Consider the following 40,756-nt stretch of genomic DNA (forward strand, 5'->3'; position numbering starts at 1 on the left):
TTGGTTAATGTACCTGTACTTGGATCATACGTTGTTAAACCACCGATGATGTTTTTAACACCTTCGCCTTGTGCATTGAGCTGATTACCTGTCACAGCCTCAGTTGAACCTGCTGCAACCGTACCATCCGTTAAGCCACTGATTTTTCCTGTCGCGCCATCTGTGACCACATTGCCCACAGTCACTTTATCAAAGTTAACATCTTTCGCCGTTGCCACTTCATAGTTCACTGAACCATCAGCATTGGTCGCTGAAGTCACAACAATGTTGTCACCTTGAGTCACAGTGGTTTTTGATTTCTTCGCTTGATCAGTAATTGCATCCGCAATGGTGTTATAGCTGCTGCCATTGGCATTGAATGGACCACTTAAACTACCTGCAGTATTGGTCACACCGCCACCAATAAGATCGCCTGTGCTTTGTGCCGTGGTATTGAGCTGATTACCTGTCACAGCTTCAGTTGAACCTGCTGCAACCGTACCATCCGTTAAACCACTGATTTTGCCAGTCGCACCATCTGTGACCACATTACCGACAGTCACTTTATCAAAGTTAACATCTTTCGCCGTTGCGACTTGATAATTCGCAGAACCATCAGCATTAGTCCCTGAAGTTACAACAATGTTTTCACCTTGCGTTACTGTCGTTTTCGATTTCTTCGCTTGGTCTGCAATTGCTTCAGCAATGGTGTTATAGCTGCTGCCATTGGTAGTAAATGGACCACTCAAGTTTCCTGCATTATTAGTTACACCACCACCAATAATACTACTTGTGCTGCCTTGTGCTGCATTTAACTGACTACCATTGATGGCATCTGTTGAACTTGCAGAGACATCTCCTGCAGTTAAGCCACTGATTTTGCCTGTTGCGCCATCCGTGACTACATTACCAACAGTCACTTTATCAAAGTTAACATCTTTCGCCGTTGCGACTTGATAATTCGCAGAACCATCAGCATTAGTCCCTGAAGTTACAACAATGTTTTCACCTTGCGTTACTGTCGTTTTCGATTTCTTCGCTTGGTCTGCAATTGCTTCAGCAATGGTGTTATAGCTGCTGCCATTGGTAGTAAATGGACCACTCAAGTTTCCTGCATTATTAGTTACACCACCACCAATAATACTACTTGTGCTGCCTTGTGCTGCATTTAACTGACTACCATTGATGGCATCTGTTGAGTTTGCAGAGACATCTCCTGCAGTTAAGCCACTGATTTTGCCTGTTGTGCCATCAGTGACTACATTACCAACAGTCACTTTATCGAACTTGACATCTTTCGCCGTTGCGACTTGATAATTCGCAGAACCATCAGCGTTAGTACCTGAAGTTACAACAATGTTTTCACCTTGAGTCACAGTGGTTTTTGATTTCTTCGCTTGGTCTGCAATTGCTTCAGCAATCGTGTTATAGGTGTTTCCATTGGTCGTGAATGGACCACTCAAGTTTCCTGCATTATTGGTTACACCACCACCAATAATACTACTTGTGCTGCCTTGTGCTGCATTTAACTGACTACCATTGATGGCATCTGTTGAACTTGCAGAGACATCTCCTGCAGTTAAGCCACTGATTTTGCCTGTTGCGCCATCCGTGACTACATTACCAACAGTCACTTTATCAAAGTTAACATCTTTCGCCGTTGCGACTTGATAATTCGCAGAACCATCAGCATTAGTCCCTGAAGTTACAACAATGTTTTCACCTTGCGTTACTGTCGTTTTCGATTTCTTCGCTTGGTCTGCAATTGCTTCAGCAATGGTGTTATAGCTGCTGCCATTGGTAGTGAATGGACCACTCAAGTTTCCTGCGTTATTGGTTACACCACCACCAATAATACTACTTGTACTGCCTTGTGCTGCATTTAACTGACTACCATTGATCGCATCTGTTGATGCTGCAGACACATCACCTTTGCCAACATTCGTGATTTTATCACCACCAACATCGAGACCATTTGCTGTACTTGTTAATACCGTATTATTTGTTACATCGCCTATTTTTACTTGAGGCGTATTTATCCCTATATTATTAATACTTGTAGCGCCTGTTGTAACACTACCTGCCGCACCTAGATCAAGTTGTTTCTTTAAAGCAAAATCAATAGTTGTTGTACCATTTGATGCAGTTTGTGTCGCAGTTAAGTTATTTTCACCTGTTGCAAGACCGATATCAACTGTATCACCAGTTTTCACTGCTTGTGCTGGATTAGCATCAGATTTAACATTCCAACCATTATCTAATGTATCTAAAGCACTTTTAATATTGGTATAATTTTTACCATTTACATTAAAAGTTGGTGCAACTATTGAACTTGTACCATTAGGATTGGTATTCACTTGCGCACCAATCAACATCAGCAAGACTTTTGTTTGCAGTTTCTAATGCTGTATTGGTTTGATAAAGCTGTGAACCATTGATCGCATCTGTACTTGTTGCTGAAATTTCCCCAGGTGCAACGTTAACAATTTGACGTTCTGCACCTACCGCACCAATACTTACAACCCCAACAGAAGTACCAGCAAAATTATATTTAATTCCATTTACAGTTTGATTTGAATGCTGAACATTTGCTTTATCAATAGAGTTTGCACCCAAAACAACACTGTTTTGGTTAGTTACCGTAATATTATTACCAATTGCAACTGAATTTGTTCCTGCTGCCGAAATACTTGAGCTACCACCAACAATAATAGAACCTGTTGCAAGTGCTTTTGCATCACTACCTATCGCGACTGCTTCATTTCCTACCGTTGTACTTGTACCTGCAACTGCGCCAACACCAATTGCAACTGCATCAGTTCCTTGCGAAATTGCTTTTGTACCCAAAGCTGTTGAGTTCTCCGCCAAAGCTTGTGCTGCTGTCCCTAATGCTTGAGATTGTTTACCCACCCCTTTTGCATTTAGACCCATTGCCATAGATCCATCGCCAGAAGCTACAGATGTTGCACCAATAGCCACACCACCAGCACCACCAGCAGTCGCTGTCATACCAATTGCAGTAGCAAAGTTACCTTTTGCTGTTGCTGTTGCACCAATTGCAACCGCAGCACCACCAGAGCTTTCAGTAGCAACATAAGCACCAGATAAATCATTACCTGTTAATGTTTTAAACTGGTCTTTATTGGCTTGTATATTTGTAATAGCAGTGATGTCATCACCACCAATGGCAACCGATGCATCACCATGTGCTCGAGTATTTGCACCCAATGCTGTAGACTGTTCACCTAATGCTTGGGAGTCTGCGCCAATAGAAACTGATTGGGTTGTTAATGCAAGAGCCGATGACCCCATTGCAATACCTTGACCAAAACCTGAACCTGCTGCTGCTGCTCCTGTAATCAAAGTCTGATATAAAGTTTGTGCTGCTGCTGCATCTAAAGTTTTTGTTACACCACTCGTTGCCGTTTTATATGTACCGCCTGTTGCAACACCATTGGCAATTGTTAAATCAAAATCAAACTGTCCTGAAGAACCTTTTGTACTTCCTGTAAACTTAGTTGCACTATTTGTTGCAATACTTAAGGTTCTAGAACCTACTACTTGATTACCTATAGCACCACTTGCTAGTTTAGGATTTTGTGCACCACCAATTGCAATAGATGCTGTTCCTGCTGCATAGGTGTCAGCTCCAATGGCTGTCGTTCTTAATCCAGCTGCATTACCACTATCGCCTATTGCAATGGATTGAGTCCCTGTAGCCTTAGTACTATAACCCAATGCAACTGATTTCTCACCAGAAGCCACAGTCGCATTAGCATTGGTTTCCCCACCACCAATTGCAACTGCATACTGACCAGAAACAGCACCTAAAGTTCCAGCTGCGGTTGCGTTATTAGTGCCAGAAACACCACCACCAATACGCATAGAGCCTTTGGCAGTTGTCGTTCCATTTCCACCACTCTGACCACCACCAAGCCCAAGGTTACCACCGTTAGCGTAAAGGTCCCCACCTAGTGTTAAGCTATTTGAACCTGTGCCATTTCCATAAAATAATACACGCCCTGTCTGTGTAGAACGGTCAGTTGCGACACACGTTACGTTCGCATTTCCACCTAAGTTTGCATTTGATGGCGTATTTGTAGCATTAGATGTTGATACCACATTACTACCAAATCCAGTTGTGGAGTTAGTACCACTATAGTTACCCATTAAGTTATAGCCGCCTTGGTCATATGTCCAAGTACAAGCAGTATCAGTACCATCATTAATGAAGATACCTGCACCCGCATGAGTCAATGCAGTGGTCATCGTCCCTGTCGCTAAAATCAGGTAGGACACCATTTTGGTCATTTTGAAAAATTGAGTTTTTTGTTCTTCATCCGTCAAAATGGTTTCAGAGGTTGTAACCTGAGCAGTTGATGATTTTGTTTTTCCTTTTGCAATCTCAGACACTGCCACCCACGTACCTAAGGTTGCGTTCCAAATCACTTTGTAAATCTTATTCATTAGATATTCCTCTTAGGGTGGCACTTAGAAATTTTTTAGTATTCTTTCAAAAGTGCACATAAAACACACAAAATTAATTACAATTAAATAACGAATGGCGTCAAAAATCAACAAAATTATGCGACTTTTTTCACACTATCGCTCTTATTACAACCCTTGTATCGCATTTTTATATTCACTGCGTAATATTCAATCATATTAATCAAAAATTTACTATTATTCAAAACATTAACAATCACATAAAATTGATTAATTTTTCTTACAAATGATAAAATTTAAAAAACAAGATATTGATTTTATTTATTTTTTCAATGAAGCAATTCTTATTTGTAATATTAAGTCTTTTCACATTTACATTTTTTTTATTTTTTTATTAAAATTTATTAAAAGAGTCTGCTTTGGGCTAGCTTTGCTATACTTCTTTTTAATTTTTTTTAGAGCTTCAATCTTGAAAATCATTTTTGCAGGTACACCCGAATTTGCAGCCCATGCACTCAACGCACTCTTAAAAACTGATCATGAAATTGTAGCTGTCTACACACAACCAGATCGTAAAGCGGGACGTGGGCAAAAAATCACAGCCTCTGCGGTCAAACAACTCGCACTGGAACATCACTTAGCTGTTTATCAACCTTTAAATTTTAAGTCTTCTACAGAGGAAGGTTTGGCTGCACAAAAACAATTGGCAGAACTCAATGCCGATGTCATGGTGGTTGCAGCTTATGGCTTAATTTTACCACAAGCCATTTTAGACACCCCAAAATATGGCTGTCTTAATATTCATGGTTCTTTGTTACCACGTTGGCGTGGTGCAGCACCCATTCAACGTGCTATTTCTACAGGTGATGTAGAAACTGGTGTGACGATTATGAAAATGGCGGCTGGTCTAGACACTGGCGATATGATGTTAAAAACAGTTTGCCCAATTGAAGCAACGGATACATCAGCAACTTTACATGACAAACTTGCATTACAAGGTGCAGAAGCGATTTGTACAGTATTGGCATCTGAAAGTATTTTACAAACATATTTAGCAAAACGTGAAGTACAAGACGAAGCTTTAACGATTTATGCAAATAAGCTCTCAAAAGCTGAAGCAAAAATTAACTGGGCTCAATCTGCTGTAGAAATTGATCGTAATATTCGAGCATTTAACCCTTGGCCTGTTGCTTTTACGCCTATAGATGAAAGTAATAATTTGCGTGTCTGGAATTCATCATTGTCTGATGTAAATACAGATAATGCGGTTGCAGGCGAAGTGGTTGCAATTGATCAACATGGTGTACATGTGGTTTGTGGTGATCAGAAAGCGGTTTGTATCACTCAATTACAATGGCCGGGCGGTAAAGCTCTAAATGCTGTACAAATCATTCAAACTCAAAAGTTAAACATAGGACATATTTTCGCATGAGCCAACAACATCACGCGTCTAAGCAAATGGTGAATTTACGTGCTCAAGTGGTTCGCACTTTACTTTCTGTACAAGATGGAAAATCTTTAAATAGTTTTTTACATCAAAATTTAGAGCAAGTCACAGAACGAGATCGTGCTTTATTTCATGAATTGGTTTTGGGTACATTACGTCAATGGTATGCGCTAAAAGCCATTACCTTACCTTTACTCAATAAGCCTTTAAATAACCCTTCAATTGAAACTTGCCTCTATCTTGGTTTATACCAGTTACTCTGCACTCGAATTCCTGCTCATGCAGCAATTTCAGAAACAGTAACAGCGACCAAGCAACTCGGTTATGAAGCCATGGGCGGTGTAGTCAATGCGATCTTGCGCCGTGTTTCACGTGAAACACCTGAGTTTCAAGCTGCACTAGAAGAAGCACATGGTTTACCAAGCTGGCTATATAAACGCTTAAAGAAAGACTGGTCTGAAGATGTTCAGGAACTTTGCCATAACTTAAAACAAAGTGCGCCTTTGACTTTACGAGTGAATGAACGCCAAGTTAGCCGTGATGAATATCTTGAAATTTTAGATGAGGCAGATATCAAAGCACATGAATGTGATTTGTCTGAAGTAGGTATCGTGCTTGAACAAAACACCAATATCACCCATTTACCCGGTTTCGAGGAGGGTGGTTTTTCTGTTCAGGATGAACACGCTCAACTTTGTGCAACATTATTGCCTGACTTAAATGGCAAAATTGTTGTCGATGCTTGTGCCGCACCCGGTGGAAAAACTGCGCATATTTTAGAGCATTTTCAGCCTAAAAAGCTGATTGCTCTAGATCAAGATGCAAAACGTCTCTTACGTGTTTCTGAAAACTTAGAACGTTTGGCTTTAAATGATGTGACTGAAGTTGAGATTTTAACAGCAGATGCAACAACATGGGTCAGCCCTGAATTAGTGGATTGTATTGTATTAGATGCACCATGTTCAGCAATTGGCGTTATGCGTCGCAACCCAGATATTCGTGTCTTACGCCAATCAACTGATATTCAAAAAACAGTTGAATTGCAAAAACAAATTTTAAATCAAATGTGGCAACAACTTAAAGTTGGCGGTACTTTGCTTTACATTACATGTTCGATTTTAAAAGCTGAAAATGAACAGCAAATGATTGATTTTTTTGCTGAAAATGCAGATGCACAAGAGATTAAAATTGAGGAAAAATGGGGTTTAACTCAAACGCATGGTCGTCAGTTATTACCTGAAACGGGTTTCGGTGATGGCTTTTATTATTGTAAGATTCAGAAAATTGCATAAATATTTGTCTGCTTAAAACACAATAAAAAAATGCCCGATGATCATATCGGGCATTTTTTTCATACAATGAGTAAAGACAATACAGCGTTAGTCTTCTGCCTCATCTGGATTTTTAATAAGATGAATAGTGGCAACAATAAGACCACCCCAAAGCAGAACAATTGATAAAATCATCATGATAATCGCAGATGTATTCATGTTAATTTTCCTCCGATGTTTTGTCTTTCATCATACTTAAAATCACTGCACCCAGCACAAAGAATGCCAATACAGCACCACCGACTAACCATAATATTGCAGCAGGATATCCACCATAACCATCTGTGATCACAGCCTTAATGGTGAGCAATAAAGCGATGAGTAAAGACAATGGCGTAATGACTGTTAATAGGAAATTCCAGCCCGTTCCTAATTTAATACTTGAATATTGGTTCACATGTGCTTGAAGTGTTTGCATCAATGGACGACGTAACCAAGACACCAAAATAATTGATAATAAACCACCACCGACAATCCCAATATTGTTGGCAAAATAATCAATAATATCAACAAAGGTAATTGCACTATGTGTAGAAAATAACAGCGTTGAAATCACCGCAGAAATTCCACCAATAATGGTCACAGCTTTATTTTTAGACCAGCCAAATTTGTCTTGGAACGCTGCAATCGGTACTTGTAAAATACTCACCATCGAAGTGATCCCAGCAACCACAAGTGAAGCAAAGAACAAGAAACCAAATAAATCCCCGCCTGAACCCATGCTTGAAATGATTTTCGGGAATGCAATAAAGGCTAAACCAATTCCTCCTGAAACCACATCTTTTACAGGAACACCTGAACTTTGTGCCATGAAACCAAGAGCAGCAAAGACGCCAATTCCTGCTAAAATTTCAAATGATGAGTTGGCTAATGCAACCACAACGCCTGAACCTGTCATATTGGCTTTTTTGTTTAAATACGATGCATAGGTCAGCATGATCCCGAAACCAACAGACAATGAAAAGAAGATATGACCAAAGGCTGCCAACCATACCTTATAACTCATCATTGCCCCCCAATTGGGTGTAAAGAATGCATTTAAGCCTTCTGCCGCACCCGGAAGACGTAGCGCTTGAATCACCAATATCGTGAATAAAATGACCAATAAAGGCATAAAGATTTTATTGGCAAGTTCCACACCACGACGCACTCCCCCATAGAGGATGAACATCACCACAACCCAAACAATGACTAAACCAAAAAATAAAGTGGGTACAAAACCTAAAGCCAAACCTTCTCCATTTTGCAGATAGGTCTTAAAGAAAAAGTTTTCTGTATTGCTGCCCCATTGTTGACCAATGGAGTAATACATATAGTTGCCAGCCCATGACAAAACACTTGCATAATAGATTCCGATGACCAGTGTAACCATCACTTGCCACCAACCTAATGCTTCACTATTCATTAATTTTTTATACGCAGTTGGTGGTGCTTTACGATACTTATGACCCACTGCATAGTCTAAAAATAGTAATGGTAAACCTGCTGCAAAAATTGCAATCAAGTAAGGGACTAAAAATGCACCACCACCATTTTCATAAGCAACATAAGGAAAACGCCAAATATTACCTAAACCCACGGCTGAACCAATCGCCGCTAAAATAAAGCCTGATCGTGCTGACCAGCTTTCACGATTATCTGACATAGAAAATACCTAAATCCGTGAGCACTCAATTGCCGCATGTTGTCTTTGTCTTTTGCGTACAAAAAAGTGACCAATTCCTAAATTCTTTGTTGTTTGAATAAAACGGCACCTTGTGAGTGCTTTGTTGTTATCTCAAACCAGTTCTTGGTTATGAATTTCTTGCTTAAAGAAAATCTTAAAAAAAAACTGTTTAATGGCGCAACAATACCTGTTTTCCTTGCCTTTTACTGTAATTTCTACACTAAATTCGACTTTAGAATAATCATTTTTAACTTAATCTTTACTTTTTTATTGCCTATTCATCCTCTACAAATATCTATTTTATTCATGGTTATTTTACGGTACTAGGAATGCGATAATGTCCTGTAATTTTATATTCATATAAAATATCATTTTCACGTGTTCCATGACCAATATTATGAATGACTAAAGGGACTTTATTTAGCATCGTTGTTTTATTTGAAATAATGCCAATATGCACCAAACCTTTGCCTAAATCCCATGTTACGATATCGCCTGCTTTAAAGTTTTGGTCGTTCACAGCATAACCTTGTCGCTGAAAATAAGTCATGATATTGGGAACACGACGATGATCAATATTTTTATCTGTATTTTTTAAGCCCCATTTTTGTGGGTATTTTTTGAAATTTGCTTTCATATCTTCATGAATGCGTTGTTGTAAATCTATGCCTTGATGTCGTAATGCACGAATCACGACATCTGTGCAAACGCCCTTCACCAGAGGCACATCTCCCATAGGATATGTAAGTTGTGTATAAGCAGGGTCGTAATATAATGTTTTCCAAATTTGTGACCGCGCATCATCCACCAACTGCATAGGCTGAAATGCCCATAAAAATGCTGAAGTACTCAGTAAAAATACAAAACTAAAAAATTTTAAAATTGGTTTTATCACGTTATTATTCCTCAATAGACCATTGATAAAGAAGTCGAAACCCCTTTATCAAAGTCATCAATTTTATTGTTTAATGGCAAGCAAACGTTCTTCTTGCATATCACGAATTGCAGACTGAATACCCTCTCGCCCTAAGCCAGAGTCTTTGACGCCACCATAAGGCATATTATCAACACGGAATGTTGGAATATCATTAATGATGACACCGCCAACATGTAAATGATCCCATGCATATAACATTTTGCTTAGGTTTTGCGTATAAATACCTGCTTGTAAGCCAAAACGGCTTTTATTAATGATCTGAATACCTTTTTCAAAGTCCTTATATTTTTCTAAAATAGCCACAGGACCAAAAGCTTCATTTTGGTAAATATCTAGGCTTTCATCGACATTTTCCAATAAAGTAGGTTCAAACATTACCCCCTTAAGTGTATTTCCAATCAATACTTTGGCACCTTTTTTCTCTGCCTGATCGACCCATTTTTTCAAACGTAACGCTTCTGTTTCTTTAATCATAGGACCAACTAAGGTACTGACTAAAGCAGGATCATCAGCTTTAATTTTTTTAAGTTTCGCAATTAATTTTTTCTTGAGTTCGGTATAAATATCAGCATGAATCAAGATTCGTTGCACACTAATGCAAACTTGCCCTGCATGCCCATATGCCCCACCAATAATACGATCAACCAATCCATCTGTAATTTCTGTATCAGGCTCGATCATGACCGCAGCATTTCCACCGAGCTCTAAAGTGACTTTTTTACGTCCTGCTCGTGCTTTCATGTCCCAACCCACTACATCGGAACCTGTAAAACTTAACAGTTTAAAACGGTCATCTGTCACTAAAACATCAGCGTGTTCACGTGGGCATGGTAAAACTGAAAATGCACCTTTGGGTAAGTCTGTTTCAGCCAAAACTTCAGCGATTTTAAGTGCGCAAATCGGTGTTAAACTGGCAGGTTTTAAAACAAAAGGACAACCTGCTGCGATTGCGGGAGCAATTTTATGTGCTGTTAAATTTAATGGAAAATTAAAAGGGCTAATGAGAGATACTGCACCAATAGGCACATATTGAATCATGCTACGAAATGCTGCTGCTGCGGGTGTCACTGCAAGTGGCATTAAACGTCCATCTTCTAGCTGTGTGACAGCATCCGCAGCGATTTGAAAAGTATTAATGAGGCGCTCAACTTCAGCTGATGCTGCACTTTTTGGCTTTCCCCCTTCTATAACAAGTAATTCGGTCAGTTCTTCACGCAATGCTTGAAAACGCTGTACACAATGTAAAAGAATTTTTTGTTTTTGAAATGGCTTCAAAGCTGCCATTTCTTTTTCCGCTTTAACAGCCAAACTTATTGCTTTTTCTAAGGTTTTTTCATCTGCCAATGCAACTTTGGCATAAACTTCATGACTAAATTTATTGTTTACTTCTAACCATTGTTCTGTTTTTACTGGCTTGCCTGCAACATATAATGGAAATTCCAATACTGCCATAACTTATCTCCTTTTATCTCTATTCTGATAATGCAAAATGGCTGAAACCCCTATATCATGCCTTCAGTTTTTATAACTATGAAATGTATTTAAGTAACAATCATGCCAAAAAATACGTATTTTCAGCCAGAGGATGTTATGCAGTTAGTAAAATTACCCCTGTTTCTTGCAGTTTTAGGATTAAGTTCATTTGCACAAGCTGACTTTATTGGCTTAAAAGGTGATATCAGTTATTGGAATATTGATGGCAAAGCCAATATTGATGAGAAAAAATTAGCGGATCAAGATTTAGACCGCACAGGTACTGTTCAAGCTTCTGTTGCTTTTGAACATCCAATTCCTGTGATTCCAAATGTCAAAGTAAAATATACAAAATTAGATACAGAAACCGACACTGATGCATTAACAAAAACTGATCTAAATCTTGATCATACTGACTTTATTTTATATTACGAAATTTTAGACAATGTTGTGAAAGCCGATGTTGGTGTTGGTGCAACGCGCTTAAATGGTGATGTTAAACAATTCGGTACAAGCTTTGATGTTGATGAATATGCGCCGATTGTTTATGCAGAAGCAGGAGTCAAACTACCATTTACAGGTTTAAGTGCAAAAGCTGAAGCAACTTATACCAACGTAAACGACGTGAAAATTACTGATGCACAAGCCGAAGTTCAGTATAACTTTGTGCAAAGCATTTTACTCGATGTTGGTGCTAAAGTTGGCTATCGTGTCATGAACATTGAACTGAGTGATCTAGATAAACGTGATATGAAGTTTGAATTTAAAGGTCCTTATATCGGTTTAGATGCCCACTTCTAATTTGCAAATATATCCCTTCAATGTAAAAGCAGATCTTAGGATCTGCTTTTTTATGTTTCATTTTTGTAGGAAATAACGTACACAGAATACAGTAATTTTCCTCTAGTTCTACAACATCAAAATCCTTATTCTATATTCATAGGGAACAGGAAGTTTCCCAGACATAAAACAACAATAATTGGTCTGAGCATCAGGAACGTGAGATTCGACAGGAGTCAGATCTAACTAACCAATACAAAGAAAACCTCATCAGGAAGATGGGGTTTTCTTTTTTATTGCTGTTTTAAATTGTCCACTTATAAACTTTTTAAATAAGCAACGATCTCTTGATGACCTGCCATTTCAGCCAGTTCTAAAGCGGTATAAGCTGCTTTATATTGAAGATCAGCACCATGTTGAAGTAATAATTTTACGACTTCCAATTGGTCATTTTCTGCTGCTGCCTGCAATGCACTATAACCTTCATCGTCCGTTGTGTTGGCATCTGTGCCATCAGCCAAACATTTCTTGACTTGTTCAAAATCCCCCAAAGAAGACCAATATACCAATTCAGGTAAATGTAGCTCTTCATCATCTTCAGGAATGGGTGAGATAGAATTAAATTGCATAAATCATGACCTGCTTTTTTGACATCAATGGATTGAAGTATATTCAAGATCAAACTTTTCAGTTTAATTAAATGCGATGAAATCCCTAAAATGAGTCAATAAAATAAAAATGTTTTCGACAAATATATTTTCTCCAATGAAAATATCAACTTTGCTATCTCCATTCACTCATCCACAAAGTATTAAAAGCGTAATATTTTAAGCAATGGTTTCAAGCACATATTGGCTAAGTGCTTTTGCATTTTGCACAGGAATCCAATGGGTTGCGTCCATAATCACTTCTTTATAGGGTGCTTTGACGTAGTGTTTATTAAACGCAACGCTTTTTGCACCAATGGCTGAATCATGTTTACCCCAGATAAATAAGGTGGGCACAGTCACTGCCTGAGTTAAGTTTTTACTGGAACTAAAAGGAATCGCACGATACCAGTTCAGGGCTGAACTTAAACGCTTCTCCTGCACAATTTCCTGCTGAAAATCATTGAGCTGTTGTGCAGTCATGCCTGAATCTTTTAATAAAGCTTGCCCAATTTTTGGTAATTTTTCAAATAATAGTTCAGGAATTTTAGGCAGCTGGAACAATCCCATATAATAAGATTTAAATAATTGGTTGCTGCTGAGCATGGCTCTGATAAATGCTGCTTTATGTGGCACAGAAATCGTGATCAGGTGCTTAATTTTGGCAGGATAGCGCTGTGCAACTTCCCATGCCACCACAGCACCCCAATCATGCCCCATCAGATAAACAGGCTGCTGAATCAGATCAAGTAACGCATTTACGTCTTCTACCAAAGCTGAACTACGATAATCACGGCGTTTTTGCGGTTGTGCAGCCAAACTATAACCACGCTGATTGACCGCCAAAGTTCGATAGCCTTGAGCATTTAAAATTTCGGAAGTTTCACGCCAGCTTTTATTGGTTTCAGGAAATCCGTGTAGCAACACAAAAATCTGTCCATGCAAAGGACCTGTGTCGATGACATCAAAACTCAGATTTTCTCGTTGAAAGGATTCGATGCGTTGGTTTTTGATATCTAAACCCATGATGACCTCAATTTTAATTTTTATTGATCTTGATGCTTTCTGATAAAGTTTAAAACGGCTGAACAGGACAGTCTAAGGGCTAAACAGGTCGATGATTGTTTGACAATTATCCAACCTCTTTAACCCATCTACTTATACTGCTGTAATTGTTCCTAAAATACGATCACCTTGGGCACCTGTTACCGCAGGCAAATTACCACTCAGCCGTTGATCAAAACGCATGGCTAGCCATGCAAATGCGGTTGCCTCGACCCAAGTTGGGGCTAAACCCAATGCCGAGGTGGTTTGTACGGACCAATTATGTTTACGCAAACGCCAACGAAGTTGTTCCAAGAGATGCGAATTATATGCACCGCCACCACAAACATAGACTTCACCTGTGTCCAATGGTGAACGGTAAATGGCTTTTTTAATCGCACGCGTGGTTAACTTCATAAGCGTGGCTTGAACATTTTCAGGCGTATCTTCAAGTTCGTCATATTCAAGGTCATTGCGCCAATCTGCAATCTGCTCATCCAGCCATTCCAGATTAAAATCCTCACGCCCTGTACTTTTTGGCGGTTCTTTAGAGAAATATTCATGTGCCTGTAAGCGGTCTAGCAAGCTACGAATCGGTTGCCCATACGCTGCCCAGTTGCCATTTTCATCATAAGGCTGACCTGTATAACGATGGCACCATGCATCCATCAAAATATTGGCAGGTCCTGTATCAAAACCATAGACTTCTTCAGGTTTACCCGCAGGTAACATGCTGACATTGGCGATACCGCCTAAGTTCAGAATCACCCGATGAATACTTGAATGTTGAAATAATGCCTGATGAAATGCAGGGACTAAAGGCGCACCTTGCCCACCTGCTGCCATATCACGACGACGAAAATCTGAAATCACAGGAATTTGCGTGATTTCAGTGATGATATTGGGATCACCAATTTGTAAGGTAAATCCATGTTCAGGACGATGGCGAATGGTTTGCCCATGTGAACCAATGGCTTTAATCTGTGAACGATCCAATTGATTTTCTTCGATCAGTTGATTGACGCCATTACCAATCATGGTTGCCAGTTCAACATCAGCTTTGCCCATACGATCAATTTCATTGTCATCGGGCAAAGTCAACGCCATCAGTTCAGCACGTAAGTCAGGCTCAAATGGCACAGTCAAAGTGGCATGAATCTGTAAAGGATCAAATGAAGCTGCGACAAAATCGACACCATCCATGCTTGTTCCTGTCATTATGCCAATATAGATTGTTGTCATGCGTTATTCTTCGCCTGCATTGTGCTGAAAAAATGTTAGTATATCGCACAAATGAGATAACTGATGTATTGGATTTTGTGATGTCTAATTTCCTGCCAGCGGAAGAACAACTTGCCCTCATCCAACGAGGCACACACGAGATTATTTCTGAAGAGGACTTATTAAAGAAACTCAAAGAAAATCGTCCTTTGAATATTAAAGCAGGTTTTGACCCAACTGCACCTGATCTTCATCTTGGACATACTGTTCTGATTAATAAGCTAAAAACTTTTCAAGATCTTGGTCATAACGTGACATTCCTGATCGGTGACTATACCGCGATGATTGGTGACCCAACAGGTAAAAGTGCAACACGTCCACCATTATCACGTGAACAAGTTTTAGAAAATGCAAAAACATACCAAGAACAAGTCTTTAAAATTCTTGATCCAAATAAAACCAAAGTTCGTTTTAACTCTGAATGGTTTGCAAGCAAAACTGCTGCTGATTTAATTCAACTGGCTTCACAGCAAACTGTAGCACGTATGCTTGAACGTGACGATTTCACTAACCGTTATAACAACCATCAACCGATTGCGATTCATGAGTTTTTATATCCTTTAGTACAAGGTTATGACTCTGTTGCACTTGAAGCAGACGTAGAACTTGGTGGTACAGACCAAACCTTTAACTTGTTAATGGGTCGTACTTTACAAGGTCGTTATAATCAAGAAGCGCAAGTGTGTATCACTGTGCCGATTCTTGAAGGTTTAGATGGCGTCAATAAAATGTCTAAATCTTTGGGTAACTATATTGGTGTGTTTGATGCACCAGGCGCAATGTACCAAAAAGTACTGTCTATGCCTGACAGCCTGATTGAGCGTTATTTTGAGTTACTCAGCTTTAAATCAATGGACGACATTGAAGTTTTATTGAAAGAAATGGCTGAAGGGCGTAATCCACAAGACATCAAGAAAATTCTTGCACTTGAGTTGGTAGAACGTTTTCACGGTGCGGAAGCAGCTGAACATGCACACAAAGGTGCAGGTAACCTGATTACTGAAGGTGAATTGCCTGAAGGTACGCCTGAAGTGACTATTTCACGTGCTGAGTTTGGTGGTGAAGTGTCTATTATTTCTATCTTGCGAGCAGCGGGCTTAACCAAAAATTCAGCGCAATCAAAAGATGCTGTTTCACGTGGAGCCGTGAAAGTCGATTGGGAAGTTGTTGATGCAGGTTATATGGTGAAAGAAAACGGTACGCTGATCATTCAGGCAAGTAAAAAAGCCATTGCTAAAGTGACATTTGTAGATTAATACTTTCACTTCAGTTTAAAAAGCCATCGAATAGATGGCTTTTTATATGAAAAAGATCATCTTTATTTTAGTCACTTATTCACCTGTCGTACTACATTCAAAGTTTGTGCGGTCTACTGTACAACGCGCTCTTTTCAAAACAGACATCATCACTGGGTCATAAACGCCCATTTGAGTCAGCTCAATACGCCCATCTCTTAATAATTTTTGATAACGAAGCGCATCTTCTTTAGAGACATCAAACTTATATTTGGCAGGAATTTCTGCTTCCATACGCTCAATATTTTTAAAAGATTTTGGTAATTGTTTAACTGACCATTCACGTGATTTTAAACCAAAACCATCTGGGAATTGATCTGCTTTAATAATCAAATCCGCAGTCACATTGACCACAGGATAAGTAAACATTGCACCATTTGCCCCTAAGCCTTTATGAATTTCTAAGGGCTTATACGCATAAGCAGGTGCAGCAATTGCATCGACTTCACCACGATTAAACTTTTTCACAAAATTAGAAATTTCAGAAGGAACACCGATGGCACCTACACGTTCAACTGCCATTTTTTGGGCATCATCATAGTGTAAATAGGCAAATTTTTTACCTTTACCTTTTTCTAAAGTATTGATTGAACGGTCTCGCACAAAAATATAAGCAATACCCAGTGGAGTAATTCCTACTAACTCATATTTCACACCATTTTTTTCTGAAACTAAACGTTTTGCATTACGTTTATCCATCGCATATAAAATCGCTTTTCGTGCAATATCATTGGTTGGAATACCTCCTAAAGCATCAATTGAACCACCAAAACGGTTATATTCTCGCGAACGCATCGTGGTCATTGCCGCAGCATCACATTTATTGGTTTTGAAGTCCTTTGCGACTTGTTCTTCAAATTGATAAGCCACTAAATTTACATTCGCACCCCATTCCTTCGATGCCAATGCCCATTCTTCCATCAATTTATAAGATTCACCTGCTTTACCCAGTAAATCGAATATGCATACATTTTGTTTCGCAACAGCAGTATTTGTTTGCCATGACATAAATGCCATTAAAGCAACGCCGATTATTTTTTTCATTTTTTTATTCCCTTAATAATAAAATTAATTTTTGATTTAACTCATGTTATTTACTCTTGTGACAACTGGTTTTTTAAATATGATTTTTGAGGTCAAATATCAAAATCAAACGTTCAAAAATCATATTTCTGTTTGATCTAAAAAATTGATTATTCGCCTGAAAGTGAACATTCAAAATTTGTTCGATCAACCGTGCAACGTGCTCTTTTTAGAACCGTCATCATATCTACATCATAAATACCGCGTTTTGTAAGCTCAATTCGTCCATCACGTAATAATCTTTGATAGGTTAATTGATCTTCTTTGGAGATCGTGAGTTTGTATTTAGCAGGAATATCAGCCTCCATATATTGAATTTTCTTAAACATTTTAGGAAGTTGCTGTACAGACCACGCTCTAGATTTTTCACCGAAACCCAATGGAAATTGGTCTGATTTTAAAATCAGATCAGCCGTCACATTCACAACAGGAAAAGTGAACATTGCTCCTTTATCGCCTAAGCCCTTATAAATTTCTAAAGGTCTAAAGGCATATACAGGTGCAGCAATTGCATCGACTTGCCCATCATTAAATTTTTTAACAAAATTTGAAATATCAGAAGGAACACCTATAGCACCCACTTGTTGAACTGCCATTTTTTGTGCATCGTCGTAGTGTAAATAGGCAAATTTTTTACCTTTGGCTTTCGATAATGTATTAATCGCACGGTCACGAACAAAAATATAAGCAATACCTAAAGGGCTGATTCCTGCTAATTCATATTTCACACCATTTTGTGTGGAGACTAAACGGCGCGCATTACGCTTATCTAAAGCATAAACAATTGCCTTATGTGCAATTTCATTTGAAGAAACAGCCCCCAAAGCATCAATAGAACCACCAAATTTATTGTATTGACGTGAGCGCATTGAAGTCATTGCAACAGCATCACATTTTTGTGTTTTAAAATCTTGCTCTGCTTGTGCCTCTGAACGATATGCAACTAAATTAACATTTGCTCCCCAACTTTTTGAAGCAAGCGCCCACTCCTCCATTAATTTATAAGATTCCCCTGCTTTTCCAAGCAAATCAAATACACAAACATTTTGTTTAGCTTCAACTAAACTTGATGCCATTAAAGTACATAAAAATAAGGCACTAGAACTTAGTGTATTTATTTTATGCATCATTTTCTCCTACAACGTTTTTTATTTATAAAACTCAATTAAAATACTTATAAGTGTGATTTGTATCATAAAACCAATACTTTATGTACAATTTTAACCATTTTATAGACGAAAGCATAAAATGATTTCTTTTATTTTAAACTGAGAAACTTGCTGTGGATATTTTATTCTTTGGTGCAAACTCATTTATCTATTAAGATAGCGCATACATTTTGCAGTATAGTTTTTATTCATGATTCAGCTAGAACAACTTTCTTTACGTCGCGGTGGGCGTGTACTTTTTCAAAAAGCATCGATGCAACTCCATCCAGGTTGGAAAATTGGTTTAACTGGTGTCAATGGTGCTGGTAAATCAACGCTATTTTCAGCCTTACTGGGCGGAATGGAATCAGATCATGGTAGCCTAAATCGTCCTGATGTTTGGACTGTGGCACATATGGCACAAGAAATTAAAGCTTTGGATATGAAAGCAATTGATTTCGTCCTTTCTGGTGATGAAGAATTTTGGCAAATTCAACATCAACTTGAACACCCTGAACAACTGAATAATGATGAACTTGCACATCTCTATGGTCGTTTTGATGAAATCGACGGCTATTCAGCAACAGCAAAAGCTTCACAGTTAATGGCAGGTTTAGGGTTCTTTGAATATCAGTCACAACTTGATGTTTCAAGCTTCTCGGGCGGTTGGCGTATGCGCCTAAATCTGGCACGTACATTGATGAGTCGTTCAGATTTACTGCTACTCGACGAACCAACCAACCATTTAGATTTAGATGCTATTTTATGGTTAGAAGACTGGCTCAAAGCCTATGAAGGTACACTCATTTTAATTTCACATGACCGTGATTTTTTAGATGCGATTACAGATCATATTTTACATATCGAAAATCAAGAATTGATTTTATATACAGGTAATTATTCAACCTTTGAACGCACACGTAGCGAACGTTTAGCACAACAACAACAAGCCTATGAAAAACAGCTTGAAACACGTGCACATTTGCAAAAATATATTGATCGCTTTAAAGCACAAGCCACCAAAGCCAAACAAGCACAAAGCCGTATCAAACAGCTTGAACGTATGCAAGAACTCTCTGCTGCACATGTAGATACACCCTTTACCTTTAGTTTCCGTGAACCAAGTAAAATGAGTTCACCACTGCTTGAGCTTGAACATGCCGATATTGGTTATAGCAATAAACTGATTATTACCAATGTAAATTTACAAATTACACCAACCAGTCGTATTGGTTTATTGGGAATGAACGGTGCAGGTAAATCAACCCTGATCAAATCTCTTGTCGGTGATTTAGCTTTAATACAAGGACATCGTAAAGAATCTGAACTGCTCAATATTGGTTATTTTGCGCAGCATCAAATGGATGCTTTAGATGGCACTGCAAGCCCAATGCTACAATTGGCTCGTATTGCAGACAAAAAAATTAGTGAAGCAACACTTCGATCTTTTCTTGGTAGTTTTGGCTTTAGTGGCGAACGCATGGATACGCCAAGTGAAAGCTTTTCTGGCGGTGAACGTGCGCGTTTAGCTTTAGCACTGATTGTATGGAAACGCCCAAATGTCTTGATTCTCGATGAGCCAACCAACCATTTAGATTTAGATATGCGTCATGCACTGACCATGGCATTACAAGATTTTGAAGGTGCTGTGGTATTGGTTTCGCATGAACGCCAATTGGTTGCAAGTGTTTGTGATGAACTCATTTTAGTTCACAATGGGCAAAGCCGTGAATTTGATGGTGATTTGACAGCCTATGCAGACTGGTTACGCCAAGCTCGTCTTGATTTAATCAAACAAGGGCAAAAACCTGCTGCACCTGTGCAATCACAAGTTCAAGTCAAACCAACCATTTCAAAATTAGATAAAGAAGCACAGCGCAAAGAAATGGCACGTCGTCGTGAGGTGAGTCGCCCAATTCGTAAAAATATTGAAAAAATAGAAGCACAAATTGGTAAAATTCAGCCTCGTCTTGTTGAAATTGAAACCTTACTCGGTGATACCGCACTTTATGAGGCAAATCGTAAAGATGACTTACTCAAGTTGATGAATGAACAGACTGAATCGAAAGCCAAGTTAGAACATGCTGAAGAGCAAATGTTAGAACTGATGATGGAATTAGAAGAATTAGAAAGTTCTTTTGAAGATTAATCATTTAGCCAAGAGGAAGTAGTGCTAAACTACTTTCTCTTTTCTCTGCACTCATCATAAAAATGAAAATAGAATATTATGATGGTATCTATACAGATATATTCGGCTCTGTTCCTATAAGGATTATCAATAATTTCAAATTCTTAAGTTTTAAAATCCGTAATATTTCTTTTATCGCAACTGATTTTGATGATTTAACTATTCACAATACAAGTACTTTAACCCAAGACCAAGCTCAGCAATTTACTTGGGCAAAAGATGCTCTGATCAATTATAAACTGCAAATCAATCTCCCTTTAACCATCATTGAAATTGAAAATCAGCAAATTTTCCAATGTAAATCTAATTTACAGATTGAAATGCACCAAACCGTATATAGCGTGCACTTAGATTTTGAATTATCAGGTCAATGCTACTCAGCATCTCATAGCGACTTTGAAGGTTTATTTGATCAAATACAACGACAATTTCAAGGAAAATATCGCTTTAAAAACTGTTATGGCTGTTTATATGCAGATTATAGTGTTTATGGGCAAGCACAAATGGGCAGTATGGGGTGTTTTAAACAGCAAAAATCAAACTATTTGGCAGTAAAAAATAAAGATGATTATATGCAATTAGATGCAGTTGATTTTTGTAATCAGGAAATTTATTGCTGTGAAGATTACACCATACGCGATCAACAAGTCGGTTATCGCGGTACCATCGATTAATCTAAAACATGTCAATAAACTATGCCATCTATATACATCGCTTTGATGTGTATAACACTAGACTTTTCCCCAACTTGAAAAAAGTTATCCACAGTTTTTAGGGATAAAACCCAAGTTATCCTCAGTCATCAAATCTTAGCTAAAAGCAGAATAAAAAACACAACTCAGATTTCCAGCACAACAACCCAATACAATGAAATATCCACTTGTGTATAAGTCAATCTACATCTGCGGATAACAGCAAAGTTATCCACAGCCTATCTCTATTTATACACAAAGCGGTCAAATTAACTTTTTAAAAAACGCAGTTCAGTAATTTTCCATTCTTGTTCATATACCCATTGCTCCTGAATGACTGTCGTACTATCTTCTAAATGAATCAAAACCATACATAAAGTTTGCTCACGATTGAACTCATATTCTTCACTTTTTACATTGGGTTTTTGAGGTTTCCAGACACCATTTTTCACAGCATGAGCGATCTTTTCATAACGTGTAAAATTCCCTTCTATACGTCCATCTTTTTCATAAATCACTTTAAAATGCTCATCTTCATACTGAGCAAGAACATCATAATTTCCTGTAAAAAAAGCATTTACCCAAATATCTCGGGTGTGCTCTAATTGATTATCCATCATTCTAGCCTCTTGTTTTATATACTATTGTCTATGAAATAAATACTGACATAGAAATAAGTCACTTTGATAAAATAATTTTAGATATACAAATAATCCTAAGATTGATACAAAATTACAGGCAAAAAATAACCCCAAATATATCATTTAGGGTTATTTAAACAGGGATAAACTTAATTAAGCATCAATATCAGCATTCAAAGCATTTTCTTCAATAAATGCACGACGTGGTTCAACATCATCACCCATCAAACATGCAAACATACGATCTGCTTCAATCGCATCATCAATTGTGACCTGTAACATATTACGGTTTTCAGGATCCATTGTAGTTTCCCAAAGCTGCTCTGCATTCATTTCACCTAAGCCTTTATAGCGCTGAATCATCATGCCACGACGCGAGTCAGAGATGATTTGTTGCCAAACTTGATGGAATGTCGATACGTTAATTTTACGCTCACCTTTTTGTAAAAATGCACCATTTTCCAATAAAGTGAACCAGCTTTTTGAGTTTTTCAACAAACGAATATATTCACTTGATGCTAATAAATTGGCATCTAATAAATAATGATGTGGCAAATTATGTACATAAATCGTTAAACGTGGGAAATATACCGTCGAACGAACACCCTCAGCATTTTCACGTTCAAAACTTTCAAGACTCAGTTCAGGACGTAAACTTGCTTGTGCTGTTTCAATCGCAAGACGCAGGTTTTCACCCCACTCTTTCACATAATTTTGATCATGATTTTGGTCAAGTTTAAATGCTTCTAAACCTAATAAACCATCAAGTAAAGTCGCAGGATAACGTACAGTTAAACGCTGTAGACTTTTCTGTGAAGTTTGATAATCAGCAATGACATTTGCTAATGCTTCACCACGAATTGCAGGTGCATCTGCACTAATATGTAACTCTAATTCATCAATTGCACTAGAAATCAGGAAAGTTTCTAAAGCGTCATTATCTTTAATGTACTGCTCTTGCTTACCTTTTTTCAATTTATACAGCGGTGGTTGTGCAATATAAATATGACCTCGTTCCACTAATTCAGGCATTTGACGGAAGAAGAAAGTCAATAAAAGCGTACGAATATGTGAACCATCCACGTCCGCATCGGTCATGATAATGATTTTGTGATAACGCAATTTGTCAGGATTGTATTCTTCACGTCCAATGCCGCAACCCAATGCTGTAATCAAAGTACCGACTTCTTGTGAAGAAATCATCTTATCAAAACGGGCACGCTCTACGTTTAAAATTTTACCTTTAAGCGGCAAGATCGCTTGCATTTTACGGTTACGACCTTGTTTTGCCGAACCACCCGCAGAGTCACCTTCCACTAAATAAAGTTCAGATAATGCAGGATCTTTTTCTTGGCAATCTGCTAATTTTCCAGGCAGCCCAGCAATATCCAATGCACTCTTACGACGTGTCATTTCACGGGCTTTACGAGCAGCATCACGCGCACGTGCCGCATCAATGATTTTACCTGCAATTGATTTTGCAGCCTGAGGATTCTCTAAAAGATATTCAGAGAACGCTTTATTCATTGCTTGTTCAACTGCAGATTTTACTTCGCTTGAAACTAGTTTTTCTTTGGTTTGTGAAGAAAATTTTGGATCAGGTACTTTTACTGAAACAATCGCAGTTAAACCTTCACGTGCATCATCACCAGAAACAGCAACTTTTTCTTTTTTAAGGATATTTTCACTTTCCATATACTGGTTTAAACCACGTGTTAACGCAGCACGGAAACCAGCTAAATGTGTGCCACCGTCTTTTTGTGGAATGTTGTTCGTAAAACAACGTACATTTTCCTGATACGTATCATTCCACTGCAATGCCACTTCTACAGTGATGCCTGTTTCAAGCGTTTGAGTCGTAAAATGAAAAATATCATTGAGATGAGTTTTGCCTTGGTTAATATATTTTACAAACTCAGACAGACCACCTTCATAATCAAAAATATGTTCAGCACTGATACGTTCATCACGTAGAACAATACGTACCCCTGCATTTAAAAATGAAAGTTCACGTAAACGACGTGCCAAAATATCAACATTAAAAATCGTCTGGCTAAACGTTTCAGCACTTGGCCAGAAGCGTACAGTCGTTCCACTGATGTTTGTATCGCCAATCACTTTTAAAGCATAAACAGGATCACCATGTTTATATTCTTGTTGGTGAACATGACCTGCACGATGGATGGTTAACTCAAGCTTACTAGATAAAGCATTTACAACAGAAACACCTACACCGTGTAAACCACCAGAAACCTTATAGCTGTTATCGTCAAACTTACCACCTGCATGCAGAATCGTTAAAATAACCTCTGCTGCTGACACCCCTTCTTCAGGATGAATATCTGTTGGGATCCCACGACCATTATCAGACACACTCACAGACTCATCTTCATGAATCGTGACAATAATTTCATCACAATGACCAGCTAAAGCTTCATCAATGGCATTATCGACAACTTCAAACACCATATGGTGTAAGCCTGAACCATCATCCGTATCGCCGATATACATTCCCGGACGCTTACGTACAGCGTCTAAACCACGTAATACTTTGATACTAGAGGAATCATAAGCCTTTTCAGTGGTTGGTTCTGTTTGAGAAGCGATTTGATCTTCTGAACTCATGGTTTCTCCCTAGCGAAAAATAGGTCTATTAAGAATTAGCTTAAAATAAAAAAATCATGGCACAACAAGTTGAACTTGACCGTTATCAACATTGAATAATTGGTAGGAAATCGACAAATCATGTAAGTGTTTTTTTACTGAATCTTGGTCCAATGTGGTCAAAAAAACCTGACTTCCAAGTTGGCTTAATCGTTCAATTAAACGCTGTTGTGCAGTTAAATCTAATTCTGCTGTCACATCATCTAATAATACCACAGTTTCCTTATTACAAGCATGTAGCATGGCAATTTGTGATAGTTTTAATGCCATGATCAATAACTTTTTTTGCCCACGAGAAAGAACAACATCAGCATCTCCTGTTGGTGTTTTTAAACGTAGATCTGCACGGTGTGGTCCATATTCAGTATAACGCCGCTCTACATCTTTTTGATGATAATTGATCAGGTCATGTGCCAAACCATGCTCTACATGAAAGCCAGCACTATAGTCCATTTCAATACTCAAATTAGGCAATAAAACTTGCAGGTCTTGTGCCAAATAAACTTTCCATTGTTCCACAATTTCAAGACGCTGAGAGTGCAGGATCTCACCATATTCACTTAACATTTTATTCCAAGGTTCAAGCTCAGCTAAACTTAAATTACGCTTGGTTTTCAGCAAACTATTGCGTTGTTTCAGTGCACGTGAATAATACTGCCATGCATGGTAAAACTCAGGTTCCACGTGAAACATTAACCAGTCTAAAAGTTGACGCCGAGGTTTTGCTCCATGATCAATAATATCAGTACTCAGTGGGTCGATCAGTTGTAAAGGTAAGATTTTGGCTAACTGTCCTTGTGTTGCAACAGAGTCACCATTGACCTTGATAAGCTGCTCACCACTTTGTAATTTTTGCATGCCAATTTTTTCAGTTGCAGATTGAGCAAAAACCAAAGCATCTGTACTGTTATTTTGAATATAATGTTTGGGAATATGGGTACGAAAAGAACGCCCTGTTGCTAACAAATGGATCGCTTCTAAAATTGAAGTTTTACCTGAACCATTTTTGCCATAAAAAACATTAAACGGCTGCAACTCGTGGAGTGCAACCGTTTTTAGATTTCGAACACGTTGTATATTTAAGCGTGTAATATGCATGTGATGAAATGATCTAAGCTGAACTTAAACACGCATTGGCATAACAACATAAGTTTGATTGTTTTGGTTTGGATCTTGCACCAAAACCGACTGATTTGATTCAGACATCGTCATAGATACATCATCACCATCTAATACACCTAAAACATCTAAAATATATTGTGCATTAAATGACATTTCCATTGGTGTATTATTATATTGAATTGCTAAATCTTCAATTGCTTCATCTTGCTCTGGGTTATTTGCACGTAATTGTAAAGAATCTGCATTAAAATTCAGGAAAACTCCACGTAGCTTTTCATTACTTAAAATCGCAACACGTTGTAATGATTGTTTAAATACATCGTGAGTAATGAATACATTTTTATCACCACCACGTGGAATAACACGACGATAATCTGGGAATTTTCCATCAATTAACTTAGTGGTAAAACGTACAGTAATTTCACCCTGTTCTTTATCACGACTTGGTGCTTGAATCATGACATTCAATAACTCACGCCCAATCAATAACGTTAAATTATCATCTTCAATGCTCAACAAACGCTGCAATTCAGCCACAGCCTTACGTGGCACAATTGCCTGTACTAATTGAGTTGCATTTGACTCTGCTAATGTTTCACACAATGCTAAACGATGCCCATCCGTAGTCACTGCACGTAACTGATTTTGGTCAATTTCCAACAAAGTACCTGTCAAATAAAAACGTACATCTTGCACAGCCATAGCAAATGCCGTTTTTTCAAATAAACGTTTTAATTCACGCTCAGTCACTTGAACATGTGTACCCTGAGTATTTTCAGTCGTTAACAATGGATAATCTTCAGCAGGTAAAGTACCTAACACAAAACGACTATTACCCGATTTCAAAATACAACGCTGATCTTCAGTAATCTGTAAATCAATCAATGCAGCAGCAGGCAAAGACTTACAAATATCAACTAATTTACGTGCGGGTACCGTTGTCTGCCCTGCTTGGATACAAGCACCCTCAGCAAGAGCTGTACTTGCGACCAATTCCACTTCCAAGTCCGATCCTGTAATAATCAAAGCTTGTTCTGTCGCTTGAATTTTAACGTTTGAAAGAATGTTTAATGTGTGGCGACGTTCGACAGCACCTACAACATTAGACAAAACATTGAGCAAACTTTCTTTCGCGATTTTCAAACGCACGGTGGAATTCCTCTAAATTTTACAACTGAAAAATGGGGGGTAAATATATTATTTGCCCTGTACTATGCGGTAGATTATACCGCATTGCAAGAGCAGAATTTGATCAAAAATTAGCTTTGAAGTAAACGCATTAAATTTTTATAATCCTCATTAAAAATAGGATCTTCATTGCATAAACTTTGCACTTTTTCACAAGCATGCATCACTGTACTATGGTCACGCCCACCAAAAGCCATGCCAATTTCAGGAAAACTATCTCCTGTTAATTCACGCGCCAAACCCATTGCAAGTTGACGTGGACGTGCATAAATACGAGTTCGTTTAGGTCCAACTAATTCTTTAAGAGGAATACGGAAATATTCACTCACAACACGCTGAATATTTTCAGTGCTAATTGTACGTGCTCGAATCGCTAAGACATCTTTTAATGATTCACGAACAATATCCAGATCAATGGTCGCCCCTTTAAAACGTGAAATAGCGACTACTTTGTTCAATGCACCTTCTAACTCACGCACATTGGCAACGACTTGTTGAGCAATAAACAATGCACAGTTGCGAGGCAAATCAACACCATTGCTTTCAGCTTTTTTCAACAAAATTTCAATTCGTGTTTCGATATCAGGTGGCTCAACTCCAACAGATAAACCCCACGAAAAACGTGAAACCAATCGTGGATCAAGTTCGGTTAACTCTTTTGGATAACGATCTGACGTTAAAATAATTTGTTTAGACTCATCTAATAAAGCATTAAACGTATAGAAAAATTCAACTAAACTCGCTTCTTTACCAGCCAACAAATGAATATCATCGACCAATAACAGATCTAATGAACGGCAATTTTTTTTAAATTCTTCAACTTTGCCTTTTTGCAAAGAACTAACAAAATCTTGAACAAAACTTTCAGCAGTCATATACATCACACGTGCATTCGGTTTTGCTTGCAATAATGCATTTCCAACTGCTTGCATCAAATGGGTTTTACCTAAACCCGTTGGTCCATATAAAAATAATGGATTGTGCTGAGATTCACCCAGTTGAGTTAAAACTTTACGACATGTTTCTGCCGCCATTTGGTTAGAGCGACCCTCAACAAACAAAGCAAATGTAAATAACGGATTTAGAACTTTCTTCTTAAAATTTTTATTACCAACAACTTCGGCTTCTTTTTCTTTTTTCACTTTAGTGTTAACAACAGGAGTCGTCTCTAAAGCTGCTGTCGTTGTCGCTGGTTGTTCTGCCACAGAAAGAATAGCACCTGGTCTAGAATCAACTAAAATTTCAACTTTACAAACACGCCCTTCTGACAATTGCTCTGCCAAAATAGTAATGAGTTCCAAATGATGCTCTTGAATATAACGCGTCCAATAAGGATTAGGCGCATAAAGTCTTAAGGTATCATTTGTCTCATCTGCAACCAAAGGACGAATCCACATGGCAAAGACATTATCAGAGAGCTCTTGTCGCAAGCGAGTTAAGCAGTCTGTCCAAAGCATGTGAAACTCCTTCCATTCAAAGTTTAAAAAAGATAACCCATAACGCTGGGGGTCGCCATTCTAACCAAGTTATCCACATCTGTCATGATTAATTCACAGTGAATTGTATAAAAAAACCACTCTCCACCAATAAAAATTAAATTTAAATCCATTGTGGATAAGTTCTAACATAAGCTGTGGATAAAATACAACTAAAACTTACCCACAATTTATCAACAAGAAATATCCAAAGTTATACACAGCATAAATATATAATTAATAAAGATAAAAATGACTTTTCCTCAGAAAAAAGCAGTACTAATAATAATAAATTTAAATTTATAAATTTGAATTTATTAATAAGCTCAAAGAAATTTGTGGATAAGTCATTATTTTAAATTTAAATTCAAAAAATAGAGATACAATTGTGAATAAATCAATAAACTATGGGTAAACCTGTTGATAAGTTTGTGGGTATTCTTATGGATAACTTAATTATTTTAAAAAGCAATAACTTATTCTTTGATTAGCCATGTTTTATTTGTAAATATCATTTTTAACAAAAACAATAAAAAAATTAAATATGTAAAAAAAGAGTAACAACTTCGTATATTCATTGACAGCATAAACAATGCACAATACAATCGCGAACCTTTAGAGAAAGATCAACATTGGAGTTTCAACATGAAACGTACATTCCAACCATCTGAATTAAAGCGCAAACGCGTTCATGGTTTCCGTGCTCGTATGGCTACTAAAGCTGGTCGTCAAGTATTAGCTCGTCGTCGTGCAAAAGGTCGTCATAGCTTAACTGTTTAATTTATTAAATAGTTAAGTTATACGATTTGGGTGTTATGTCACTTTATAGTTTCAGTCCAGAGGTAAGAATCCGCTGTGCTGCAGATTACAAAGGTGTATTTGATGGTGCGCTTTTTAAAGTGCATCAACCCCATTTCTTATTTTTAGCAAAAATTACCGAACAGCCTAAAAGCCGTTTGGGTATAGTTGTTGCTAAGAAAAAAGTTCGCCGTGCACATGAAAGAAATCGAATAAAACGTTTGGCGCGTGAAAGTTTTCGCCTCAATCAGCAAAATATTGAATTATTAGATATTGTCGTCATGCCTAAAATGGGGATAGACACAATTTCCAATGCTGAACTGCATGAGCAGTTAAAATTTGCATGGCAGAAATTGCAACGCCTTGTTAAAAAGCACCATAAAACAGCAATTTCCTCTCCTCAAAAATAGAGAAAGCCAATGGTTCGTATATTGCATTGGTTGATTCGTTTCTATCAAGTTGCGATTAGTCCCCTCATTGGACCTCGTTGTCGTTATATTCCAACTTGTTCTCAGTATTCCTTAGAAGCAATCCATAGCTATGGCGCTTTTAAGGGTAGTTGGTTCGCTGCAAAGCGTATTTGCCGATGCCATCCATGGGGAGGATTTGGTTATGATCCTGTGCCTAAAAAAGCAATTCGTTTTATTTCATTTCAGCAAATAGATTCTCAAACGTTTCATGTTGCTGTACCCTTGCGTGAACGTTTTTCGAACCAACATCACTCTAACCACTTGGGGTAATAGATATGCAACAATGGGCCAGGTTTGCAATTCTCGGGGCCATGTTTGTCGTCGCATATTTGCTCATTTTGGCGTGGCAAAAAGATTATGGTCATGTAGAACCTACGAAAGCGCAGCCTGCTGCGGTCGTAGCGCATGATGTTTCTGCCGACTTACCAAATGGTCAAACGACTGCGGCTTCTAGCGATGTTCCGCAAGCAAATATTGCTGCTGCACAACAACCAAATACTGCACCCGCAACCGCAAATCAACAACTGATTTCAGTACAAACTGACCTTTACCATGTTTGGATTAGTCCAAAAGGTGGTGATATTGTGCGTATTGAATTGCTCAACCATGATAAAAGTAAAAACAGTGATGAACCTTTTGTTATGCTTGAAAGTGATGCTAAGCGTACCTATGTCGCTCAATCAGGCTTAATTGGTTTAAATGGACCAGACAGTAGTCGTGCAGGACGTCCAAATTATGAGTTTGAAAAAGCGGCATATACCGTAGCAGACTCAAAAGATGTTAAAGATAAAGATGGTAAAGTTGTTAAAACTTTAACTGTGCCAATGGTTTTCAAAACAGCTGATGGCGTGGAAATCATTAAAAGCTTTAACTTTAAACAAGGTGCTTATCCAATTGACGTCAGCTATCAGGTGGTGAACCGTAGCGCGCAAAATTGGCAGGGTCAAATGTTTGGGCAGCTCAAACGTGATAACTCTGAAGATCCAGGCAAATCTGATCAAGGGATCTTTACTTTAGGGACATTCTTAGGCGGTGCCTGGGGTACACCTGATGAGCATTATAATAAATTAAAATTTGCCAATTTTTCTGAAGAAAAATTGGATACCCAAGCGAAAGGTGGTTGGGTTGCAGTTGTTCAACATTATTTTGTGAGTGCTTGGATTCCTGGTCATTTTGGTGGTCAAGAATACACAGCAAAATTGGAGTCACGTAAATCTTCTGATGGTATGAATATCATTGGTTTTACTTCTCCAACAATTAATGTTCCTGCTGGCAAAGCCATGAGCATTGATGCAACATTCTATGCGGGCCCTAAAATTCAATCTGAATTGAAAGACTTAGCTGTTGGCTTAAACCAAACTGTAGATTATGGTTGGTTATGGCCTATTGCCAAATTATTGTTTATGGGCTTGCAAATGTTCCATAACGTAGTGGGCAACTGGGGTTGGTCAATTATTCTATTGACTGTCTTGGTGAAACTGATTCTTTGGCCATTATCGTCTAAGAGCTATCGCTCAATGGCGAAAATGCGTGTGATTGCACCTGAAATGCAACGCATGAAAGAAGAGTTTGGTGAAGACCGTATGCGTTTCTCACAAGAAATGATGGCACTTTACAAACGCGAGCAAGTGAATCCGCTTTCTGGTTGTTTACCGCTATTGCTACAAATGCCGATTTTCTTAGCATTGTACTGGGTACTCATGGAGTCTGTAGAACTTCGTCATGCACCTTGGATGCTTTGGATTCAGGATTTGTCAGCGATGGATCCTTGGTTCATCTTACCGTTGTTGATGGGTGTAACCATGTTTGTTCAACAAAGTTTGAACCCACAACCTGCTGATCCAATGCAAGCCAAAGTTTTCAAAATTATGCCAATCATGTTTACAGTATTTATGCTGTTCTTCCCTGCTGGCTTGGTTTTATACTGGATTGTGAACAACTCGATCACAATTTTACAGCAATGGTTTATCAACAAATCTGTTGAAAAAGCAAAACTGACCAAAGATGTTGCCTAAGTGAGTTAATCACACAGCAATAGCTGAAAAAATCCGCTTGAGATGTTAATCTTAGGCGGATTTTTTTATTGTTAAAATTTGAGTGATCTAGATGAGTAACCCTATCAGCCAAACCACAATTGCAGCCATTGCGACGCCACCGGGGCGTGGTGGTGTAGGTGTGATTCGTCTATCTGGACCGAAAGCTTATGCCATTGCAGAGGCATTCACTCAAAAAAGCCTACCAAAAGCCCGTTTTGCAGGTTTTCGTCAGTTTTTAGATGAACGCAATGAAGTGATGGATGAAGGTTTGGTGATTTGTTTCCCAAATCCAAATTCATTTACGGGCGAAGATGTGGTGGAATTACAAGGGCATGGTGGACCTGTGATTCAAAATGCTTTATTGGCACGTTTACTTGAGCTTGGTGCGACTGCGGCAAAAGCAGGTGAATTTTCCATGCGTGCGTTTGAAAATGGCAAAATGGATCTAGTGCAGGCTGAAGCGATTGCTGATTTAATTGATGCCACTTCACAGGCGGCTGCACGCTCTGCGGTACGTTCCTTACAAGGTGCATTTTCCAATAAAGTAAATACCGTTTTACAAAAATTGATTCATTTACGTTTACACGTTGAAGCAGCTATTGATTTTCCTGAAGAAGAAATCGACTTTCTTGCCGATGGTAAGATTTTGAGTTTATTGGAGGATGTGCAATCTTCGGTGACAGCGGTACAGCAATCTGCGCGTCAGGGGCAGTTGTTACGTGAAGGCTTACAGGTAGTGATTGCAGGTAAACCCAATGCTGGTAAATCTTCATTACTCAATGCTTTGGCAGGCAATGATCGTGCCATTGTGACGGATATTGCAGGAACGACCCGTGATGTTTTACATGAAAAAATCACCTTAAATGGTTTACCGATTACCTTAACTGATACCGCTGGTTTACGTGAAACAGGCGATGTGGTTGAGCGTGAGGGTATTCGCCGTGCGATTCAGGAAATTGAACAAGCTGATTTATTATTACTGGTTTATGATTTAAGTCAGGGTGAACATCCATTGACTTTGGCGCAGGAATATTTTGCCGATCATTTGGAACCAAAGCGATTAATGCTGATCGGTAACAAATGTGATTTAACTGCACAACCACCTGAATTAAGCGATTTTGAAAGTTTTCGACATATTACTGTCTCAGCTAAACAGGAAATGGGCGTACAGGCGCTCATAGAGGCGATTACAGCGCATGCAGGCTTCCACCCTGAAGAAGATACCTTTATTGCCAGAACGCGTCATTTAGACGCAATGAAGCGTACACAAAGCTATTTGGCAGAAGCACATGAGCAGCTTGTGGTTTATCATGCTGGAGAATTGGTCGCAGAGTCATTGCGTTTGGCACAAAATGCGTTGGGTGAGATTACAGGTGACTTCAGTGCCGATGATCTGCTCGGGGTGATCTTTGGATCATTTTGTATCGGGAAATAACAACCCAATTCACTGAATAAAGCTGACCAAATGTCAGCTTTTTTTATCAATTTTTATTATTACGTAACTTTGATTTACAGGGTAAAACATCCTCTTTAAGCTAAAGACCGACATCCAGCAAAGGTACTTTTGCATGAAAAAATCTCCTTTATTGCTTTCTGTTCTTTTACTCGGTTTAACAGCCAATGTTTGGGCAGGTAAAGATGATCATGTCATCATTCAAGAAGCGGCAAAGAATCAGTTGACTGTTGGACAAGCGCTGAAAGCCAAGGATGAAACAGCAGTAACGCTGACAGGTAAAATTGTACGTAAAACCAAAGCGGAGCACTATGAGCTAAAAGATCATACAGGCACCATTAATATTGAGGTAGATGATGATCTAGTCAATGCTGCAAAATTAAAGGCAGGAACACAGGTCAAAGTGATTGGTGAAGTAGATACACACCGTTATAAACCAACTGATATTGATGTGGTTCAGCTTGAAATTTTACCCTAAATTTAATTAAAACTTGAAATCAGTGCTTTAAATTGAATCGGTAGGGATCGGCTCAATCAGTCATCCCTACTGCTTAATTTTAGCTTGGAAGCGTTGCTGAATTCGTTGTACTTTTCAAATGATGAATCAATAAATACAGACACAGTAAACCCATTCCTGCACAAAAGCCCAATACGCCTGTCATTAAGCCGAAATGATCTGACAAATAGCCTGCACCAATGATCGGGACGATGGTGCCAAAGTAGGCAATAAATAAATACGTGGAGACTACTGCTGCGCGATTATCGACGTTGGTCATGTGATGAATCAGGGCAAAAGCACCAAGTAGACCTAAGCCATGTCCCATTCCCACACAAATCACACTCAAAAAGAATAAAAAACTCAAGTGCATGGTCATACAAATCGTAAGAATCAGATAACTGATTAATAACAAGATTAGACCTGCATTTAATGCTTTATGCATATTGAGCGATTTCGCCATAAACTGGGCACAGGCTGAAACCAATAAAATACTGGCAATGGTCGCACCACTGACCAAAGGACCATGCCAAGGAATCACATCTTTAATAAATGAGGGTGCAAGCGAAGCGAATAAACTGAATGAACCAAAGGCGCAAAAAGCAGTAAAACTGGCAAGATAAAACAGCGTTTTAAAATGTATTTCAGGCAGTTCCAAATGTGGTGCAACCGAAAAATTTTGTTTTTCAAATTGCATGGTTTTAATGCTAAATAAACTGAAAAAACTGATCGCTGCCGCAATAATCACGGGAAGATAAGGCGTAACCAAGGGCGCATCTGAAACTTGTGCAATTGCGCCACCGATCAGAGGACCAAAACCAAAACCCAATACCGTGATGATGGAGCTGAGCTGTGCAGCACTTTGTTTATGTGTGTCTGGAATGGTGTAAATCAGCCCAAGCATTGCCGAGGTACTGATTAGACCTGAGGCAATTCCAATAATAAAGCGTCCAAATCCTAAAAAATAAGCATTGCTCGCAAAGACAGAAAGTCCCAAGCCAACGATAGCAAAGGCTAAACCTGCCTGCAGGGTACGAATAAATCCAAAACTATTACTGCTACGTCCTAAAAACAATAAAGTCGTCAAACAACCAAACATATACGCCACAAAAATATAGGTAATATGACTTGGAAGCAGATGCCAAAGTTGTTGATAAATCGGGTATAAGGGACTTGCTAACGCGGTTCCAATTGTTCCGATACACAGGGCTAGGCTCACCATTAAAAATGGACGCCATGATTGCTGATTCATGTATTGAGCACTTAATTTATAAAAATTTGCAGATAAAAAAAGCCAAGCCCGAGGAAGTTGAGTTTGGCAGGAGGAGTCTGATGCAATATCAGATTAAAACTTAATCAGTAACAGGTCAATGTGTTTTTGAGCAGTTGGTCAAATTATCCATAGCGTTTTAACAATTGCATAAAAATCTCAAGCTCTGCTTCATCCACAGCCTGATGATCTGAAATAACATGTTCTCTTAAATGTGTTTCGATCAGTTCATTCATCAAACCATTTACCGCACCTTTAATGGCAGCAACCTGCTGTAAAACTTCAATACAGGGTTTGTCCTGTTGAGTTAAAGACTCTTCCACAGCATTGATCTGCCCTTTGAGACGCTTGACCCGATTTAAAACTTTTTGATCCTGATGTAAATGTCCCATCTATTGACTCCAAAAAAATATACTCCCTTATAGTATATTTTAAAATTCGATAATATACTCTAGGGGAGTATATTGGGTTCAATTCACATGCAATTTAAAAACATTCAACGGCAGCATTCTCATCAATTTGATCAAGGTAATCCTTTAGCACAAAAGAAAATCTTATTTGCCACGATTTTGACAGGGCTGATGATGATTTTTGAGATTGCAGGCGGTTGGATTTTTAATTCAATGGCTTTGCTTGCCGATGGCTGGCATATGAGTTCCCATATGTTAGCGCTTGGTTTAGCGTATATGGCTTATCGTGCAGCACGGCATTATGCACAAGATGCCCGTTTTAGTTTTGGGACTTGGAAAATCGAGATTCTTGCAGGTTACAGCAGTGCAATTTTGTTGATGGTCGTGGCTTTATTTATGGCTTTTCAATCGGTTGAGCGTTTATTTAATCCTGTACAGATTCATTATAATGAAGCAATTGTTATTGCGGTTTTAGGTTTAGTGATTAACCTGATTTGTGCGTGGTTATTGCATGATGACCATCACCATCACCATCACCATCACCATCATTCACATGAACATAGCGACCATCACGAGCATGATTTAAACCAAAAAGCGGCATTTTTACATGTGGTTGCAGATGCCTTAACCTCTGTTTTAGCCATCATTGCTTTATTTGCAGGAAAATATTTTGGTTGGGATTTTCTGGATGCTTTATTGGGGATTGTCGGTGCAATTTTGGTGGGTAAATGGTCATTTGGACTGATCAAAGAAACTGGGAAAACCCTATTGGATGCTGAAATGGATCATCCTGTAGTAGACGAAGTCCGCGAAGTGATTTCAGATTTAAAGTTGGATATTCAGATTACAGATCTGCATGTCTGGAAAGTGGGTAAAGGCAAGTTTTCGGTAATTCTAGCGTTGCAAACACCACTTCAGGATTTAACCGCAGATCGTATTCGTCAGGCATTATCAATCCATGCGGAATTGGTACATATTTCTGTGGAAATCAATCGTCCTGCAATGTTTAACTTTGTTCCACGTGGAACGCATTGAAACAACAGTTCTTCAACATCTCATTGGACAGATTATGCTTTAATATTTTGATTATTTAAATTTCTAAGATATTTATTCAATATGTTAAAGCAATTGATCGCATTGAGTTTAAGTTTCGCTGTTTGTGGCAGCAGTTTTGCCAATGTCGACAGTGTCAAAGCCAAACTGTCGCAACAGTATCCCAAAGTTAAAATTGAAAATTTACAAGCCACTGAAATGCAAGGTTTGTATAGTGGGAGTCTCGATGGTCAGGTGGTTTACGTCAATGAAGATGTACAGCATCTGTTTATTGGTTCAATGATTCGGCTGCAAGACCAAAAGAACCTGACCAAAGATTTGGTGACGAAACAAAATACTGTCGACTTTAATCAGCTACCTTTTAATGATGCAATTAAGACCGTCAGGGGGAATGGTAAGCGTCAGCTCGCCATCTTTTCTGACCCAAATTGCCCATATTGTAAGAGTCTTGAAGGCAATTTAGCTCAACTGGATAATGTCACGATTTATACCTTTATTTATCCCATAAAAAGACAGTCTATGATTCCATCCAAACAAGTATGGTGTTCAGACAACAAGGCATTTGCTTGGGAGAATTTATTACAAAAAGGTATTATGCCTACAGCAAAGTCTACTTGTGATAATCCAATTGAACGTAATCTAGCTTTGGGGCAAAAATTAGGTTTACACGGTACACCTGCGATTATTTTCTCCAATGGAAAGGTGGTATTAGGTGCCTACCCTGCTGAGCAAATAGAAAAAATATGGAAATCCATGGGACAATAAGTGGTTCGATCATTACTATACTTTATGTAAAAAAGCATCGAATTTCGATGCTTTTTGATGAAAATTAAACTGTTTTATGGATGCTTTAAAAAGCATCTTAAGTTCTTTTTGCAATCATATTATAGATAAATAATACGACAATTGCCCCAATGACTGACGCAATAAAGCCTGCTGATGCACCTTTAGGGTATAAGCCTAATAACTGACCACCATATGTTGCGACTAAAGAACCCACGATCCCTAGTGCAGTAGTAACAAGAAAGCCTGCTTTATCATTTCCTGGATGAATTGCTCGTGCAATTAGACCTGCAAAAAAACCAATAATGATTGCGCCAATTAATGCCATCATCATCTTTCTCCTTGTTTTAATCTTATCTAAGTAAAGGAATTCGATCTATTTAATAGTTGAATATTTTGATGAAAAATAAAAGATTTACTCTGCTACAAGTTGTTGTGTTTTTGTGCATTTTAAAATTTTTTTATTGGTTTGTAAGAGAAATTAAAAAAGCGACCGAAGTCGCTTAAGTATTATTTGAGAAATTATATCAAGTCTGAATTACAGACCAATTTCACCAATAAAAGGCAGATGACGATATTTCTGGTCATAGTCCAAACCATAACCCACAATAAATTTATCTTCGACTTCAAAGCCTAAAAACTTCACATCCAGTTCAATTTCACGGCGTGAAGGCTTGCTGACTAAAGTACACAGTTCAATAGAATTGGGTTGGCGCGTGCTTAAAATTTCGAGCACTTTGCTTAAGGTATTACCTGAGTCGATGATGTCTTCAATGATGAGTACATCTTTGCCACGAATTTCACCATCAAGGTCTTTTAAAATTTTGACATCACGTGTTGAAGTTGTACCACCGCCATAACTCGACACAGTCATAAAGTCGAGTTCATGTTCTTTGTTGATTGTACGGCAAAGATCTGCCATGAAAATTACTGAACCACGCAATAAACCGATTAATACCAATTCTTTATCGCTATTGGCATAATGCGCATTAATGTGCTGACCAAGTTCTTGAACTTTTGCTTGAATTTCTTCAGCAGAAATCATTACTTTCATTTCAACAGTCATGGGAAATACCTAAAACTAAAAAATATCAAATTCACAAATTAAAAAAGGTGTTGACGAGCAACACCTATAAGATGCATCAATTTTAAAACATATCGACTGAAGATGCATCTTTTTTGCCAGTTGAAATGTAAACGCACTAAATTTTAATGAGCATCTTTTTTCAGCAAGAGCGCACAGACCACAAAAACTGTCCCGATTAAAATCAATTTTTTCTTGGATTTTTTCGGCTTTTGCTGTGGCGACTTAGCTTTGTTCATAGGCTTTATTTCCATAGATATAGGTGGCTTGAATATTGCGATCATCACCCATAGTAAATAAAGCAAATAACGCATCTTCAATATTTTTGGCACGTTGCTGACGTAACTGCTGTAGTGCTGTCGCTTTTAAGTTCAAGACCACAAAATCTGCTTCTTTGCCAACATTGAAGTTGCCTAATTTATCTTGCAAGTCTAAGGCTTTGGCACCACCCAAAGTTGCATGATACAGCGACTCGAAGGCAGACAGTTTATCGCCCTGTAGTTGTTGTACTTTATAGGCTTCATTCAGGGTTTGTAACTGACAGAATGATGTCCCTGCACCAATATCCGTACCAAGCCCAACTTTGACTTGTTTTTCCCACGTTTTTTTCAATGGAAATAAGCCACTGCCAAGAAACAGGTTTGAGGTTGGACAAAACGCAATAGCTGAATCTGTGTCATGCATACAATCCCATTCATGCTCTTCCAAATGCACACAATGGGCAAATACAGAGCGCTCCCCTGTTAAGCCATAGTGATGGTAAACATCTAAATAGCCTTCTTGCTCAGGGAATAATTCTTTGACCCATGCAATTTCATTTTTATTTTCACTGAGATGCGTATGCACATAAACATCAGGATATTCTGCTTTGAGCTGCCCTGCCCGCTCTAATTGTTCAGGGGTTGAGGTCGGAGCAAAACGTGGGGTAATCGCATACAGGTTACGCCCTTTGCCATGCCATTTTTCAATGAGGGCTTTGGAGTCGCTATAAGCTGTTTCAGCGGTGTCGGTGAGCTCTTCAGGTGCATGACGATCCATCATCACTTTACCTGCGATCAAGCGCATTTGGTGACGTTCAGCCGCTTCAAATAAAGCATCAACCGATTGTGGATGAACCGTACAAAAAACCAATGCCGTGGTCGTGCCATTTTTCAGTAATTCATTGACAAAAAAATGGGCAATCTGATCTGCATAGTTTTTATCAGCAAATTGCATTTCAGTTGGGAAGGTATAGGTATTGAGCCATTCTAAAAGCTGTTCACCATAGGCGCCCACCATTTCGGTTTGTGGAAAATGAATATGCGTGTCAATAAAACCAGGGACAATCAGATGTTCAGGATAATGTTCAATCTGGGTATTGGGTGGAATCAGATGCTGACCTGTTTGCCAGTCACCAAACCAACTGATTTTTCCATTTAAAGTAAGGAGTAGACCATCTTCTACATATCGCACTTGGTCGTGTAGATCACGCGCTTGGGCAACTGTATTCTGAATATCGAGAAAGCGACCACGAATCGCTGTCGTTGTAACTACAGAAGACATATTTAACCTGCGTTTTTGAATTTTTTCAGTTGATTGTAGCCCATTTCAAAAAATGCTTCAGACTTTTGTCTTGAGCTTGTCGGGGGATTCAGGTGGAAAGTCAGATAGAGGGCTTTATCTTTGTCTATAGAATGCGTAAAGTGTGCACAAATGATCCAATAAGAGATAACAATATTTATGTATTTCTGGAATACCAAAGCTTTGGCACATGAACTGTCAGAAGATACGCTTGAAAAACGCCATTATAAAAACTATTACTTAATTGCTGCTTTGGTGGTCAGTGTTGCTTATTACTATGGGATGTTGTCGCCTTATTATGATGTACGTGTGATTGGTGTTGAAGCTGTATTAACGTTAATGATTATGTTTATAGGTATTCAACGAACCTATGTTGCCAATGGCGGTGACAATGGTGTGCATTTTATGAACCGAGTCACTGCACTTTCCTTCCCCATTTTGTTACAAACCACAGTCGCAGGTATTGTGTTTGGCTTAGTTTTACTGGGAATTTATCAATTTTTCCAACTTGAAAATACCGCTTTTGACCTATGGTATGAATGGTGTGTATCAGCATTTACTATATTTTTACAGATTTTATTTTTTACTCGTTTGAATAAGTACATGAAGCGTGTCGCAGAGCATACGATTTAAAATTAATAATAGATTTGAATAACTGATGTTACGCATTGGATTTAAATTAAATAGCTGAAAAAAGCAAAAGCTAAATTTACATGACGGGGTCTTACATCTAAAGTTGAAATTTGGGATTAGCCTTCGGCTCGACCTACTTTTGTTTCGGCAAAAGTAGGCAAAACCATTGTCATCCGCAAAACT

36 protein-coding genes are annotated in these 40,756 nt (G+C 38.4%); 15 read left to right on the forward strand and 21 right to left on the reverse strand.

Features of this window, described 5'->3' with window-relative positions; translation table 11 throughout:
* Positions 1–2,336, reverse strand: a 2,336-nt coding sequence (locus HX005_RS18245; protein ID WP_502872771.1) for a beta strand repeat-containing protein, incomplete at its 3' end; no start/stop codon positions are given.
* Entirely contained in the window at positions 2,320–4,446 is a 2,127-nt protein-coding gene (locus HX005_RS18250; protein ID WP_286378443.1) for an ESPR-type extended signal peptide-containing protein, read from the reverse strand. The genes HX005_RS18250 and HX005_RS18245, both read right to left, overlap by 17 nt.
* Positions 4,447–4,894: 448 nt before the next feature.
* Here HX005_RS18250 and fmt point away from each other — a divergent pair, with 448 nt between their 5' ends.
* Positions 4,895–5,857: a methionyl-tRNA formyltransferase gene (gene fmt / locus HX005_RS18255; RefSeq protein WP_286378444.1), complete on the forward strand. Its 963-nt coding sequence runs from the start codon at positions 4,895–4,897 to the stop codon at positions 5,855–5,857.
* The gene (gene rsmB / locus HX005_RS18260; protein WP_286378445.1) at positions 5,854–7,164 is read left to right on the forward strand and encodes a 16S rRNA (cytosine(967)-C(5))-methyltransferase RsmB; all 1,311 of its coding nucleotides are present in this window, start codon (positions 5,854–5,856) and stop codon (positions 7,162–7,164) included. Before fmt ends, rsmB begins: the two co-directional genes overlap by 4 nt.
* An 87-nt stretch (positions 7,165–7,251) precedes the next feature.
* Here rsmB and HX005_RS18265 read toward each other — a convergent pair whose 3' ends face one another.
* From HX005_RS18265 to HX005_RS18280, 4 genes are all read right to left on the reverse strand, one after another.
* Positions 7,252–7,362, reverse strand: a complete 111-nt coding sequence (locus tag HX005_RS18265) for a methionine/alanine import family NSS transporter small subunit (protein ID WP_107010000.1) — start codon at positions 7,360–7,362, stop codon at positions 7,252–7,254.
* A 1-nt stretch (position 7,363) separates the two neighbouring features.
* Positions 7,364–8,848, reverse strand: a complete 1,485-nt coding sequence (locus tag HX005_RS18270; RefSeq protein WP_286378446.1) for a sodium-dependent transporter — start codon at positions 8,846–8,848, stop codon at positions 7,364–7,366.
* A gap of 331 nt (positions 8,849–9,179) precedes the next feature.
* Positions 9,180–9,686, reverse strand: a complete 507-nt coding sequence (locus HX005_RS18275) for a DUF1287 domain-containing protein (RefSeq protein ID WP_286378465.1) — start codon at positions 9,684–9,686, stop codon at positions 9,180–9,182.
* A gap of 141 nt (positions 9,687–9,827) precedes the next feature.
* Positions 9,828–11,258 carry an aldehyde dehydrogenase family protein gene (locus tag HX005_RS18280; RefSeq protein ID WP_286378447.1) on the reverse strand — a complete coding sequence of 477 codons (1,431 nt, stop codon included), beginning with the start codon at positions 11,256–11,258 and terminating at the stop codon, positions 9,828–9,830.
* Positions 11,259–11,396: 138 nt separating this feature from the next.
* Here HX005_RS18280 and HX005_RS18285 point away from each other — a divergent pair, with 138 nt between their 5' ends.
* Entirely contained in the window at positions 11,397–12,080 is a 684-nt protein-coding gene (locus HX005_RS18285; protein ID WP_286378466.1) for a TIGR04219 family outer membrane beta-barrel protein, read from the forward strand.
* Positions 12,081–12,376: 296 nt separating this feature from the next.
* Here the strand turns inward: HX005_RS18285 and HX005_RS18290 are convergent, their stop codons facing one another.
* The 3 genes from HX005_RS18290 to HX005_RS18300 form a co-directional block, all read right to left on the reverse strand.
* Positions 12,377–12,688: an ankyrin repeat domain-containing protein gene (locus tag HX005_RS18290; RefSeq protein WP_107010003.1), complete on the reverse strand. Its 312-nt coding sequence runs from the start codon at positions 12,686–12,688 to the stop codon at positions 12,377–12,379.
* 198 nt (positions 12,689–12,886) lie between these two features.
* Positions 12,887–13,732, reverse strand: coding sequence for an alpha/beta fold hydrolase (locus tag HX005_RS18295; protein ID WP_286378448.1), 846 nt, complete (start codon positions 13,730–13,732; stop codon positions 12,887–12,889).
* Between the two features lie 132 nt (positions 13,733–13,864).
* Complete coding sequence (locus HX005_RS18300; RefSeq protein WP_286378449.1) at positions 13,865–14,992, reverse strand: anhydro-N-acetylmuramic acid kinase; 1,128 nt, start codon at positions 14,990–14,992, stop codon at positions 13,865–13,867.
* 80 nt (positions 14,993–15,072) lie between these two features.
* Between HX005_RS18300 and tyrS the strand changes: the two genes are divergently transcribed.
* The gene (gene tyrS / locus HX005_RS18305) at positions 15,073–16,287 is read left to right on the forward strand and encodes a tyrosine--tRNA ligase (RefSeq protein WP_286378450.1); all 1,215 of its coding nucleotides are present in this window, start codon (positions 15,073–15,075) and stop codon (positions 16,285–16,287) included.
* A gap of 75 nt (positions 16,288–16,362) precedes the next feature.
* Here tyrS and HX005_RS18310 read toward each other — a convergent pair whose 3' ends face one another.
* Both HX005_RS18310 and HX005_RS18315 read right to left on the reverse strand, forming a co-directional pair.
* Positions 16,363–17,370: a putative solute-binding protein gene (locus tag HX005_RS18310; RefSeq protein WP_286378451.1), complete on the reverse strand. Its 1,008-nt coding sequence runs from the start codon at positions 17,368–17,370 to the stop codon at positions 16,363–16,365.
* Positions 17,371–17,519: 149 nt separating this feature from the next.
* Positions 17,520–18,539: a putative solute-binding protein gene (locus HX005_RS18315; protein ID WP_502872772.1), complete on the reverse strand. Its 1,020-nt coding sequence runs from the start codon at positions 18,537–18,539 to the stop codon at positions 17,520–17,522.
* Positions 18,540–18,768: 229 nt separating this feature from the next.
* Here HX005_RS18315 and HX005_RS18320 point away from each other — a divergent pair, with 229 nt between their 5' ends.
* Together HX005_RS18320 and HX005_RS18325 are read left to right on the forward strand one after the other, a co-directional pair.
* Positions 18,769–20,706 carry an ATP-binding cassette domain-containing protein gene (locus HX005_RS18320; protein ID WP_107009875.1) on the forward strand — a complete coding sequence of 646 codons (1,938 nt, stop codon included), beginning with the start codon at positions 18,769–18,771 and terminating at the stop codon, positions 20,704–20,706.
* A 62-nt stretch (positions 20,707–20,768) separates the two neighbouring features.
* Entirely contained in the window at positions 20,769–21,419 is a 651-nt protein-coding gene (locus tag HX005_RS18325; RefSeq protein WP_286378452.1) for a DUF6304 family protein, read from the forward strand.
* Between the two features lie 287 nt (positions 21,420–21,706).
* On the opposite strand, the gene HX005_RS18330 is transcribed toward HX005_RS18325, so the two are convergent.
* From HX005_RS18330 to dnaA, 5 genes are all read right to left on the reverse strand, one after another.
* Positions 21,707–22,057, reverse strand: a complete 351-nt coding sequence (locus tag HX005_RS18330) for a hypothetical protein (protein ID WP_107009873.1) — start codon at positions 22,055–22,057, stop codon at positions 21,707–21,709.
* A 174-nt stretch (positions 22,058–22,231) separates the two neighbouring features.
* Entirely contained in the window at positions 22,232–24,703 is a 2,472-nt protein-coding gene (gene gyrB, locus HX005_RS18335; protein ID WP_286378453.1) for a DNA topoisomerase (ATP-hydrolyzing) subunit B, read from the reverse strand.
* 54 nt (positions 24,704–24,757) lie between these two features.
* A complete protein-coding gene (recF, locus tag HX005_RS18340) occupies positions 24,758–25,840 on the reverse strand; it encodes a DNA replication/repair protein RecF (RefSeq protein WP_286378454.1) in 1,083 nt (360 codons plus the stop codon).
* A gap of 24 nt (positions 25,841–25,864) precedes the next feature.
* Complete coding sequence (gene dnaN, locus HX005_RS18345; protein WP_286378455.1) at positions 25,865–27,013, reverse strand: DNA polymerase III subunit beta; 1,149 nt, start codon at positions 27,011–27,013, stop codon at positions 25,865–25,867.
* 110 nt (positions 27,014–27,123) lie between these two features.
* Complete coding sequence (gene dnaA, locus HX005_RS18350; protein WP_286378456.1) at positions 27,124–28,509, reverse strand: chromosomal replication initiator protein DnaA; 1,386 nt, start codon at positions 28,507–28,509, stop codon at positions 27,124–27,126.
* 663 nt (positions 28,510–29,172) lie between these two features.
* Here dnaA and rpmH point away from each other — a divergent pair.
* The 6 genes from rpmH to HX005_RS18380 all read left to right on the forward strand — a co-directional run bounded on the left by rpmH (position 29,173) and on the right by HX005_RS18380 (position 33,762).
* The gene (gene rpmH / locus HX005_RS18355; RefSeq protein WP_000831329.1) at positions 29,173–29,307 is read left to right on the forward strand and encodes a 50S ribosomal protein L34; all 135 of its coding nucleotides are present in this window, start codon (positions 29,173–29,175) and stop codon (positions 29,305–29,307) included.
* Positions 29,308–29,342: 35 nt separating this feature from the next.
* Complete coding sequence (rnpA, locus tag HX005_RS18360; protein ID WP_107009868.1) at positions 29,343–29,735, forward strand: ribonuclease P protein component; 393 nt, start codon at positions 29,343–29,345, stop codon at positions 29,733–29,735.
* A 9-nt stretch (positions 29,736–29,744) separates the two neighbouring features.
* Positions 29,745–30,065: a membrane protein insertion efficiency factor YidD gene (yidD, locus tag HX005_RS18365; protein ID WP_107009867.1), complete on the forward strand. Its 321-nt coding sequence runs from the start codon at positions 29,745–29,747 to the stop codon at positions 30,063–30,065.
* Positions 30,066–30,070: 5 nt separating this feature from the next.
* Positions 30,071–31,810, forward strand: a complete 1,740-nt coding sequence (yidC, locus tag HX005_RS18370) for a membrane protein insertase YidC (RefSeq protein WP_286378457.1) — start codon at positions 30,071–30,073, stop codon at positions 31,808–31,810.
* A gap of 91 nt (positions 31,811–31,901) precedes the next feature.
* Entirely contained in the window at positions 31,902–33,266 is a 1,365-nt protein-coding gene (gene mnmE / locus HX005_RS18375) for a tRNA uridine-5-carboxymethylaminomethyl(34) synthesis GTPase MnmE (RefSeq protein WP_286378458.1), read from the forward strand.
* 133 nt (positions 33,267–33,399) lie between these two features.
* The gene (locus HX005_RS18380; protein WP_286378459.1) at positions 33,400–33,762 is read left to right on the forward strand and encodes a NirD/YgiW/YdeI family stress tolerance protein; all 363 of its coding nucleotides are present in this window, start codon (positions 33,400–33,402) and stop codon (positions 33,760–33,762) included.
* A gap of 79 nt (positions 33,763–33,841) precedes the next feature.
* Here the strand turns inward: HX005_RS18380 and HX005_RS18385 are convergent, their stop codons facing one another.
* Together HX005_RS18385 and HX005_RS18390 are read right to left on the reverse strand one after the other, a co-directional pair.
* Complete coding sequence (locus HX005_RS18385; protein WP_286378460.1) at positions 33,842–35,032, reverse strand: MFS transporter; 1,191 nt, start codon at positions 35,030–35,032, stop codon at positions 33,842–33,844.
* Between the two features lie 143 nt (positions 35,033–35,175).
* Entirely contained in the window at positions 35,176–35,442 is a 267-nt protein-coding gene (locus tag HX005_RS18390) for a metal/formaldehyde-sensitive transcriptional repressor (protein WP_286378461.1), read from the reverse strand.
* Between the two features lie 87 nt (positions 35,443–35,529).
* Here HX005_RS18390 and dmeF point away from each other — a divergent pair, with 87 nt between their 5' ends.
* A complete protein-coding gene (gene dmeF / locus HX005_RS18395; protein ID WP_286378462.1) occupies positions 35,530–36,495 on the forward strand; it encodes a CDF family Co(II)/Ni(II) efflux transporter DmeF in 966 nt (321 codons plus the stop codon).
* Positions 36,496–36,576: 81 nt separating this feature from the next.
* On the forward strand, positions 36,577–37,278 hold the full coding sequence (locus HX005_RS18400; RefSeq protein WP_286378463.1) for a DsbC family protein: 702 nt from the start codon (positions 36,577–36,579) through the stop codon (positions 37,276–37,278).
* Positions 37,279–37,375: 97 nt separating this feature from the next.
* Here HX005_RS18400 and HX005_RS18405 read toward each other — a convergent pair whose 3' ends face one another.
* From HX005_RS18405 to guaD, 3 genes are all read right to left on the reverse strand, one after another.
* A complete protein-coding gene (locus HX005_RS18405) occupies positions 37,376–37,627 on the reverse strand; it encodes a GlsB/YeaQ/YmgE family stress response membrane protein (protein ID WP_107009859.1) in 252 nt (83 codons plus the stop codon).
* Between the two features lie 207 nt (positions 37,628–37,834).
* On the reverse strand, positions 37,835–38,362 hold the full coding sequence (hpt, locus tag HX005_RS18410; RefSeq protein ID WP_107009858.1) for a hypoxanthine phosphoribosyltransferase: 528 nt from the start codon (positions 38,360–38,362) through the stop codon (positions 37,835–37,837).
* Positions 38,363–38,605: 243 nt separating this feature from the next.
* Positions 38,606–39,922 carry a guanine deaminase gene (gene guaD / locus HX005_RS18415; RefSeq protein ID WP_286378464.1) on the reverse strand — a complete coding sequence of 439 codons (1,317 nt, stop codon included), beginning with the start codon at positions 39,920–39,922 and terminating at the stop codon, positions 38,606–38,608.
* A gap of 177 nt (positions 39,923–40,099) precedes the next feature.
* Between guaD and HX005_RS18420 the strand changes: the two genes are divergently transcribed.
* On the forward strand, positions 40,100–40,573 hold the full coding sequence (locus HX005_RS18420; RefSeq protein ID WP_107009856.1) for a hypothetical protein: 474 nt from the start codon (positions 40,100–40,102) through the stop codon (positions 40,571–40,573).
* The last annotated feature ends 183 nt before the right edge of the window (positions 40,574–40,756 follow it).

Origin of the sequence: Acinetobacter sp. R933-2 (genome assembly GCF_030325485.1) — a bacterium.
Classification (GTDB): domain Bacteria; phylum Pseudomonadota; class Gammaproteobacteria; order Pseudomonadales; family Moraxellaceae; genus Acinetobacter; species Acinetobacter sichuanensis.

What these genes read in the sequence shown, in the direction of transcription:
- HX005_RS18250 (WP_286378443.1), bottom strand. Translation starts at nt 4,446, where the DNA reads ATGAATAAGATTTACAAAGTGATTTGGAACGCAACCTTAGGTACGTGG.
- rsmB (WP_286378445.1), top strand. Translation starts at nt 5,854, where the DNA reads ATGAGCCAACAACATCACGCGTCTAAGCAAATGGTGAATTTACGTGCT.
- HX005_RS18265 (WP_107010000.1), bottom strand. Translation starts at nt 7,362, where the DNA reads ATGAATACATCTGCGATTATCATGATGATTTTATCAATTGTTCTGCTT.
- HX005_RS18270 (WP_286378446.1), bottom strand. Translation starts at nt 8,848, where the DNA reads ATGTCAGATAATCGTGAAAGCTGGTCAGCACGATCAGGCTTTATTTTA.
- HX005_RS18275 (WP_286378465.1), bottom strand. Translation starts at nt 9,686, where the DNA reads ATGCAGTTGGTGGATGATGCGCGGTCACAAATTTGGAAAACATTATAT.
- HX005_RS18280 (WP_286378447.1), bottom strand. Translation starts at nt 11,258, where the DNA reads ATGGCAGTATTGGAATTTCCATTATATGTTGCAGGCAAGCCAGTAAAA.
- HX005_RS18285 (WP_286378466.1), top strand. Translation starts at nt 11,397, where the DNA reads ATGCAGTTAGTAAAATTACCCCTGTTTCTTGCAGTTTTAGGATTAAGT.
- HX005_RS18290 (WP_107010003.1), bottom strand. Translation starts at nt 12,688, where the DNA reads ATGCAATTTAATTCTATCTCACCCATTCCTGAAGATGATGAAGAGCTA.
- HX005_RS18295 (WP_286378448.1), bottom strand. Translation starts at nt 13,732, where the DNA reads ATGGGTTTAGATATCAAAAACCAACGCATCGAATCCTTTCAACGAGAA.
- HX005_RS18300 (WP_286378449.1), bottom strand. Translation starts at nt 14,992, where the DNA reads ATGACAACAATCTATATTGGCATAATGACAGGAACAAGCATGGATGGT.
- tyrS (WP_286378450.1), top strand. Translation starts at nt 15,073, where the DNA reads ATGTCTAATTTCCTGCCAGCGGAAGAACAACTTGCCCTCATCCAACGA.
- HX005_RS18310 (WP_286378451.1), bottom strand. Translation starts at nt 17,370, where the DNA reads ATGAAAAAAATAATCGGCGTTGCTTTAATGGCATTTATGTCATGGCAA.
- HX005_RS18315 (WP_502872772.1), bottom strand. Translation starts at nt 18,539, where the DNA reads ATGATGCATAAAATAAATACACTAAGTTCTAGTGCCTTATTTTTATGT.
- HX005_RS18320 (WP_107009875.1), top strand. Translation starts at nt 18,769, where the DNA reads ATGATTCAGCTAGAACAACTTTCTTTACGTCGCGGTGGGCGTGTACTT.
- HX005_RS18325 (WP_286378452.1), top strand. Translation starts at nt 20,769, where the DNA reads ATGAAAATAGAATATTATGATGGTATCTATACAGATATATTCGGCTCT.
- HX005_RS18330 (WP_107009873.1), bottom strand. Translation starts at nt 22,057, where the DNA reads ATGATGGATAATCAATTAGAGCACACCCGAGATATTTGGGTAAATGCT.
- gyrB (WP_286378453.1), bottom strand. Translation starts at nt 24,703, where the DNA reads ATGAGTTCAGAAGATCAAATCGCTTCTCAAACAGAACCAACCACTGAA.
- recF (WP_286378454.1), bottom strand. Translation starts at nt 25,840, where the DNA reads ATGCATATTACACGCTTAAATATACAACGTGTTCGAAATCTAAAAACG.
- dnaA (WP_286378456.1), bottom strand. Translation starts at nt 28,509, where the DNA reads ATGCTTTGGACAGACTGCTTAACTCGCTTGCGACAAGAGCTCTCTGAT.
- rpmH (WP_000831329.1), top strand. Translation starts at nt 29,173, where the DNA reads ATGAAACGTACATTCCAACCATCTGAATTAAAGCGCAAACGCGTTCAT.
- rnpA (WP_107009868.1), top strand. Translation starts at nt 29,343, where the DNA reads ATGTCACTTTATAGTTTCAGTCCAGAGGTAAGAATCCGCTGTGCTGCA.
- yidD (WP_107009867.1), top strand. Translation starts at nt 29,745, where the DNA reads ATGGTTCGTATATTGCATTGGTTGATTCGTTTCTATCAAGTTGCGATT.
- yidC (WP_286378457.1), top strand. Translation starts at nt 30,071, where the DNA reads ATGCAACAATGGGCCAGGTTTGCAATTCTCGGGGCCATGTTTGTCGTC.
- mnmE (WP_286378458.1), top strand. Translation starts at nt 31,902, where the DNA reads ATGAGTAACCCTATCAGCCAAACCACAATTGCAGCCATTGCGACGCCA.
- HX005_RS18380 (WP_286378459.1), top strand. Translation starts at nt 33,400, where the DNA reads ATGAAAAAATCTCCTTTATTGCTTTCTGTTCTTTTACTCGGTTTAACA.
- HX005_RS18385 (WP_286378460.1), bottom strand. Translation starts at nt 35,032, where the DNA reads ATGAATCAGCAATCATGGCGTCCATTTTTAATGGTGAGCCTAGCCCTG.
- HX005_RS18390 (WP_286378461.1), bottom strand. Translation starts at nt 35,442, where the DNA reads ATGGGACATTTACATCAGGATCAAAAAGTTTTAAATCGGGTCAAGCGT.
- dmeF (WP_286378462.1), top strand. Translation starts at nt 35,530, where the DNA reads ATGCAATTTAAAAACATTCAACGGCAGCATTCTCATCAATTTGATCAA.
- HX005_RS18400 (WP_286378463.1), top strand. Translation starts at nt 36,577, where the DNA reads ATGTTAAAGCAATTGATCGCATTGAGTTTAAGTTTCGCTGTTTGTGGC.
- HX005_RS18405 (WP_107009859.1), bottom strand. Translation starts at nt 37,627, where the DNA reads ATGATGGCATTAATTGGCGCAATCATTATTGGTTTTTTTGCAGGTCTA.
- hpt (WP_107009858.1), bottom strand. Translation starts at nt 38,362, where the DNA reads ATGACTGTTGAAATGAAAGTAATGATTTCTGCTGAAGAAATTCAAGCA.
- guaD (WP_286378464.1), bottom strand. Translation starts at nt 39,922, where the DNA reads ATGTCTTCTGTAGTTACAACGACAGCGATTCGTGGTCGCTTTCTCGAT.
- HX005_RS18420 (WP_107009856.1), top strand. Translation starts at nt 40,100, where the DNA reads ATGTATTTCTGGAATACCAAAGCTTTGGCACATGAACTGTCAGAAGAT.